35 protein-coding genes, 4 tRNA genes and 1 pseudogene (2 of these 40 running past the window's edge) are annotated in these 57,671 nt (G+C 43.7%); 14 read left to right on the top strand and 26 right to left on the bottom strand.

Annotated elements, in window-relative coordinates; all coding sequences use genetic code 11:
- From pnp to K0T93_RS01205, 8 genes are all read right to left on the bottom strand, one after another.
- Positions 1–724 carry the 5' portion of a polyribonucleotide nucleotidyltransferase gene (pnp, locus tag K0T93_RS01240; RefSeq protein ID WP_225721594.1) on the bottom strand. The gene continues 1,373 nt to the left of window position 1, outside the view, so only the first 724 of its 2,097 coding nucleotides appear in the window; the start codon lies at positions 722–724; its stop codon lies off the left edge, out of view.
- A 256-nt stretch (positions 725–980) separates the two neighbouring features.
- Positions 981–1,250 (bottom strand): 30S ribosomal protein S15, encoded by a 270-nt coding sequence (gene rpsO, locus K0T93_RS01235; RefSeq protein WP_225721593.1) that lies wholly within the window; start codon positions 1,248–1,250, stop codon positions 981–983.
- A 937-nt stretch (positions 1,251–2,187) separates the two neighbouring features.
- Positions 2,188–3,732, bottom strand: a complete 1,545-nt coding sequence (locus K0T93_RS01230; RefSeq protein ID WP_225721592.1) for a 2-isopropylmalate synthase — start codon at positions 3,730–3,732, stop codon at positions 2,188–2,190.
- A gap of 325 nt (positions 3,733–4,057) precedes the next feature.
- Entirely contained in the window at positions 4,058–4,969 is a 912-nt protein-coding gene (gene pssA / locus K0T93_RS01225) for a CDP-diacylglycerol--serine O-phosphatidyltransferase (RefSeq protein ID WP_225721591.1), read from the bottom strand.
- A gap of 19 nt (positions 4,970–4,988) precedes the next feature.
- Positions 4,989–5,627: a phosphatidylserine decarboxylase gene (locus tag K0T93_RS01220; protein WP_225721590.1), complete on the bottom strand. Its 639-nt coding sequence runs from the start codon at positions 5,625–5,627 to the stop codon at positions 4,989–4,991.
- Positions 5,628–5,761: 134 nt separating this feature from the next.
- Positions 5,762–6,778 carry a ketol-acid reductoisomerase gene (ilvC, locus tag K0T93_RS01215; protein ID WP_225721589.1) on the bottom strand — a complete coding sequence of 339 codons (1,017 nt, stop codon included), beginning with the start codon at positions 6,776–6,778 and terminating at the stop codon, positions 5,762–5,764.
- Between the two features lie 86 nt (positions 6,779–6,864).
- Positions 6,865–7,356, bottom strand: coding sequence for an acetolactate synthase small subunit (gene ilvN, locus K0T93_RS01210; protein WP_225721588.1), 492 nt, complete (start codon positions 7,354–7,356; stop codon positions 6,865–6,867).
- Between the two features lie 69 nt (positions 7,357–7,425).
- Positions 7,426–9,195, bottom strand: coding sequence for an acetolactate synthase 3 catalytic subunit (locus K0T93_RS01205; RefSeq protein ID WP_225721587.1), 1,770 nt, complete (start codon positions 9,193–9,195; stop codon positions 7,426–7,428).
- 1,772 nt (positions 9,196–10,967) lie between these two features.
- On the opposite strand from K0T93_RS01205, the gene K0T93_RS01200 reads away from it, so the two are divergent.
- From K0T93_RS01200 to K0T93_RS01175, 6 genes are all read left to right on the top strand, one after another.
- Positions 10,968–11,528, top strand: coding sequence for an LOG family protein (locus K0T93_RS01200; RefSeq protein WP_225721752.1), 561 nt, complete (start codon positions 10,968–10,970; stop codon positions 11,526–11,528).
- A 937-nt stretch (positions 11,529–12,465) separates the two neighbouring features.
- Positions 12,466–13,194, top strand: a complete 729-nt coding sequence (locus K0T93_RS01195) for a YebC/PmpR family DNA-binding transcriptional regulator (RefSeq protein WP_225721586.1) — start codon at positions 12,466–12,468, stop codon at positions 13,192–13,194.
- Between the two features lie 42 nt (positions 13,195–13,236).
- Positions 13,237–14,511: a phosphoribosylamine--glycine ligase gene (gene purD / locus K0T93_RS01190; protein ID WP_225721585.1), complete on the top strand. Its 1,275-nt coding sequence runs from the start codon at positions 13,237–13,239 to the stop codon at positions 14,509–14,511.
- Positions 14,512–14,838: 327 nt separating this feature from the next.
- On the top strand, positions 14,839–15,507 hold the full coding sequence (locus tag K0T93_RS01185) for a nicotinate-nucleotide adenylyltransferase (protein WP_225721584.1): 669 nt from the start codon (positions 14,839–14,841) through the stop codon (positions 15,505–15,507).
- A 430-nt stretch (positions 15,508–15,937) separates the two neighbouring features.
- The gene (gene rng / locus K0T93_RS01180; RefSeq protein WP_225721583.1) at positions 15,938–17,404 is read left to right on the top strand and encodes a ribonuclease G; all 1,467 of its coding nucleotides are present in this window, start codon (positions 15,938–15,940) and stop codon (positions 17,402–17,404) included.
- Positions 17,405–18,017: 613 nt separating this feature from the next.
- Positions 18,018–18,091 (top strand) — tRNA-Met (locus K0T93_RS01175).
- Positions 18,092–18,284: 193 nt separating this feature from the next.
- On the opposite strand, the gene msbA is transcribed toward K0T93_RS01175, so the two are convergent.
- The 3 genes from msbA to K0T93_RS01160 form a co-directional block, all read right to left on the bottom strand.
- The gene (gene msbA / locus K0T93_RS01170; protein ID WP_239025392.1) at positions 18,285–19,961 is read right to left on the bottom strand and encodes a lipid A export permease/ATP-binding protein MsbA; all 1,677 of its coding nucleotides are present in this window, start codon (positions 19,959–19,961) and stop codon (positions 18,285–18,287) included.
- Positions 19,962–20,087: 126 nt separating this feature from the next.
- Positions 20,088–23,621: a DNA polymerase III subunit alpha gene (gene dnaE / locus K0T93_RS01165; RefSeq protein ID WP_225721581.1), complete on the bottom strand. Its 3,534-nt coding sequence runs from the start codon at positions 23,619–23,621 to the stop codon at positions 20,088–20,090.
- 1,011 nt (positions 23,622–24,632) lie between these two features.
- Entirely contained in the window at positions 24,633–26,153 is a 1,521-nt protein-coding gene (locus K0T93_RS01160) for a DEAD/DEAH box helicase (protein WP_225721580.1), read from the bottom strand.
- A 1,957-nt stretch (positions 26,154–28,110) separates the two neighbouring features.
- Here K0T93_RS01160 and rsxB point away from each other — a divergent pair.
- The 3 genes from rsxB (at position 28,111) to K0T93_RS01145 (ending at position 30,406) form a co-directional block, all read left to right on the top strand.
- Positions 28,111–29,007, top strand: a complete 897-nt coding sequence (gene rsxB / locus K0T93_RS01155; RefSeq protein WP_225721579.1) for an electron transport complex subunit RsxB — start codon at positions 28,111–28,113, stop codon at positions 29,005–29,007.
- A 28-nt stretch (positions 29,008–29,035) separates the two neighbouring features.
- On the top strand, positions 29,036–29,677 hold the full coding sequence (nth, locus tag K0T93_RS01150) for an endonuclease III (RefSeq protein ID WP_225721578.1): 642 nt from the start codon (positions 29,036–29,038) through the stop codon (positions 29,675–29,677).
- A 652-nt stretch (positions 29,678–30,329) separates the two neighbouring features.
- Positions 30,330–30,406 (top strand) — tRNA-Arg (locus K0T93_RS01145).
- A 1,317-nt stretch (positions 30,407–31,723) separates the two neighbouring features.
- Here the strand turns inward: K0T93_RS01145 and K0T93_RS01140 are convergent.
- From K0T93_RS01140 to K0T93_RS01125, 4 genes are all read right to left on the bottom strand, one after another.
- Positions 31,724–31,906, bottom strand: coding sequence for an HD domain-containing protein (locus K0T93_RS01140; RefSeq protein WP_225721577.1), 183 nt, complete (start codon positions 31,904–31,906; stop codon positions 31,724–31,726).
- A 403-nt stretch (positions 31,907–32,309) separates the two neighbouring features.
- Positions 32,310–32,513, bottom strand: a complete 204-nt coding sequence (rpoZ, locus tag K0T93_RS01135; protein WP_225721576.1) for a DNA-directed RNA polymerase subunit omega — start codon at positions 32,511–32,513, stop codon at positions 32,310–32,312.
- A gap of 30 nt (positions 32,514–32,543) precedes the next feature.
- Positions 32,544–33,197, bottom strand: a complete 654-nt coding sequence (gene gmk / locus K0T93_RS01130; RefSeq protein WP_225721575.1) for a guanylate kinase — start codon at positions 33,195–33,197, stop codon at positions 32,544–32,546.
- 9 nt (positions 33,198–33,206) lie between these two features.
- Positions 33,207–34,148 carry a YicC/YloC family endoribonuclease gene (locus K0T93_RS01125; protein ID WP_225721574.1) on the bottom strand — a complete coding sequence of 314 codons (942 nt, stop codon included), beginning with the start codon at positions 34,146–34,148 and terminating at the stop codon, positions 33,207–33,209.
- Between the two features lie 876 nt (positions 34,149–35,024).
- Here K0T93_RS01125 and K0T93_RS01120 point away from each other — a divergent pair.
- The 3 genes from K0T93_RS01120 (at position 35,025) to K0T93_RS01110 (ending at position 37,103) form a co-directional block, all read left to right on the top strand.
- A complete protein-coding gene (locus tag K0T93_RS01120) occupies positions 35,025–35,645 on the top strand; it encodes a non-canonical purine NTP pyrophosphatase (RefSeq protein WP_225721573.1) in 621 nt (206 codons plus the stop codon).
- Positions 35,639–36,901 (top strand): radical SAM family heme chaperone HemW, encoded by a 1,263-nt coding sequence (gene hemW, locus K0T93_RS01115; protein ID WP_225721572.1) that lies wholly within the window; start codon positions 35,639–35,641, stop codon positions 36,899–36,901. The genes K0T93_RS01120 and hemW overlap by 7 nt, the downstream gene beginning before the upstream one ends.
- 117 nt (positions 36,902–37,018) lie before the next feature.
- A tRNA-Ser gene (locus K0T93_RS01110) sits at positions 37,019–37,103 on the top strand.
- A 2,130-nt stretch (positions 37,104–39,233) separates the two neighbouring features.
- On the opposite strand, the gene minE is transcribed toward K0T93_RS01110, so the two are convergent.
- From minE to K0T93_RS01075, 7 genes and pseudogenes are all read right to left on the bottom strand, one after another.
- Complete coding sequence (gene minE, locus K0T93_RS01105) at positions 39,234–39,488, bottom strand: cell division topological specificity factor MinE (protein WP_225721571.1); 255 nt, start codon at positions 39,486–39,488, stop codon at positions 39,234–39,236.
- A 10-nt stretch (positions 39,489–39,498) separates the two neighbouring features.
- Positions 39,499–40,314: a septum site-determining protein MinD gene (gene minD / locus K0T93_RS01100; protein WP_225721570.1), complete on the bottom strand. Its 816-nt coding sequence runs from the start codon at positions 40,312–40,314 to the stop codon at positions 39,499–39,501.
- Between the two features lie 73 nt (positions 40,315–40,387).
- Entirely contained in the window at positions 40,388–41,176 is a 789-nt protein-coding gene (gene minC / locus K0T93_RS01095) for a septum site-determining protein MinC (RefSeq protein ID WP_225721569.1), read from the bottom strand.
- A gap of 981 nt (positions 41,177–42,157) precedes the next feature.
- Positions 42,158–42,248, bottom strand: a tRNA-Ser gene (locus K0T93_RS01090).
- Between the two features lie 72 nt (positions 42,249–42,320).
- Complete coding sequence (serS, locus tag K0T93_RS01085) at positions 42,321–43,634, bottom strand: serine--tRNA ligase (RefSeq protein WP_225721568.1); 1,314 nt, start codon at positions 43,632–43,634, stop codon at positions 42,321–42,323.
- A gap of 535 nt (positions 43,635–44,169) precedes the next feature.
- Positions 44,170–44,844: an outer membrane lipoprotein chaperone LolA gene (gene lolA, locus K0T93_RS01080; protein WP_225721567.1), complete on the bottom strand. Its 675-nt coding sequence runs from the start codon at positions 44,842–44,844 to the stop codon at positions 44,170–44,172.
- Between the two features lie 329 nt (positions 44,845–45,173).
- Positions 45,174–47,228: pseudogene (locus K0T93_RS01075) on the bottom strand (DNA translocase FtsK); the annotation flags it as partial.
- Positions 47,229–47,548: 320 nt separating this feature from the next.
- Between K0T93_RS01075 and trxB the strand changes: the two are divergent.
- Positions 47,549–48,526, top strand: coding sequence for a thioredoxin-disulfide reductase (trxB, locus tag K0T93_RS01070; protein ID WP_225721566.1), 978 nt, complete (start codon positions 47,549–47,551; stop codon positions 48,524–48,526).
- Between the two features lie 226 nt (positions 48,527–48,752).
- Here the strand turns inward: trxB and K0T93_RS01065 are convergent, their stop codons facing one another.
- Both K0T93_RS01065 and ppa read right to left on the bottom strand, forming a co-directional pair.
- Positions 48,753–50,432 carry an NAD+ synthase gene (locus K0T93_RS01065; RefSeq protein ID WP_225721565.1) on the bottom strand — a complete coding sequence of 560 codons (1,680 nt, stop codon included), beginning with the start codon at positions 50,430–50,432 and terminating at the stop codon, positions 48,753–48,755.
- Between the two features lie 1,235 nt (positions 50,433–51,667).
- Positions 51,668–52,198: an inorganic diphosphatase gene (gene ppa / locus K0T93_RS01060; protein WP_225721564.1), complete on the bottom strand. Its 531-nt coding sequence runs from the start codon at positions 52,196–52,198 to the stop codon at positions 51,668–51,670.
- A gap of 983 nt (positions 52,199–53,181) precedes the next feature.
- Here ppa and argH point away from each other — a divergent pair.
- Positions 53,182–54,591 (top strand): argininosuccinate lyase, encoded by a 1,410-nt coding sequence (gene argH, locus K0T93_RS01055; protein WP_225721563.1) that lies wholly within the window; start codon positions 53,182–53,184, stop codon positions 54,589–54,591.
- A 140-nt stretch (positions 54,592–54,731) separates the two neighbouring features.
- On the opposite strand, the gene K0T93_RS01050 is transcribed toward argH, so the two are convergent.
- Entirely contained in the window at positions 54,732–57,017 is a 2,286-nt protein-coding gene (locus tag K0T93_RS01050; protein ID WP_225721562.1) for an arginine/lysine/ornithine decarboxylase, read from the bottom strand.
- 115 nt (positions 57,018–57,132) lie between these two features.
- Positions 57,133–57,671 carry the 3' portion of a dCTP deaminase gene (dcd, locus tag K0T93_RS01045; protein ID WP_225721751.1) on the bottom strand. It continues 31 nt past the right edge of the window, so only the last 539 of its 570 coding nucleotides appear in the window; its start codon lies beyond the right edge, outside the window; it ends in the stop codon at positions 57,133–57,135.

Raw genomic sequence — 57,671 nt, 5'->3', positions numbered from 1 at the left:
GCGCCTGGTTCTTCGGCGCTGGACGCCAATCCCATTCGGGCTTCCCTCCTTCCTTGACAAGATCATAAATCGCATCAATTGCTACCTGCATCTGTTCATGCCCAAATATAATCGCGCTAAGCATTACCTCCTCTGGCAACTGGTCTGCCTCGGACTCGACCATTAGTACCGCGCGCTCAGTTCCAGCAACCACTAAATCTAGCTTTGATGTCTTAAGTTGTGAGCGTGTTGGATTAAGTGCAAATTGATTATCGATATAAGCAATTCGCGCTGCGCCGATCGGTCCATTGAATGGTATACCAGAGATTGCTAAGGCTGCTGATGCGCCAATCATTGACGGAATATCCGCTGGGATATCTGGATTAATTGACAGAACATGGATTACTACCTGTACTTCATTGTAGAAACCTTCCGGGAATAACGGACGTAATGGGCGGTCGATTAGTCTTGAGATCATCGTTTCGCCCTCGGAAGGACGACCTTCTCGACGAAAGAAATTGCCTGGAATTTTACCGGCTGAATATGTCTTCTCAATATAGTCAACAGTCAGTGGGAAAAAGTTTTGTTCTGCCTTAGCTGTCTTAGCTGCCACCACTGTCGCAAGAACAACAGTATCTTCAACATGAACAAGAACTGCACCGCTTGCCTGACGAGCAATCTCGCCCGTCTCAATCCGAAATTTATGTTGGCCCCATTTAAATTCTTTAATAATCTTTTTGAACATTTTTACTCCTTCGAGACACCGCGATCTATACGCGGCTGGTCCATCGACTGTTCCTTAACTGCTATATTCGCCCGAAACAGGGAAGTTTTATTATTTAAACACGACAGCAAAGTAACTCTGTCACTGAGGAATAACACAAGACTCTGTCTGCTTAGTAGACGGTCGCGCAAGTGCGTTCGGGATACGTCATTAGAAATGCTAAATAAAATGCCTGCATCAGATTTCCTGATGCAGGCAAAGGTTTTCATCGAAGCACTTACTTGCGCAGACCCAACCTCTGGATCAATGTGCGGTAGCGATTAGCATCCTTAGCCTTCAGGTAGTCAAGCAGCTTGCGGCGGCGGCTTACTATATGTAACAAACCACGGCGGCTATGGTGATCTTTTATGTGAGCCTTGAAATGTACTGTTAATGTATTAATACGGCTTGTGAGCAACGCAATTTGTACTTCCGTGGAACCAGTGTCTTTCATGCTACTGGCAAATTGCGCAATAATTTCTGATTTATTAATATTTGCTGCAGACATAATTTTCTTTGTATTGATCAACAGGCGGTCACAGAAGAAAGGCCGTGCCGTGTGTTTAAGCAAGGTTTTAATTCTAGCATAGCCAAGCTGGTTTATGGCTAACGCATAAGACACGTATTGTATTGACTGAATATTATATTAAAACTCTGTATAGAACGCAGCCACCCGCTCAGCTCTATATTTAAGAGCATTCTAAAATGCTGGTCCGATTCTAGCACGGATTATAATTTTACTACTCTGCACTTAGAATAAGTAAAAGCACTGTGCTAGCTTATAATAGTTGTCGAGCATATTAGACTATGGTAGACATTATAAAATCATCAAATTTATCTAATGTAAGTCAGTCAATGAGCATCTTATCGATTGTAGCTTTAATTACTTAAGCAAAAGCTATAACCAATGAGATATACAATCAGATTAATTCAACTACAAACTTAGGAGAATCTTAACTATTATGTCTAGACTCGAAATACCTCATACAGGCTTTTTGTTCGTATTAAAGCATAAGATTATAGATTAACACTCCTTACTTAGCAAAAGTGATGTATTTTTATCATGTGCAAAATTTTTTAGTTTATTTACGTATCTGATATACAGCGTACTCACTTAAGCATAAGTCTTGCCGGTCTTTCTGTACTGGTGCCATGCGGTTATTATATTACAGTTCTTTATGCCTAGCGACCATGTATTGATCAGAGCATCCAGTAAGGGATATAAATCTCTATGCTAAATAAGAGCAGTAAACTGGTCAACCTAACTAATATTGACTGTACTACACTCTACCCTGACAACAGAGTGTGTTATTGCTTGCATATAATATATTTGTCAGATTATGTAATCTAGGGTGATGCTCTCTCCTAGTTGGGTAGCGCCGCATCAGAAGCGGCGACGGCTATGCTCAGTATTAATAGCGGATAAGATATGCCGCGCTGGATGACTACGAGCATTGTGGATTAAGCCTTTCGACGTTTGATCTCAGCTTATTTAACGCTGCAATATAAGCCTTTGCAGAAGCAGCCACGATATCTAGGTCAGTGCCGACACCATTGACAATACGTCCTGCTTTAGATAGGCGTACAGTTACCTCGCCTTGCGCTTGCGTGCCGGTCGTAATCGCATTTACCGAATACAATATCAATTCCGCACCGCTATTAACTCTCGACTCGATCGCGTGCAGCGTAGCATCAACTGGGCCATTGCCGTGAGCTTCGCCGACTGTCTCACTGCCGTCAATAGCAAACACTACTTTCGCAGGCGGTCTCTTACCAGTTTCTGAATGCTGCGACAACGAAATAAATCGATAAGTCTCGTGATCAAGTACTCCATGTTCTTCTTGGCTGAGGATGGACAAAATATCTTCATCAAAGATCTCTGCCTTGCGATCTGCTAGTTCTTTAAAGCGCTCGAAAGCATTATTAATTTCTGCTTCACTGTCTAATGCTACGCTTAATTCTTGCAGTCGCTGTTTAAACGCGCTGCGGCCTGATAGTTTACCAAGAACAATTTTATTTGCACTCCAGCCCACATCTTCTGCACGCATTATCTCGTACGTGTCCCGCGCTTTGAGTACTCCGTCTTGATGAATTCCTGACGCGTGCGCAAACGCATTAGCGCCTACCACAGCTTTATTCGGTTGCACCACAAAACCTGTCGTCTGCGACACTAGCTTCGAAGTAGGGACGATCTGTGTTGTATCAATACTCATCTCTAATCCAAAGTAATCACGACGCGTCTTTACTGCCATTACTACTTCCTCTAGTGAGGTGTTTCCAGCGCGCTCACCAAGACCGTTTACTGTGCATTCAATCTGACGTGCTCCACCTAACTTCACCGCTGCTAGCGAGTTCGCAACCGCCATACCTAAATCATTATGGCAATGCACCGAGAACATCGCTTTGTCTGAGTTTGGAACTCTTTCACGAATCTTTCGAATTAACGCTGCATAACCGTCCGGTACAGAATAGCCGACAGTATCCGGAATATTAATAGTAGTCGCGCCTTCTGCGATCACTACCTCTAGTATCCGGCATAGAAAATCTATGTCTGAACGGCTGCCATCTTCAGATGAAAATTCAATATCATTCGTAAACCGTCGGGCAAAACGCACCGCTAGCCGCGCTTGTTCGTGCACTTGCTGTGGCGTCATACGCAACTTCTTTTCCATATGCAGCGCTGAAGTCGCAATAAATGTATGAATTCTAAACTGCCCTGCCGGCTTAAGTGCTTCAGCTGCACGTGCGATATCTCTCTCATTAGCACGCGCTAGCGAACAGATTACGCTATCTTTAATCTGTAAGGCAATCGCTTGAATCGCATCGAAATCTCCATTTGAACTAGCTGCAAAGCCCGCCTCGATTACATCTACTTTCATGCGCTCGAGTTGTCGAGCAATCCGGATTTTCTCTTCCCTCCTCATCGAGGCACCCGGCGATTGCTCGCCATCACGTAATGTCGTATCGAATATGATCAACCTGTCTGCCATGTCAGTCTCCGGACTCGAATCAGTGGTGGGTAAGCAATAACATTTATATGTCGGCATCAACGCAGGTAACAGCGCCTTGAATAGGCGAGACGAAACGAAGCTGAGATCGATCTAGCACAATAGACGCATCAACTAGCAGAGATAGTGAAGCTTTTCAGCTATGTTTACTCAGATGACTATAGCGTCAATTAGACTAAAGCACAACGAGACCTAACTTCGCTATCGGCCAATAATCCGTGACCATAAACATTTATCCACCTACCGCTTGTTATTGTCGCTTTTTGCGATGTGTTTTTCCGAGAAAGATATTTCTAACACGTGCACTCTATCTGATATCCCTATCGGGGATATGCTCGCGGCTACTCGAATTAGATGCATCAGAATCAGATCTAGCTGGATTAAGCTTGTTCGACATTGCTTGCCATATCCATAGCATATATCCGGATAGACCATATAGTACGAACAGTCCAAATAGAATTAGTGGTGGATCAGATGAGATTAACACAAATGCGACTACAACCAGAAGTACCGCCGCAAATGGAACGCGATGCCGGACGTCAAGCGCTTTACCGCTGTAGAACGGCGCATTAGAGACCATAGTAACGCCAGCGTAGATCGTCAAGATAAATGCAACCCACGATAAGTAATGAGGCTTCAGCAGAACTCTATTATCGGTCGCTAACCATAAAAAACCAGCTACCAGTGCTGCGGCAGCAGGACTCGGTAGGCCTTGAAAGTAGCGCTTATCCAGTGCGCTGATATTCGTATTGAAGCGCGCTAAGCGCAGCGCTGCACCGGCACAATAGATAAACGCCGCAAGCCATCCCCATCGGCCCAGATTTTTAAGCGCCCATTCATACATCACTAATGCCGGTGCAACACCAAAAGACACCATATCCGATAAGCTATCGAATTGTTCACCGAACGCACTTTGTGTATGCGTCATACGTGCAACGCGACCATCCATTCCATCTAAAACCATCGCGACAAAAATCGCAATAGCAGCAATTTCAAAGCGCTCATTCATCGCCTGAACTATGGCGAAGAAACCAAAAAATAACGCAGCAGTTGTGAAAGCGTTAGGCAGTAGATAGACGCTGCGTTTGCGTAATAATTGTTGGCGAGCAACTCGAAGACCGCGTCGTGCAATCCGCTCCTGTACTGTGTGTTTGTGTCGGAATAACTTCGTCGGTCGAGATCCAGCTAAACGGGGTCTTCGTGGTTTAAAACCAGTCATCAAGCACTCCTCACGACGCTCAAAGCTCAGCTAAGATTGTCGTCGATGCTTGCGCTTTTTCACCAATTGAAACTCGCGGTTTACTGCCTAACGGTAAATAAATATCTACACGCGAGCCAAATCGAATAAAGCCGTAGCGCTGCCCACGTGCGAGCTGGTCGCCCGCTCGGGTATAACAAAGAATACGCCGAGCAAGACATCCAGCTACTTGAACTAAGGTGATAATATGATTGTCTGCAGATTTTAGAATAATAGCATTCCGCTCGTTTTCCAGCGACGCTTTGTCGATTGACGCTTTGAGATATGTACCAGGAAAATATTTAATTTCAGTGACTAAACCATCAATCGGAGAGCGCTGCGAATGAACATTGAATACGCTCATAAACACACTAATCCTTAGTGCGGTTCGGTTCGTATACGGATCATGCGAAGTCTCAACTGTGATGATACGCCCATCAGCTGGGCACAATACTGCATTTGGCTGCTGCGGTACCAGCCGCTTCGGATCCCTAAAAAATTGCACAACTAATAGGGTCAGCAGCCAGAAAGGCCATGCCCAGCTAAAACTCAACAAAGTATGTATTAGAAGCGCCACGACAAGTACAATCGCGATGAAGGGCCAACCTTCGCGGGCAATAATCGGGTGAGGATAGGTCATATAGGAAGCGCTGCTTTCAGGAAGATAAAGAAAAAGGATATCAACCCGCGACCGTGCCCGCGATAGGGATCGGGCACGTCACCTTCTAAGATGGTTTACACATGCAATCGCTCGCATGTAGTGAAATCATGTGTTTAGTTCTTCGACTGATCAACCATCTTATTTTTAGTAATCCAAGGCATCATTGCGCGCAGTTTTGCACCAACTACCTCAATCTGGTGTTCTGCTGTCAGGCGTCGACGTGCTTGCAGGGTTGGCGCACCGACACGATGCTCAAGAATAAAACTCTTCGCATACTCGCCAGTCTGGATATCACGCAATACCTCCTTCATTACTTTTTTAGTCTCGTTGGTAATCACACGTGGCCCGATCGCGTACTCTCCATACTCAGCGTTGTTTGAAATAGAGTAGTTCATATTTTTAATGCCACCTTCATAGATAAGATCGACAATTAGCTTTAACTCATGCAGACATTCAAAGTACGCCATCTCAGGCGCATAGCCTGCTTCAACCAATGTTTCAAAGCCAGCTTTAATTAGCTCGACCGTGCCGCCACATAGCACAGCCTGCTCGCCAAATAAATCTGTCTCTGTTTCTTCCCGAAAGTTTGTCTCAATAATACCTGCCCGCCCCCCCCCATTAGCTATAGCATACGACAGTGCAATATCTCGTGCCGTACCTGACTTATCCTGCTCAACCGCGATTAAATGCGGTACACCACCACCCTGCGTATAGGTATAGCGCACTGTATGCCCCGGCGCTTTTGGCGCGATCATAATCAGGTCTAGGTCAGCACGCGGTATTACTTGGCCATAGTGCACGTTGAATCCATGCGCGAATGCGAGTGCCGCACCTTTCTTAAGGTGCTCATGCACATTACACTTATAGACGTCAGCAATATGCTCGTCTGGAAGTAGGAGCATTACGACGTCAGCACCTTTTACCGCTTGGTCTACTTCTTTTACAGTTAAACCAGCAGTTTCAGCCTTCGCCCATGACGCACCGCTGCGACGTAGCCCTACCGTTACATTCACACCACTATCGCGTAAGTTTAGAGCGTGTGCATGTCCTTGAGAACCATAACCAATAATTGTTACTTGCTTACCCTTGATGAACGAGAGATTAGCGTCTTTATCATAATAAACTTTCATGTGTTCTCCTTGCTGTATTGTTGTTTCGATGCAATGTTTAATAGCTTTAATATTGCGCTATATAACGACAGCGGTATTAGAACAGGTCAAATTTTGAGAATCCGTTCGCCGTGTCCAATACAAGATCCTCCGGTTCGCACTGTCTCTAGAATCGCTGTGGCGTCAATCCCAGCAATAAACGCGTCAAGTTTTCCAGTAGCCCCGGTTAATTCAATCGTATAGGTTTTTTCGGTAACATTAATAATATGACCACGAAAAATATCTGACATTCTTTTCATCTCATCCCTTTCTTTTCCAACTGCTCGAACTTTGATCAACATTAGTTCCCGCTCGATGTGGGCTCCTTCGGTCAGGTTGATTACCTTCACCACCTCGATCAGACGATTTAAATGCTTCATAATCTGCTGAACTACTTCGTCCGAGCCAATTGTTACAATCGTCATACGCGATAGAGAGCGGTCCTCAGTCGGTGCAACGGTTAAGGTTTCAATGTTATGCCCACGCGCTGAAAACAGGCCGACCACGCGTGATAACGCACCAGGTTCATTCTCTAGAAGCACGGAAATAATATATCGCATCTTGTTTCTCTTCTTAGTTTCGATATTCCTGCGTCTAGTATGGTTTTCCAAGTACAGATGCTTACTGCGTTAGAGATCTTCTGCACTAAGCAGCATCTCGGTGATGCCTTTTCCGGCCTGAACCATCGGCCAGACGTTTTCTGTAGGGTCGGTCTGGAAATCTAGAAATACAGTACACTCCTTTAACCGTAATGCCTCTTTCAACGCCGGCTCAACATCAACGGCGCACTCGATGCGAATACCAATATGGCCATACGCTTCGGCAAGCTTTACAAAGTCTGGCAGCGCATCCATGTACGAATGCGAATAACGCTTGTTGTACTCAAGTTGCTGCCACTGTCGAACCATACCTAGGTAGCGGTTATTTAGAGATACGATCTTGATCGGCGTCTTATACTGTTTGCATGTAGATAATTCTTGGATGCACATCTGGATCGAGCCCTCACCTGTAATACAGATTACGTCAGCATCACGATGCGCCATTTTCACACCCATCGCAGCTGGTAAACCGAAACCCATCGACCCCAGCCCCCCGGAATTAATCCAGCGACGTGGTTTATCGAAGCGATAGAACTGCGCTGCCCACATTTGATGTTGTCCGACGTCCGAGCACACAAATGCGTTGCCGTCAGTTAACTCGTGAAGTTTTTCAATAACGTACTGCGGCTTTATAATCTCGCTGTCGCGATCGTACTTTAAGCAATCTCGGGCACGCCACTGCTCAATTTGCTTCCACCATGCATCTAACGCAGCACCATCTGGGCCGTTTGGGGCAGTCTGCAACTGCTCAATTAGTTCTTTGAGCACTTCCCTTACGTCACCTACAATTGGAATATCGACTTTAACTCGCTTAGAAATTGATGAAGGATCGATATCAATATGGATGATTTTACGCGGGGTACTCGCAAAATGTGCGGGGTCACCAATAACGCGGTCGTCGAAACGAACGCCAATCGCAATTAACACGTCGCAGTGTTGCATCGCCATGTTAGCCTCATACGTGCCATGCATGCCTAGCATACCGAGAAATTTGCGATCTGTTGCGCGATAGCCACCAAGACCCATCAGCGTATTAGTTACCGGGTAATTAAGTAAATCTGAAAACTGGTTCAACTCGCGTGAGGCTTCTGCCAAGATAACACCCCCGCCAGTATAGATATATGGTCGCTTCGAAGAGAGCAGCAACGCAACCGCTTTACGAATCTGGCCTGAATGACCTTTCATAACTGGATTGTAGGAGCGTAGCGTAATATGCTTGATTTGCTCATATTGACACGGCGCTTTAGATACATCTTTAGGAATGTCTACCAGCACCGGCCCGGGGCGGCCGCTTTTAGCAATATAGAATGCTTTTTTAACTGTTATAGCAAGCTCATGAACGTCCTTTACAAGGAAGTTGTGCTTTACACATGGTCGCGTAATTCCAACCGCATCACACTCCTGAAAAGCGTCCTGGCCGATTGCTGTCATTGGAACCTGGCCGCTGATAACAACTAACGGAATAGAATCCATGTATGCAGTAGCGATACCGGTCACGGCATTTGTCACACCGGGCCCAGAGGTCACCAAACAGACGCCGACATTGCCAGTGGAGCGCGCATAAGCATCTGCGGCGTGTACCGCAGCTTGCTCATGGCGTACTAGAATATGCTGGATCTTATCTTGCTTGTATAGTTCGTCGTAGATATAAAGTACTGAACCGCCAGGATATCCCCAGATAAATTTGACATTTTCGTCAGCAAGTGAACGCATTAACACGGTCGCGCCGATTGAGCCTATTTCGGCTTCAGCCAGGGGAGGAGTATTTGACGTAGGGCATTTTGCGCTTGTTATATTCATTATTCGCCTTTCGAATTTTCGGCAAAAAATTGATCGGGGGCTTTCTACCGGGCTTGTGGCTCGGGTTTAAGCGGCGCCTTTTAGAGAGAATGCAAGTTCTATGAGCGTCGCCTCATTGAGGCAATCACAGCACCCCGCGACGATATCATTTATTGAATAACGCAACAAGGATCAAGAAAAATGCAGGCCTCCTGTGAAGGGCTTTCTACCTGGATTCTCGATATTTTATCGTTTCTGTTATGCTTGAACAGCTTCGATGGGCGCACTCATTCCATGCAGGTAGCCTTAGATAAGGAACACTTAGACTTTCTGGAGGCAGCTGTAAAACTTTTGGCTGTGATGTGGGGATATTCATACAGAGAGCAGAGCTAAGATCAATTTTATATACGCCACCGTACCGCGCGCGTGCGGCTTATCTTGAGAAAGTCGAAAGAAATAACACTATGTGCTCCGCACTTGAAACAACAGTGATCAAGCGCTCGCCAAGTTATGGGTAGCGCACATGTCGCGTGTGAAGACCATTGGTTATCTAAGAAACTTTCAGTACAGATAGCGCCGTGCTAAAACGTGGAGGGCGCATTAAAGAATTGTCCGACGAATTGAAGTGCAAGCTAGCAACCTTTCTAGAAGGTGAAACGCCCCTCGACTATGCTGAGAATAGCGCGCCCACCAATAAGCGTAGCACAAAAGACTAGGTAAGCGCGAGCGCGCTGATGTCACCATGACCTTCCACGCGTCAGAGTTTTATCTCTGGAGCGATAGCGAGCGCGGCACTACTCGTATCTAAAACATAGTTTTTCCGACGCTAGTTTTACATTCGACCGCTAGTAGAGGTTATGCTTTCTATTGGTGGAAAGACCCATAGTATACGGCTAGTAGCATTCCATATCTGCCTCGAGTAGGAGCTATAGTACCAAGCGCAAAAACATCTTATGACTATCGCACCAGTTTTATACTGCATGCAGCAATGCAGACGTTCCTAACTTAAGTTCTGGACACTGGAGCGCCGTACATCTTTATCACTGTTCACGATTAACATACTGCCTATCGCCGACACCAATATCGAAGCATTCTTCGTTATACAATCTAAATCTGCTGCTTCTATCACTCCTAATCGAGATATACAATAATTTAGGCACTAATAAGAAGTAAATTATTATGGGTGCCTGCTTCCGCATCAGTCGACTGCATTTATTAATTTATTAGAGATTAGCAATCTTATATCTCATAGTTGCCCATAATAGGCAAGCCTTACTCATCTAAGCTGGATAGCTGAAGTTTTCAATAACAGAGTAAACGCATAAAATATACATCGCTTTATCGTACTTGATATCTGAGTCTCTAAATTGTCGTTTCCACTGCCTGTATAGGTTTGGTGCATCAAATATACAATGCTAATTGTTAAGATTGTGATACGACTACATGGCTAATTTACCTGTAGACATTCTGTATTTTTCTATTCTGGACTCAATGGTTTATAACACGCAACTAGATATTGGAGACTCGCTTCAAGCAGATTAATATATTTATTATATAAAGCGTACTATTCTTAATGCACTCGTGCAGATACAACAACCAATAGATAATCTGAGATGAATTTCTTTAATCAAACCTATGCAGGTTATTACTGATGCGCGACTTGTCTGTACAGAAGTTTATATCAATTAAAAATTTTAGGGCTTAACATTAATCCCAATGCCGTCTACTGGTGAGGACAAGATACAATACGTTACAGGAAAACTAGGGTGAAACATCCGAAGGAAGGAGAGATGATTAGTTCAGTATGCGTATACTGCGGCTCTGCTGTTGGCTATCGGGACGAATACCGGCAGGCAGCACGGGCATTAGGTAGCGCGCTGGTACATGCAGGTATCACGCTAGTTTATGGCGGAGGTCAGCGTGGCTTGATGGGCGAGATCGCGGATGCCGTACTTCAAGCACGAGGTTGTGTGATCGGTGTGATTCCTAAGCTATTGATTGAACAGGAGGTTGGTCACCGTAATCTGACTGAGGTGCATATTGTCGAAAATATGCACGAGAGAAAGAAGATGATGGCTGACTTAAGCGATGCTTTCGTTGCTTTACCTGGCGGCACCGGTACTTTTGAGGAGTTATTCGAGATATATACTTGGGCTCAACTCGGATATCACGAAAAACCAGTGGGTTTGCTTAACGTCGCTGGCTATCATGATCTATTGCTGGCAATGTTACACCACGCCGCTAACGAAGGCTTCATGCGACACGACTATATCGGACTACTGCAAGTAACATCAGATGCTGATACGTTGCTTGATAAGCTACAACACTATGTTTCACCGATCAGCAATAAGTAGTTGAAAAAGCGTGAAGTAGTTTAATCACATCTTAGCGCTGCTGTTCTCCATCGACATGTATGCCGAACAGCTGTAGTAAATGCTTAGAACAATACTTTGTATACCTTTTCTATGTCTGCAAGACGTGTGACCGCATGAGAACGACTCTGACTACCGTATATTTCATATACCAGAAGGTGTACATATGCTAACTATACGACAAAAAACAAACGGATTTTGCTTAGCGCGCTCGTAATTTAGTTAACAATATTCGTTATAGAGGAGGCCGGCACTTATCACTATTATTTAAGCGCCTTCATCTACTAGTACATAAAGCTAGCAACATTAACTACTATATTAATAATCCCTATGTGAGAACTTAACAAAGTTCAAACAAAACACGCAATAGCCTACACGTCATTAAACAAATAGATTTTGTTATTCTGACTCACAGCAGTTAATTTATTGAGATCGATATATTACTCCGATAAAGTAGCCGTGCTTAAATCAGTATTTATATTGCGGATTTTCTTTCTGTTTATTATTCTATGAATATGTGCCTCCAAAAATGCGGCGCCATAAGATTGACTATAAGAACTGTAATATCGACCGCGCTGTTCGGCTTGCGTATCGCTCATGCAGCCCCTTTCATATAGAGGAACGGCTTCTGACGTTCTATTTAAAAGACACTACCCGATCTAGTACTGTACAGGCAAGTTTTTCACTGAGATTAAGGGCGTAGCTAGAAAATAATCTAGGCTTGAGTACAGCATGAGGTTTAGAGTCTAAATTACGGCTGCGTCAATTATATGTACAGATAGCATGATAAAGTTATAGAGCTTTCCTACCGGAAGTAGATTGCTGCTGTTCTCATAAACGTTCTATAGTTTTCGCCACAATATATCGCAATATTTCAGTCAAAAATGCGTGCGTTTCGTGCTCCGTCGGAGAAATTATTATGGCTGGTCACTCGAAATGGGCTAATATTAAGCATAAGAAAGCCGCAGCAGATATAAGACGTAGCAATATATGGACACGGTTAATTAAAGAAATTACCGTTGCGGCGAGACTAGGGGGTAGCGACCCCAGATTGAACCCTCGACTACGGCTGGCGATCGATAAAGCAACAGATGCTAACATACCCAAAAATAATGTTTATAAAGCGATTCAGCGCGGCGTAGGTTACATCGAAAGTTTAAACTATGAGGAAATCCGCTATGAAGGGTATGGCCTTAGCGGTGTGGCAATAATTGTCGATACGATAACCGACAACCGTGCGCGCACGGTCGCGGAAGTGCGTCACACGTTTTCCAAGCATAGTGGTAATCTGGGTACAGACGGTTCAGTCTTATTCCTATTCCATCATACTGGCCATTTCTTATTCTCTCCGGGTATGTCGGAGGATAAACTAATAGAGGCGGCTCTAGAAGCTGATGCCGATGACGTAACGACCAATGGAGATGGAAGTGTTGAAATAGTCTGTCCACCAAACAATTTCTCTCATGTTAAGGCTATGCTTGAAGCTAGAGGTTTCAAGGCGAAATTTTCCGGAGTAATAATGAAACCACAGGTCGAGATTGAGTTTACTGGAAACGATGCGATCAAACTTCAAAATCTGCTCAGTGCGTTGGAAAACCTTAGCGACGTGCAAGAAGTTTACACGAACGCAGCCATCATAGATCGATAACAACCCGCGCAGAAAATTTCTTCGCTTTTTAGGGGGAGTTCTATGAAGGTATTGGTCGTCGGTTCAGGCGGGCGCGAGCATGCACTCGGGTGGAAACTCGCTCAATCGCCACAAGTCACAGCCGTCTATATAGCGCCAGGCAATGGGGGGACAGCGCTTCAAAAGGGTTTGTACAACGTTGATATTACTAATCTTCATGCGCTAGCCGATTTTGCTGAACGAAATCAGATCACATTCACCGTTGTTGGAGCGGAGGCACCGCTCGCGGGCGGTATTGTAAATCTATTTCGCTCGCGCAGCTTAGAGATTTTCGGGCCGACGCGTGAGGCAACTCAGCTAGAAAGCTCAAAAGACTTCGCGAAGACATTGATGAAGTGCTACGGCATTCCGACCGCTGAATACAAAACGTTCTCCGATGCTAACTTGGCGCACGCATATGTCCAGGAAAAAGGTGCACCAATCGTAATAAAAGCAGATGGACTTGCAGCCGGTAAAGGCGTCGTGGTCGCACAAACTCTAAATGAAGCACACTGTGCGATTAAAATGATGCTCACAGAGCATAAGCTCGGCGCTGCAGGCACACGTGTGATTATTGAAGAATATCTTCAGGGGGAGGAAGTTAGTTTTATTGTGATGGTAGACGGAAAGCACGTACTCGCGCTAGCATCGAGCCAAGATCACAAGAGGTTGCTTGAAGGCGACAAAGGTCCAAATACTGGCGGCATGGGTGCCTACTCGCAGGCACCCATTATCACACCACAACTGCATGCGCGCATTATGCGTGAAATTATCCTGCCAACTGTGCGTGCTATGGAGCAAGAAGGCCTACGTTATACCGGGTTTCTCTATGCTGGATTGATGATCGATTCACAGGGTAACCCAAAGACGCTTGAGTTTAATTGTCGAATGGGCGACCCTGAAACGCAGCCAATTATGATGCGACTAAAAGGTGACTTTGCTTATGTCCTTGAGCATGCACTTTCTGGCACGTTGAATACTGTCCAACTTGAATGGGATCAGCGTACAGCAGTAGGCGTTGTACTTGCAGCGCATCAGTATCCATACGCCCCTAGAAAGGGGGACCGTATTCATTATATTCCGGAACAGACGGAAACTGTCGTTACATTCCATGCCGGCACTACACTAGTCGATGGTAAGCTAGTCACCTCGGGTGGACGTGTATTGTGTGTGGTTGGGTTAGCAAACTCGGTACGTGAGGCGCAGTCTATTGCCTATGAAGCAATTCATAGTATTCACTTTAATGGCATGCAGTATCGCCGTGATATCGGTTGCCGCGCTCTAAACTGTAACCACTGATTCAGCATAAACTACTGTTTAAGATTAATACTCTCCTGATTCGTCCTTAACAAGCGTGCCGCCCCGCTCTAATCTAGTCTTCGACTAGATCTTACTGTTTTCTTTATGAAGTGACTGGCATACCGAGATGTTATCTATTTTTTCCAAAAGAAAATGGCAGTATGATTAGCATTCGGATGCTAGCTCGCTTTATGCCTAATTATATATCGCGACTTTTTAGTCGTGCGTCTCTGGATTTAATCTACGGTACTATCTTTATTTCATTTTTTAATTAGTGAAAATCGAGTTTTTGAACCTAAACCACTGAATATCGTCTTTACACTCAATATGCCCCCTCTATCTAAGCGGATCGGTATCCTGGGTGGCACGTTCGACCCAATCCATATTGGCCACCTAGCACTCGCACGCCAGTTTTCTCGATGCATTGGATTGACTGAACTTGTGCTATTGCCAGCTGGGCAACCGTGGCAAAAGAGCGATGTATCTGCTGCTCGGCATAGACTCGCGATGACTTGCTTGGCATCAGCACGAATGTTATCTACTACACGAGTGACTGTGTCGACCGATGAAATTTATCATTCCAGTCCATCGTATACGACTAAAACGCTATCGGCATGGCGCAAGTATCACGGTACCTCGGCATCATTAACACTATTGATTGGGGCCGATCAATTGCTTCGGCTGCACACCTGGAAAAACTGGCGGAGATTATTTGAATTTGCCCATATTGGTATTGCAACGCGTCCTGGTTTTGACCTATCTCAGGCGGACGCAACAGTGCTTAATGAAATCTGGCAACGTAGCGTGTCGGCTGACACGCTACGTTCAACAACCCACGGCTATGTCTTTCGTGATACAACACTGTCTCTAGATATCTCGGCAACAGATATACGCCAGTCGATACGCGAACGGGAATGTAACTTCTCCAGGGAGATTTCTAATGTGCCAGACGTGGTATGGAAATATATTCATCGACACCATCTTTATCAAACCTAAACATAGACTAGTTAGTCTTATATGCGTGATACCTGCTAAGGAAACAGCTACCTATACACGGTAGGACTAACTATCATACCTAGTACGTCACGGTAAAGAATCCTGGTGAAGACTACTACCGTTTTATTTAGTAGATAAACTCCAGACAATCTAGCTAATAAGTATTGATTACTATCAGCTTTGCTATAGCACTTTCACCCCTACTCTATCTGTGTCATGTCTATAATTGACTGCAAATAAAAAATATATTATTTGATTAAAGCATATGTAGCATTGCGCTTTCTGTAAATAATATGCCTACTAACTTCCCTAAGGATAAGACCCCAAAGTTATTGGTCAGATTGATGGGTTTTATTCTAGTATTATCGTCATATCCCTATCTAAGATCGCCGCGTTCTGTATGCAGCCTTGTGTGACGCTCTAATAAATAATGACTGAAGAAATTCTGATCAACGTCACCCCATACGAAACCCGCGTCGCTATCGTCCAACAAGGTGCAGTACAAGAGCTTTATATCGAGAGAAAGCTGTCACGTGGCTGCGTTGGAAATATTTACCTCGGTAAAGTCGTTCGCGTGCTGCCGGGCATACAATCAGCATTTATTGATATTGGGCTAGAGCGCTCTGCATTCCTGCACGGATCTGATGTATGGCATTCTCGGCCGCCGCTAGATGCAGCAGCTAGTACCCCACGGGAACCGATTGAAAAAATCGTATACGAAGGACAAATATTAATAGTCCAAGTAATTAAAGACCCAATTAACACAAAAGGTGCGCGTCTATCTACCCAGATTAGTATTGCCGGCCGAACGCTTATCTATTTGCCCCGGGAGCCGTATATTGGAATCTCTCATAAAATTGAAGGCGAAGCGGAACGCAAAGCAGTTCGTGCTCGCCTGATATCTGTTCTTCCTGCTGATGAAAAAGGAGGCTACATTGTGCGTACGCTTGCCGAATATGTATCCAGTGAAGAACTGTCGAACGATGTTACTTACCTACGAAAGATATGGTCTAAAATTCAAGCTCAGACAATGCAGGTGCCACCGATACTGCTGTACCAAGACCTAAACCTAGCGCAGCGCGTACTACGCGACTTTGTTAACGACGACACAATATGGATCCAAGTTGATTCTCATGATATGTTGAAGATGCTCGTCAAGTTTTCAAATGAATTCATGTCCAGTATCTCCGATAAACTACAGTACTATACTGGCGAGCATCCGCTATTCAATTTTTATAATATCGAAACCGAAATCCTGCGCGCGCTATCTCGCCGTGTTGACTTGAAGTCTGGTGGCTACCTGATAATCGACCAGACTGAGGCAATGACGATAATCGACGTCAACACGGGAGGCTACGTTGGTACACATAACTTTGATGACACAATTTTCAAAACTAATCTCGAAGCTGTTTATACGATCGCACGGCAATTACGCCTACGTAACTTAGGCGGAATTATTATTATCGATTTCATCGATATGGGAAATGTTCAGCATCGCAATGCGGTTCTAAACGAGTTAAATACAGTACTTAGCCAAGACCGAACACGCGTCACCGTTAACGGTTTCTCACAGCTTGGTCTGGTCGAAATGACCCGAAAACGCACGCGTGAATCGCTTGCACATATATTATGTGAACCATGCCTAGTATGCCAAGGCAGAGGACAGGTGAAAACGGCACGAACAGTATGCTACGACATTCTTCGAGAAATATTGCATGAGTCCAGGCGGTTTAATGCTCGCGAGTTCCGTATCGTAGCAACACAGCAAGTAGTTAACCTCCTCCTCGAGGAGGAGTCACGACACTTAGCGACACTTTGTGAATTTATCGGCAGGCCAGTATCGTTACAGGTTGAATCAAATTTGAACCCAGAACAGTATGAGATCCTCCTGATGTAGGAGGGATACTATACTCACCCGTCTATTTTGTGTATACGATGTCGTCGAAAATTTTATGGCTATTTATTCTTCTTCAATCACACAGCCTGCTAATTCTTGAAAAGATGCTGCTGAAGCATGTTTTCATCTATATACAGCCTAAGCTTAATAACACTGTATGGGATACCCTCGTGATTCCGTTGTATTTTATATAAGTTATAGCAATTACCAAGTAGAGCATCCCATCCGATAGGGAATAAAAAACCCTAACTGCATCTGTATTTTATAATCCTTATATTTCATCGTTTCTACGAGAGCGTCGATCTGTTTTGATATTAGGGATACTGATCTTAAGAGTAAAAATAGCTGATTAATAGCCTAGCTATCTTAACTAGTAAAGTTAATATTGCACAATTTCTGCAAACCTCTCAATTGCTAAATTTAATAATTTCAATCACCCCGTGAACGTTTCGCATATATCTATAGCGCGTACATAGAGAGAATATGGTCTCTGAGCTTCCCCAGAGAAAGAGAAGCAGGAGCTCAAAGCACGGCTATTCATCATTGACTGTACATTAATTACAATAAATATTTGACCTAGTCATTAGAGTCTACTATAATTTGTCCCTACAGGCGCGGGGTGGAGCAGTCTGGCAGCTCGTCGGGCTCATAACCCGAAGGTCGTAGGTTCAAATCCTGCCCCCGCAACCCGATCCACAGTAAAACATTTAAAAAAATCTAATTTTAAAAACTAACTTATGCAAGCCTGCCTGTCGTGATGCAAGCCTTTTTTAAAAAAGGCTCTGCTCTTTATTCCTAGCAGATAAAAACTAATAAGCACAACTGATATTGTACGCAAACCTTAATAAAAGTTACCTCGTTAGGTTAAGTTCTGTTGCCCTTATATAGTATTTTGTCGATGTTGTATTCTATGTAGGTTCGCGTATAAGCCGTCTTGGCGGAGCAGTTGCGTATGTGTACCCTGTTCGACAATCTGACCGCTATCAAGCACGAGTATACGATCGGCGCGCTCAATTGTTGATAGTCGATGTGCGATAAGCAGCGTAGTCCGCCCGCGCATAAGCACTGAAAGTGCAGCCTGCACATGACGCTCTGACTCTGAATCAAGGGCTGACGTGGCTTCATCAAGTATTAAGATAGGCGCATTTTTGTAGATCGCACGAGCAATTGCGAGGCGTTGTCGCTGGCCACCAGACAAGCGCATACCATTGTTACCAACTAACGTATTGATCCCTGCTGGCATTATCGAAACATCCTCTATAAGGCTAGCTGCATGCAGCGCGGCTTCTGCTTTTTTATAGTCTATCTGCTCTCCATAGGCAATGTTAGCCACAATCGTATCATTAAATAATAGGACATCTTGAGTAACGAATGCAATTTGTTTGCGTAAGTCCGACAATCGATACTCAATCAATGACACGTCGTCAACTAATATACGTCCAGCAGACGGATCAAAGAAGCGGGGTAACAAGTTTACCAGTGTGGTCTTACCCCCGCCGGATGGGCCGGCTAGCGCCACTACCTCGCCAGGTGAAATCTTAAAAGAGATATCGTAGAGCGTCGGCTGATGTACTGCCCCATACTTAAAACTTACATGTTCGAATTCAACACTACCCTTTGCACGAACAACTCTTCGTCCTTCACCGGCGTTTTCTACTGGTTCATCAATTAGGCCGAAAATTAATTCGGCGGCTGTCATACCGCGTGTCAGCGGTTGATTGATATCAATCAAGTGCTTTAATGGCGAAATTACAAGTAGCATTGACGTAACAAACGCGACACATCCGCCGACCGTTGTTTGATCATTAGTCGACTGGATTACTGCAATTGCAACTACTACCGCTAGAGCAATCGATGCGAAAAACTGGGTCATTGGTTGCGCGAGCCCACCGGAAATAGCCACTCGCATTGCATAGCCACGAAGGAGCTGGCTCATATGCGCAAAACGGCGCATTTCATATGATTCACCGTTATGCACTTTTACAACCTTGTGACCACCTACTGTCTCTTCGACGATGTAGGAAAGCTGATTTGTCAGCATCTGCTGTTCACGATTGAGCCAGCGCAGGCGCCGATTAATCTTACTTACTAACCAGCCAATCATAGGCAGGATTACCGCAACAATCAACGTTAACCGCCAATTTAGATAAAACAGATAGCCAAGCAGGAACACTACCGTTAATGAATCGCGCACGAGTGTAACCAGGACAGTCATCAGCACGTTAAGCACTTGATTCACCTCAAACACAATTGCACTGATAATCGTACTAGCTGTTTCTCTCTGAAAGAAGCTAGCAGGTGCGCGCAGCATTGTCTTAAACATCTGTAGTCGCAAGTTTAACAAGATACGATTTAATACGTAGGATAGTAGATAACTGGATGCATACTGGGCAAGCCCGCGACCTAGCGCAAGTCCAATGATTGCCACTGGCATATACCAGCAAACCGATAAATTTGAGTCTTTTAGACCCAGACTATTATCAATCAATGGCTTAAGCAACGCCGGTATACCGGCCTCAGCCCCAGCTACTAGTCCCATCGATATGATCGAAAGCATAACAGCCCACCAATATGGCCGTATAATACAGTCAATACGAGACAGCACATCAGAATATGCAAGGGGTTTAGCTATCCTACTGACAATTCCATCCTGGGGTATAGTCAAGTTACTCCTTCAATATTGTCAGCATTCTGGATATAGAATCCTAACAGCACTTTCACAAAATTCCGCGCGTAGCAAATTAAGCAGGTCATCGCTGGAACTCACGCGCCACGCGTCGCTTAATAGCGACTCGCATTGCGCGCTAATGCCTTGGTATCGTATTCTGACCTGCAATCCACCAGGCTCTAGGCCCCTCTTATTAAGAGATCGGCCTTGCGTACTAGAAGCTGCTAGTATCTGTTTAGACTGTAATGTCGCCGTAAACCGATACGGTTCCAGCAGATTACGAAGCCGCGTCAGATCTGTATTTCTATTGATCGAGAGCAGTAGTGAGTCTGCGAAGCGGCGGCGTGCACACTCTAAATCCATAACAATATTAACGATGAATCGCAAGCTTCCAGTAAAGCTATCATTACGCACCTGTCCCTGTACAATTAGCAGCTCATCTTCTTTGAAGATCGCGCGTTTCGCGTCGTAGATCTCATGAAATACCGTAACTTCGCACTGGCCAGTACCATCATCTAGCACCGCGACCAGCATTTTACCGCGTTGCGTTATCTGCGTACGCATCGTAGTAATAACGCCGGCTATTAGCTGGTCGCGCCCCTCTTTTAATTCTCCTATTGTCTGCCGCACGAAATGCCGCACTTCAAGCTTGTATGCATTAAACAGATGTCCGGAGATATAGAAGCCAAGTGCTGCTTTCTCCTCTTGCAACTTGCGTTTGTCACTCCATGCCGGACTAACGACCAACTCATGTTGATATCCGCGTGAGCCATCTAGCATATCGAACAGACTACCTTGCAGTGTATTAGCGCCTACCTGCTCGGCCGCCTCTGTTGCAAGTCGTACCGACGCCAGTAGTTGCCCTCGATTCTCGTGTAATGAATCAAATGCGCCTGCTTTAATTAGAGCTTGGATTATGCGGCGATTTACAATACGGCGATCGACGCGCTCGCAGAAGTCGAATAAGTCTTTGAATGGCTGCAACGCTCGAGCCCGTAAAATCTCCTCAATCGCATTTTGCCCACTACCCTTAATTGCACCTAAGCCGTAGCGGATTATCTTCGAACGCTTTCCTAAAATATCAGCTACTGGCTCGAAACGGTAGACTGACTGATTAATATCGGGCGGCAGAATTACTAGATTATTTGCTGTACAATCATCGAAAAGAATCTTCACCTTATCGGTATCATCCATAGCAAGAGACATATTAGCCGCCATGAATTCAGCCGGATGATGTACCTTGAGCCAGGCTGTATAATACGCAAGTAATGCATACGACGCTGCATGTGATTTGTTAAAACCATAGCCAGCAAACTTCTCCATCAAGCTGAAAATTTCATCAGCTTTTTCTTTTCTTAAACCATTCTTAGCTGCCCCCTCACGGAATAGTTTACGATGCTGGGCCATCTCCTCAGGCTTTTTTTTACCCATTGCTCGGCGCAGTAAATCTGCACTTCCGAGCGAATAGCCACCAATAATTTGTGCCATTTGCATTACCTGCTCTTGATAAACCATAATGCCATAGGTTTCTTTCAGAACAGGTTCAACGCGCGGATCTGGATATTTTACTGTTTCTCGTCCATGCTTACGCGCGCAAAAACTTGGAATTAAATCCATTGGGCCCGGTCTATATAGCGCAACTAATGCGATAATTTCCTCGAAACGGTCTGGCCGCGCATCTCTAAGCATGCCTTGCATACCACGACTTTCTAATTGAAATACAGCTACTGTATTAGCATTCTTCAGGATTGTGAACGACGCAGGGTCTTCTAGGGATACCTGTGTGAGTGCCCACTCCTGTTTGGATGGGTCTAGTCGTCGAATGTATCGTTCAGCGCAATCGAGAATTGTCAGCGTAGTCAACCCGAGAAAGTCAAACTTAACAAGCCCGACAGCCTCAACGTCATCCTTATCGTACTGACTAATGATGCTACTATCGTCAGCTTGCGTGTACAGTGGGCAAAAGTCGGTGAGTTTACCAGGTGCAATCAGTACGCCACCGGCGTGCATTCCAACATTGCGTGTTAATCCTTCAACACGTTGTGCGAGTTGAAGTAATTGGCGCACCTCATCCTCGTTGTCAAATCGCTCCTGTAGCTGAGGTTCTTCCTTAATTGCATCAGCAATAGTTATATGTTTTCCTGATTTAAAAGGAATCAGCTTTGCAATACTATCAGTAAAGTTATATCCCAAGTCTAGCACGCGACCGATGTCGCGCACTGCAGCTCTTGCTGCCATGGTACCAAATGTTGCGATTTGCGATACTGCATCTGCACCATATTTGCTCTTCACATATTGAATCACACGATCGCGACCACTCTGACAAAAGTCGATGTCGAAATCCGGCATTGAAACACGCTCGGGATTCAGGAACCGCTCGAAGAGCAGATTGTATCGCAATGGATCTAGGTCTGTGATCCCAAGTGCGAAAGCAACTAAAGAGCCCGCGCCAGATCCTCGTCCCGGCCCTACTGGAACTCCGTTATTTTTAGCCCAATTAATAAAGTCTGAAACAATTAAGAAATAGCCCGGAAAACCCATCTTGATAAGAGTGTCGCACTCAAATTCTAGTCTTTCTTTATACGTTGGGCGGCGTAGATCTCGTTGCTTTACGTCGGGAAATAGCCGCTCGAGACGCTTTTCGAGTCCAGCATTAGATAATTGAATAAGGTAATCATCAAGCGACATCCCAGCTGGTGTCGGGAATAACGGCAATCTAGGCTTGCCTAGCTCAAGCGTTAGGTTGCAACGTTTAGCAATTTGTACTGTATTTTTAAGTGCTGATGGGATGTCAGCGAATAGCTCACACATCTGCTGCTGCGTGAAAAAGTACTCATCGGTAGAGAAGCGTTTCACGCGTCTGGGATTAGCCAATATGTCCCCCTCAGAGATACACACGCGAGCTTCATGCGCAGCAAAGTCTTCTGGGTTCATAAACCGAACCGGATGCGTTGCTACTACGGGTAGCCTCAACCGTGCAGCAAGTTCTACAGCCTGCTGTAAATAAGCTGCGACACCTGGTTTCCGCATCCGCTGCAGCTCGATATAGAACGCGTTTGGGAAAATAGCGGCCCAACGCTGAGCATGGCGTATAGCTGCTTTCACATTACCTGTTGCTAGCGCAATACCAATATCACCCTGCTGTGCGCCAGACAATGCTAGTAAACCTTTAGAAAAGCTTGCCTCAAGCCAGTGGAAGTTAATCTCGGCGCGGCCACGATACTGATTCGTCAACCAAGCACGACTGAGAAGTTTACATAGATTCAGATAGCCATTCTGGTCCTTAACAAGCAACAGAAGCCGCGCCGGCCTGTCGCGATCCTCTAGATTTGAGATCCAAACGTCAGCGCCGACGATCGGCTTAACGCCGCGCGCGCGCGCAGCCTTGTAAAAACGCACTAGACCGAAGGCATTAGAAAGATCAGTTAGTGCCAGCGCGCTTTGCCCGTCTTCCACTGCCTGCTTGACTACGTCGTCAAGTCGAATAATGCCGTCAAAAATAGAAAACTCAGAGTAAACTCGCAGATGGACAAATCGTGGATCAGACATATCTGTGTTTTACCTTACGGGGAACGCTAATAACTGTTGTTGCCGAAGCGCTATCCTAACAACAGCTAACTATCAGGCAGCTAAACGGCTTGTCTAAACGAGCTTGACTATTTACTAACTATCTATCAAATACGTGTTTTTAACAAATCAGTAATAATATGAGCATATAACTCAGTTATTTCTCAATCAATTAGCAGCTCAAATATCATCCTATACAGGGTTAACTTCGCGTGCACACTAATCCTTGTTTTCATAAAGAACAGCCCACCCTAATATGGGTGACTTTTCTACCTAAAGGTTTATTTTTCTGAAATCTACACACAGCAGTTCAGTACTGCACTTCTACCTCGAGGGAACTAATATGCTAATTAATCGACTATCTTTACCGTATACCACTCAACATTTGATAGTAAACTAATTAAATTTCTATTTAAGTGGGGCTTGTAGCATAGTAAGCTATGCTAATTAGACTCAGACGCAAGCTTTTTATCATGAAGTTAACCTCATGTTAGCACCTTCAGATCAATACGTTTACCCTGAAACGATAGCTATTCGTGGGCACAAAGAGGCTATACATTAGTTATTGTGCCAGACTCAGCGTAAATGCTGCCCCATACGATTTTTATCGCCTCTCTATAACTTTTAGAGAAAGCAAAATTAGTGGGCGTTCACCTCCCCTAAAAATAAGTAGCGCAACTTGAACCCAAGTTAATTAACCTTATGCAGAGCTTCAAGTGTTACCTAATTGTTGCACTAACTACATCATAATCATTTTCTTTATATTACTATCGAGCTGTTTAGAGATAGGCAAACAACATCTGTTTGCTATCTAAAAATCAGAGCAGATATGTACTATAAATACGCTGATTTGCACGTGACTATGACTAACAACCCCCAGAAAAAGTCTCGGGTCCCGTGTTATCTTTATTTGAAAACGCATATACAGCAGAGGTATTTATCAAGAGTTCGGGCCAGATTAGGAAGTGCGCAAGCTAAGCCCTCTTAATATTATTAAGAATCTCGGCGCGGCTTGCCAAAACCACCTAGCAGCGCAGCTAATCGTCGCTTGGGTGACTCTTCGTTGAGAGCCGGACTCTGTTCCTTTCGTTCCGTCATCTGGCAGAACGAAAATGAAGGCTCATACGGCTTTGTGAAGAAGTCGTCAATTGGCTGAGCATCAGGTATTAATGAGCGGCCTCTGTTAGAAGCGAAGTGGTTTTTATTGCGATGGTAATCGTCGAAATCGACACGACAATGTGAGTGCTTATGAGGTGTCAATCGCTCTAATTCAAGTGGTTGGATAGTGAGCTTCCTATTAATCAACTTTTCGATGTCCGTCAGTTGCTTGCCCTCGTTTCCACTGCACAGCGACAGTGCATCACCGGATGCGCCGGCACGTCCTGTTCGCCCGATTCTATGTACATAGTCTTCTGCATTAAACGGTAAATCAAAATTAATTACTGCTGGCAATTCAGCGATATCTAGCCCGCGCGCGGCTACGTCAGTTGCAACTAATGCCTCAATCGCGCCGCACCTAAACGCCTCTAATGCTTGCATTCGCTCCCCTTGAGAACGATTACCATGAATTGCAGTAGCTATCACACCATCGCGTTTGAGTTGCCTTGCAACACGGTTTGCTCCAATCTTACTGTTGCAAAAAATAATAACTTTCCTCAATTCACGCTGACGGATTAGCTGTAAAACCGCCGCCTGTTTATCGAACTCAGACACCTCGAAGACGATCTGACGCACGTTAGTAGCAGCCGAATTACTGCGGGCGACTTCAATTGTAACTGGATTGAGTAGGTAGGTTGCTGTAAGCTTCTTGATTTCGGGGGAGAAGGTCGCGGAAAATAGCAACGTCTGTCTTTCTCTGGGCAATAAATTCAAGATCCGTTGCAAGTCTGGTAAGAAGCCCATGTCGAGCATTCGGTCAGCTTCATCAAGTACAAGTATCTGCACCTGGGCTAGAGATGTATTTTTTTGCTGAATATGATCGAGTAGCCTCCCAGGTGTCGCAATTAAGATCTCAACACCACGCTTCAATTCGGCTGTCTGTCGATGAATATCGACGCCGCCAAACACGACTGTGCTGCGCAATGATGTATACTTGGCATACGCATGAACATTAGTTGCTACTTGATCCGCGAGTTCTCGTGTAGGTGTCAAAACTAATGTCCGCACTGGATGACGCGCAGGAGATGCACTAAGATTAGCAAGGGGCAATAATCGCTGAATGATTGGGAGAGAAAAACTAGCTGTCTTACCTGTACCCGTTTGTGCTGCGCCCATAACGTCACGACCGGCTAGAACAATAGGAATCGCCTGCGCCTGAATCGGCGTTGGTTTTATGTAGCCTTGTTCGACAATCGTTTGCATAATCGACGCGGAAAAGCCGAATTCATTGAACGATAGTGGAAAAACCGCTGGCGCGGAGTCGGAAGAGGTGGCGCTACTAGAAGTGCGCCTGTCAGTTTGAGTGGGATAGGAGGTAATAGCGAGATCTGATAACGTATGTGGGCGTTCGCCCATGCGGCTGCCTTCGATGAAATGCCTAGAGTAATATAAATTATAGCACCTTATGAACTTAGTTTTGATCTGATAAGGTCATATATTATGCAGAATCCTCCGGCAGCAACCTAGGTTAGCCCCTTAAAACAAGCCTAGCTACACAGAGTGTAGGTTAGTATGAGTTAACTGAGTTTTTGTGCAATTTTCGGTAATTTACCGGTGCAGTGGAATACTTCGGAAACCTAGCTAGGTTCAACTATATTAGTCTTTATCTCTGTGCTGAGGGTATTTTCTGAACATATAATATTGACAATTATATTAGTGCGCAGATAAAGCTAATAATTGGCATAGTATTCATATTGAGCTATTAAACTTGGTCTTGGTTTATACTATTGCAAGCATGATTCGGCATCGTAGCACTTGCTCTCTTTGCTTAATTTTATTCAAAAATAATCTAACGCAATGCCTAGTGAAAGAGCTATTAAGTAGCTAAGACTGTTAGTCTTTTGTAGAATTTCTCCTACAAATCAATATTAGCCTAAAAGAGAAAATGCTCTTATCTAGTTATTCAGCATTGGAAGCTTGCTAAGCAACGTATTCTATCTCTGGGGACAACTTCATCGGTTAGTGCGGCAGATCTAGCTAATGACGCTTATTTATTGGCATCAGGTATCTTATTTATGTTCTGATAGAACATCACGCGGCTTCAGATATCCAAGTGGTACCTTTAGCTGATATATCTGTAATCTCTCTACAGCGTTTTCGCTAGAAATAACGCGAACGTAGACATTTTATCTCACGAGCAGTAACGAAAAGTATAGTCTGCATAAAAGTTATTTATCATGCTTATACGCGCGCGTTTTTCTATAAAGAAACACTTAGTAGAAGTACGTATAAATTTTAGCTAGAACTACATTGCAGGTTAGGTAGTCGATATCCTTCTTCAGGAATTTTTCCATATCTTGCTAATAAATATTCAGGTATATCTTCTTTAGAGTGAAGAAAAATGAGCAAGACAGCTACTGCCTGATAACTGTCTTAACTCTACCCTAGGTCATGCGACATGATTAAGAATCATACTATGTCACTATAGGAAGTATAAAGCTCTTGTAAGAGTATTCTGAGAAAGCCGGAATATTGGCATCAATGAATACTGGTGCCGATCACAGCGAAATTGATCAATAACAACGTACATCTATGCGATGTTGTTTAGAACTATTCCGGCATAGAGCAGAAAGCTTCTACAGATTTTAAGCATACAAAGCTCCTTACAGGGATATTCGCATTAGATTTTAGATCCTAAATCATACGCAATACGATACCGTGCACAGTGCATTACTGTTTTTATGATGATAGTCGTGGGTTCAAGCAGTACTTTTCTATAAAGAAAAGTACTGAATTACACTACTTTCTTAGTACAGTGCTGGCGTATCATTATCTATTCGTTCAGTTCTCCTAGAGAAATAATCTAGGAGAACTATCTAATATGAAACGCCAAATAATAAAGAAGATAAGTTCACAATAAATTTCTATAGGTACTAGTCTATTTACTGGTGTTCTCTTTTCTCTGCATCTATACTCTCAGTCGACGCTTATTCTCGTACTGTTTAAACAACTATTTATCTACTGAAGTAAGTAGCATAAAATCCATTATATAGTCCCCATATAATGAACAATTTAGTCTGTATGACCGACCTAATAATCCAGTTACTCGCTAATTGCTATATAGCAGCTTCGAAAAATATGTTGTATCCATCTTCACAGTTTTTATAGACTTGAGATAATTTGCGTTCTGATTATGCACAGTAGCTGTATTAATAAGGTATTATATCTCTAGTAAAAAGCACGATAGTTGAGAAAGTAGCATGCTCTACTGTCTCCCAAAAGTTTGTACAAAAAGTAGCTAGATTACGTTACGCAACTTTAACTTCGCTACCAAAATCTACATTTTGGTAAAAATTGCCCAAATTCCGATACCGTGACCGCCTCTCCGTCGCTGGCTAATCAGATTAATGATCTACTTCCTCAAACCCAATGCACTAAATGCGGCTATAGTGGATGCCGACCTTATGCGAATGCCGTTGCAAACGGTACAGCAAGCTATAATCAGTGCCCCCCCGGGGGGTGGCAAGGTATTAGCCGACTGGCATCATTGCTCAACAAGCCAGTTATCCCACTCAACCCAGTTAACGGCGTTGAGCGAGCACGCCCACGGGCGGTAATTAATGAAAACCTCTGCATCGGCTGTACACTATGTATAAAAGCATGCCCAGTTGACGCCATTGTCGGTGCTCCAAAGCAGCTACACACAGTGTTAGCAGATTGGTGTACCGGCTGCGACCTATGCGTTTCTATGTGCCCCGTTAATTGTATTAAAATGATTCCCGTGACTATCATTGATACTGGATGGGACGCATGGTCTCCACAGCAAGCCTTAGAATCTAGACATCGTCACGAGCAGCGAAATATACGGCTCATGGAAGAGCGTGACAAGGCAAAGCAGCGTGCAGCCACCCGTCGCGCAATTCTCACGCAGATTCCGCCAACATTAGAATCGACAGCTCCACTTTCTACTACTTCAGCCGGATCACTAGAGGCAAGGCCAATAGCGTTGTCTAAAAACTATACTGACGCACAGAAAAAAGCCATTATCGAAATGGCGGTATCACGTGCTCGCAAGAAAAAAGAGGAACAAACTTCGCAAGAAATTAGGCTACATAACACATCAGACGTGAGCCTAGTTACACGATCAAAAATCGATGCACTCAAAGCACAGCAGCAGCGCTTAAACTGGGCCAGAGACAATCGTGTTCAGTCGGACCCATCATGCTTGCTCAAACCGCGTAGAAATAACTCCGATCCCGATGCCGGATAATCTTTAGTATTAAAATTGACGAATCTTCATGAACGCTATAAAGCGTCGTGCAATCTACGAAACACTACGAAACCTGAACCCCCATCCGACTATGGGGCTAAGGTATACAACATCGTTCGAACTTCTAATCGCAGTGATGCTTTCAGCTCAGGCAACTGACGCCTCTGTTAATAAAGCAATGTATAAAATGTTTCCGATCGCTAATACACCACAAGCTATTTTGGTACTTGGAGAGGGGGGTGTCGCGCAATATATTAAGACGATTGGACTATATCGAATCAAGGCTAAGAATATAATCGCGACGTGTAGAATGTTACTTGACCAGCATCAGGGAGAAGTGCCCTCTAATCGCGAAGCACTTGAAGCTCTTCCGGGAGTAGGCCGAAAGACAGCAAACGTTATACTAAATATAGTATTCGGACACCCAACTATTGCTGTCGATACACATATCTTCCGTGTCGCAAACCGCACTAAGCTAGCGCCCGGCAAGGACGTTCGGGTAGTAGAAGCAGCACTAGAGAAGCTTACACCAGCCGAATTCCGGTACAGTGCACACCACTGGCTGATTTTGCATGGCCGATACGTATGCCGCGCGAGAATACCTAAATGCCAGGATTGTATAATTGAAACACTCTGCGAATTTAAGAGTAAAACGTGTGTTTTCACTTAATAATGCATTGATTTCTAAAAAAGCTCTACAGATACGATGTATTCAATATCTAAACATTATGATTGTATAGCGGTAAGTAAGGACAACAGCCATAGGGGACGACATAAGCACCCAGGGTTAATAATCAAAGTTAAACAAGCTGTTTTACGAAGCTAGTATAGTGCCTATATTTAATCAAAATTGTGCAAGAGTGAGTTATTTTTTAACCCAAAATATAGAAAAACAACATTGCATCTAAACGTCAATTTGACTATAAAACAACTACAATTAGGTATATAGATTCACGATAAAAATCGATTGAGTTGCTCTTAATATATACTGATATTTACACTACTAAATATAATATTAATAGTCTAAAACTAGAAAAAGTTCAGAAATAATTATTATAGAAACCTTTTATATTATAAAGTTTTTACATCAGCTAACATTTTAAAGTACGAAAGTTATTTCGTGTTGAATAATAAATTTCTATCAAATATTATTATTTATAGTACGACTAACTTAAACTATTTAATTTATTTTATATTCTTTTATAAATAAGAGAGAGCCTGCTAGTCGTTATTAGTTTCCTTTTTACGGAACAACTGTATGTAAAAAAATCGTACTAGGCCCTCTTTTCTTTAGAAAAGTTGCTATAATTCTATTTCTTCGCGCGGCTGTAGCTCAGTTGGATAGAGTACTTGGCTACGAACCAAGGGGTCGTGGGTTCAAATCCTGCCAGCCGCGCCATATTTTCAACAGCCTTCTAATCAGTGGCTATTTCTAACGACTAATACGGGTTCAACTGCCATCTGAGTTAACTTCCGCTTAATCTATTCGAAGCATATTGAGATTGGCTAGAGTACGCTAGTTCCATTTATCAAATTGACTTAGTTACTAATCTGAATTAGGAAACGCAACGCTACTAATTCTTTGTTTAGATCCTTATACTTGTATCGGCCACTGCAATATTATTAACGGCTGCCCAAGAAAAACGCCACATGTTTTGGCTGTCTTTGACTACTACATTGAATAAATATCCTGTCTATGACAGCTCTATATGACACTAACACAGCTCCCGGTATGACGTCGATGATGCGTTGATCTATATGACCGCAAGATAATAGTGCCTATAATCCATAGAAGTATCCGCTAATAGCGTCGGACAGCGTCCTAGAAACTAAGTTCTCTCAAAATCTCTATGCTGGTATACAATTTTATTCTAGACCTCCATCTTAACTTCAGCGCACGATAATCTATAAGACTTAACAGTTGCTCCATTAGATGCTATCTAAGTTTCACCGACTTATTTAAGCATTTCATCTTTAAGAAATGACAAATCGTCGAATGTGCTGGGTCTGATTCATATAAGCTCTAGTCAAGTTGGATTTGGTATGAAAACGTACACTGCACCTAAAGATAAATCTATCTTTAGGTGCTCGAGGAGCTCGCTAGAGTCGCTTGCCCCCGATCTGATTTTAAACAGCGATTTGATGCCCCCTCAGGGGGCTACTTTTGGATGTTGTAGTCTATATGCATGCTTATCTATCTAAGTTCTACATCGTCTACTTTAGCGATCTCATGCATCTTAAGCATTGAATTTAGAACTCGACTATCATACTGAATAGGCTGGCTGGTGTAGTATGAAATACTGGGATCCAATCCATCGGCCTTCGAAATTGCTATTTAATCCCTAAACTTCTCTAGCATTGGCTTAGGTACTTAATATAACGCATTAACTATCATGTAGCACTTTATTAGAGTACTAACAACTACTTGAAAACCGTACGCGTCAAGCACCCGAGAAAACGATAACAGCTTAATCACACATCTTTCGATAAATACAGTAAATCGTCTTTCATGCCCCATCATGTCGGCAGAGCGTTGGCGTTAGCTAAAGAATATTATTGGCTCTCTAGAATTGTTCTGATTATTTCCAGCTGATTGACACTTAAAGCTTTTCTAGGATTATAGAATTGGGTAAAGACTTAAATTCTCGAGAGTTGGCTCCTGTAGCTCACAATACATATGTTGAGTCCGAGACGATGCGTAATCAGTTCATAAATATCAATTATCTCGCGCATTACCTACCGATATTTCTCCAGTAGCACTGTACCCAGGTAGGCAATTATACCGCTGGTCAGAAAGCTTAATTAGAATAACGCGCATGTCCCGCGCCATCGCTAGCAGGATCTCTCTGAAATTTTCTACCTGCGCCTCCTCGCGGTTTCGGAACTCTATCTTATCCAACTGAGATAGCAGTCGACTAGTTCGACTATTTTAGTTAGAAACGCTCAGCTAGATCTGTTTTTGTAATGCTTGGTTCTTTATTTTATAGCTCTTTAGTCAGCTTTCAAAGCGAATAACATTGTACTTATGCAACTACTCAGATGTATTAATTGGATTGATATAACTGTTCAAGCACCGTATTGATATACTCGCGTATAGCTATCGCTGCACTGACCCCTTTTCCTGCAACACCTACACGGGCTCGCGATATAACTTAGATTAGCTCTATAGAGGACGGACGGTACATCGTAGATACATTAGCTGAGATCGCGCTATAAACTACATCGGAGTTTCACAGAAATTGCGAGCTTACTTATGCCCTCCAGGACTACTGCTGTGCAAACAGGCATAGCATGTATACCGATTAAATCGGAACTTTTTTTAACATCTCGATGCCAACTTTTTCCCCAGCAATCTCTCGAAGAGCAAGTACTGTAGGCTTATCCTTGCTTTCGATTTGCGGTGTGTGTCCCTGCGCGAGTTGGCGTGCCCGATACGTTGCTGCGAGCGCAAGCTCGAATCGGTTCGAAATGTGTTTCAAGCAGTCTTCGACTGTAATGCGAGCCATATTAAGATCCTTTATCATTTATAAATCTATTTACGGTGAGTGAATACCTAATTCGACGAATAGATTTTCGTGGCGTGCGCGCTGTGATAAGAAACACAGACGTCTTGAGGTGACTATACTCTGCATTTCAGTCAACGCATGATCGAAAGTCTCGTTGATTAAGACGTATTCGAATTCAGGTGCATGAGATATTTCACGACGAGCGGTCAATAGCCGATCGGCGATCACGTTCTGCTCGTCTTGCCCTCGCTTATGTAAACGCATCCTTAGTGCATCGAGCGACGGGGGCAGTATAAAGATACCGACCGCATTTCGGAACTTCTTACGCACTTGCTGTGCGCCTTGCCAATCGATTTCAAGCAGTATATCTACCTCGTTCTCCATTTGTTCTTCAATCCATGCGCGCGATGTACCATAGTAATGACCATGGACCACAGCACTCTCAAGAAACTTATCCTGGGCGTAGAGTTCCTGGAAATCAGATACTGAGATAAAATGGTACTGCACATTATTTTCTTCATTCAGCCGCGGCGGTCGCGTAGTGTACGACACGGACATCCGGATCAGAGAGTCGCAAGCTAATAGCGCACTGATTAGTGTCGACTTACCCGCACCAGATGGTGCAACTACCATAAACAGATTACCCGGATATGCTCTAGCGTAAAAATTTTGATTATTTGTCATTGCGACAGACTATTCCAAATTTTGGATCTGTTCACGCATCTGCTCAATTAATAGTTTCAGCATCATAGATGCATCGGCCAATTCTTTAGTCGCAGCCTTAGAGCCAAGAGTATTCGCTTCCCTGTTGAGTTCTTGCATCATAAAATCAAGTTTCTTTCCAAGCTGGCCGCCCTTTGTAATCATATAGCGAGTCTCAGCTAAATGCATACCTAACCGAGACAGCTCCTCAGCGATATCGATACGAATGCTGTACATAGTGACTTCTTGTCGGATCCGTTCGATAATTTCCTCATGCAAGACGAGTTTCTGGGAACTATCCGACATCGCCATACTCAGTGCTGTTTTCAATCGCTCAATAATCTTGTTTTGATGACGTGTGACTAGCTCGGGCACTAATGGCGTAATACGACTAACCATCACTTCCATTTCGGTTATATTAGCCAATAGAATTGTAGCTAATTGCTCTCCCTCTCGTCTACGAGAACTAATGAGCTCATTGAGAGCTTTTTTACTACAGGATAGTATCGTATCGTGCAGCAATGTTGTTGATAGTGGTCTATCAGAAATGACGCCAGGCCAACGCAAGATTTCACCAATGTGCAGGCTACTCGCTTTGGGAAACACATCAAGCACAGCACACTCCAGTGCTGCTAGTTGTAATAGCGTATTGCGATCTAGAGACTCGATCATCGCGACTGGCTTGCTGTTCTGTACGTTAATGTAGATATCGATCTTGCCTCGCGAGAGGCGGTTCATTATCATTTTGCGCAAGGCTATTTCGCATGCTCGAACTTCTTCGGGTATTCTGAAATTGAAGTCGAGAAACCGAGAATTTACAGTACGTAACTCGACTGATACGCTAGCGGTATAGGCACTACTACCGACCTCAAGCATTCCATCGACGAGTAGTTCTTGCGTTACACTCGCATAGCCTGTCATGCTGCAGATCATTGTTGCATCTCACGACAATTTTTGTTAAAGAGTTATTATCGCACTAAATGCCTACTTGTGCTTTAGTGCTAAAAATCGATAACGAGATAAGTTTATGCAATAAAGCAATCTGAATTTATCGTTAAGATGTAGTTTTCGTGTTGGCTACGTTAGCTTAGAAGCCATACATACTTTCTAACTAGATATGAAAGTTTCTAATCCGCGGCACAGTAACCATGTGTTAATTCTCCCCAGATATGTGTTTGCGTGACACTACATAGATCATACTGAATATTTGTATTAATTGAATGGCGATGCACAATTAACCTAGCACTGCTAGTATACTAAGAAAGTATCCAAATTCCTGTGAGATCTCAGCCGTAGCCGGCTTACTGCTGAGTGCGGCATGCCAACCGCACGATACATATACGAAATAAGTGTGAGGCAATAAGTGGAAAACAGAGCAGTCGCACTCAAGAAATCAAGAGATTTATCGAGCGTGCACTATACATAATGTTTAACTTGTAAAATTGGGTGTGCGCACGATGCACGTCGACTGCGATGTTGTCTAAACTGATGGTTGTACACGTTGTGCAACTCTCGCTTGCGCATTTTCGTCCCACGTAATGAGATAAGTATGCTACCAGCGCATGGAAAGTATTGCAACGATGCCAATTAATCGTATCGCCTAATATCAGCAGGTATCTTCAGTGCGACACCGGTGCTTAATTTATACTATGAAAATATCGTGATAACAGAGGGGTAGTCCCCGCTTTATCGAAATACAGGGCACAGCCGAAGGCAAACCACTCAGCAACATGAGATTAATACACCACTCGATATTGCAGAATCAGGCATCATGCAATTCATCGGTCTCCCCCAAACAGTACCGTGGGTATGAATAACCATCTTAGATGTGCTCTGTCGAGTATCGTGCTAGCATCGAATAACCCTGGCAAGCTACGCGAATTTTCTGCACTGAATACTTTTGGAATCGATCTTATACCACAGCATACATTGTTCGTAGATAAAGCGCCCGAGCCACACTCTACATTTATCGAAAACGCACTAGAAAAAGCGCGGCACGCAGCACACGTCACTGGTTTACCCACTCTCGCCGATGATTCTGGGCTGTGTGTACGTGCGCTTGGAGGAGCGCCGGGCGTCTCCTCGTCCAGCTACGCACATTTAGAAAGTGGTGAAAAATCCGATATAGCTAACAATGCTCGCTTGCTCGAGGAGTTACGTGTCCATAATGACCGGCGTGCTTACTATTACTGTACACTAGTGTTACTACGCTGTGTCGATGATCCTGAGCCCCTAATCACCGATGGTCGTTGGCACGGTGAAATCCTAACTGAGGCCGCGGCCGGAAATGGCTTTGGCTACGATCCACTATTCTATATTCCCATGCTACAGAGAAGCGTAGCTCAGTTAGATTTACAAGTAAAAAACGCCTATAGTCATCGTGCATTAGCAGTAACAGAGTTGATTCGTCGACTAAACGACGAATGGTAAAATACGAACGCCCGACACCGTTTGAAAATAATAATTCAGCGAGATTAATCGAAGCGCTATCTACAACATGTAGAGCACCAGGACGTATTCGGCTTACTACTCCACCCCCGCTGTCCCTATATGTACATTTTCCATGGTGTATACGAAAGTGCCCATACTGCGACTTCAATTCGCATGCACTCGCACGTACCCTAGAAAATACACACTTTCCTGAAATCGAGTATATAAACGCGCTACGTGCTGACTTAGAAGCGGCGTTGCCACTGATCTGGGGACGGCCGGTTCATACCGTGTTTATTGGTGGAGGGACTCCAAGTCTCCTCTCGGAACAAGCGATTGACCGACTGTTATCGGACCTACGCACTCTACTATTGATAGATGTAGATACAGAAATCACGCTTGAATCAAATCCCGGCACGTTTGAAGCTTCTAAGTTTGCAAGTTTTCGTAATAGTGGTGTTAATCGACTTTCGATTGGCATTCAGAGCTTCAATGACTCTCACTTGAGAGCATTGGGCCGCACTCATAATTCGGCCCAATGCCGGCGCGCAGTAGAAATTGCGTGTTTAAATTTTGATAACTTTAATCTAGATTTAATGTTTGCATTGCCGCATCAAACGCTCGCACAATGCTGCGAAGATATAGAAACTGCACTATCATTTTCCCCGCCCCACTTATCGTTATATCACCTCACACTTGAGCCTAATATCTATTTCTACAAATATCCACCTGTGCTGCCTGACCACGATACGTCAGCTGACATGCAGGATTGGATCCATATACGTATGCGTGAGGCTGGCTATCAGCACTATGAAGTATCATCGTATGCTAAGGAACATCGGAAAAGCCGCCACAATTTAAACTATTGGCAATTTAGCGACTACTTGGGCATTGGCGCAGGCGCGCATTCAAAATTGTCTTTTCCGGAAAAAATAGTACGACAGATACGTTATAAACACCCTATCAGATATTTATCACAAACTGCCTTAGAAATACCTATTCAGGAACAACATGAAATTAGTGAGCTTGATCTACCATTCGAATTTATGCTGAATGCGCTGCGACTGACTGAGGGCTTTCCGGCATATCGATTTATCGAGCGGACTGGGCTAGCAATGACGTTAATTGAGCCAGCTCTTGCGGAAGCCGAACTCCGCGGATTACTTTATAGAGATTATATGAATATCGCGCCAACCCCGCTCGGGCAGCGTTTTTTAAACGACCTACAGTCATTATTTCTTAAGAGCGACTTATAAACGACACACCCCTCATCCTCGAGGCCCCCACGTTCATACAGTCTATAATAGACGGTCAAGATATACCTGATTTGCTGCATATGTTATTACTTATCGGCGTATAATCTTACGCACACTGGAAGTGTGGCTGAGTGGTTTAAGGCACTGGTCTTGAAAACCGGCGACAGGTAGCTGTCCGTGAGTTCGAATCTCACCGCTTCCGCAAACATATTTTTACATTGAGTAATTGAAAATTACTACTTTAAATTTAACTTACAAAAGTTAAACTAGTCTCCCTAACTTAAACTAGCTTAGAGACTTTTGATCGTACAATTTGGTCTTACGATACGCAAAACTTTTCTCGAGAGTCTCTTGTATATAAATTATTAATTGTGCATCAAGATTAGTCGTTTCCTTTCTCTGGAAAATAAGATGAATTTTTTACAAAATTCCAGTTAGAAACATACTCTGTATATTTTTAATCAAGAGTTACTAAACATTTTCATAAGTAAGTTTATATAAAAATATATGAGTTAACTATTGATCATGTAACGAGCTAACTGTCTTGAAATAATTTTCAATTAGAAGTGGCTAGCTAATTTAAATAGCGCAATAGCATAACATCGAAATAAACCTTCCATGTGCGCCAGAGATAGCATAAGCGCCGAATGTTTTCCAGCCTGCTTTCGGTAGTCCTCATCTGCGTTGGTGTATGGGCTTATCATTTATTCATTTTCGAAGTATCATGACTCAAAATTCTAATCATAAAAATGCAGCACAATTAACCACAATTAACGATTAAACTCTTTTATCAAAAAATTACACACATATATACAATGGCGCCTCAGCCCCGAATAGGCTATTATTAATTACTAGTCAGCGTATATTATATATTTATACTACGATAGTAGTGGGCACATAAATTCTCTTTTATGAAAAAATGTATGTGCTTATTATTTTTTTAGACGTTGCAGGGCTTTAAAAATTTGAACGATTCCTCACTTATGTTAAACATAATACAATATACACAGAAGTGCTTACAGTCTAAAGTACTCTCACCCAGCTTAATTAAGCTTCGCTTTATCTTCCTTTAAACTCACCCCCTCAATATAGTGATTATCTAACACAGAAACCGCTGAGAGCATAGCTAATCTAATATTAAGTAAGCTTAGTTAAGACGATTGATCCGTAATAAATTCTATTTTGATAGGCAAAGCACCTCTCTTTATGCGTACTTGCTAATATAATTAAATCCGAAAAGAGCTGGAGAAATATATAACATTGTTTATGTTAATACTAACTACATTTCACTATACAACTACTTGGCTCCGCTTGTGGTAGATATCGAATATTAATGCAAAGTTAACGTTAAGGAAGTTATAGCTATTCAAAGATAGCTCTTATTGTCATTAAGTATAGTTTAAATTGATATGAAACTATCATTACTTTAATGTGGTATCGTTGCATGTCAGTGCGGTAATAGGGCACGCACTCACTACAGTGTATTCTAGTCAAGTAACAATTCGAGCTGTTTTCTCTCGATGTTTACATACTTAGCCAATCGATTTGGCTGTGTCCCATTATCCATAATTTTCGCGTAATAATTACGCCTGTTGTGGACGCGCTGTACATGGCATAAGTGTATTATTTCTTTTTTAGCGCTGTAGGCGTCAATTTTCCAAAAATTGTTGAAATTCTGTGTAGGGGTATACTACTGTACTAAAAAGAGTACTTGTACAACTGATTATCGCTTGTAAAGGCACTACTGTACTTTTCATAGTAAGTGTCATCATAAATTGCGCGACTGAGTTTAGTAAATCATTGACCAAAAAAGTTTTCTCGATTGAGAAGATCACGCGCAGTTTTTATGGCGCGTGAGAGTCGTCCTAATGCCCGGACAGTACTTCCACTAGAAGGTCAATGGAAACTCCAGTAGTTTCAATAATCACTTCTAGCGCAGTATTTCCAACGCCCGCTAGCACAGGCCATCTACTCCACTACCCGATCAATATACGGGCTTTATATGTCGAATAAGATTTTCGAGAAAGAAAACATAGTCATGCGCCGTTAGAGAAAGATATATGGCTACTATTTTAGTATTTATACACACCCCAGCGTCGATCATAAGTAGCTACTTATCAGTGTTTACGTAAAGCTTAATTACTACTGTTATGGTCAACATTCATGATAACTACCCTATACTTAGAATCTTGTTAAAAAAGCAATGATGATTGCGGTACGCATCTCTCGCGCTTTCACGCTATCACTATTAATATGCTTTCCATAATTTAGATACGTAACACCGCTACATAGAATAAACTGCTTTAAAGCGGAGAATACCTAGCTAGCGTGATTAAGTCTGCGGAATCTCAATCTTGACTTCGAGAACCTCAAGGTCTTCCTGACACTCTATATGAACCCTGATGTCGTTGTTCGTAATCTTTACGTATTTAGAGATTACTGCAACAAGATCGCGCTGCAGCGCAGGTAAATAGTCAGCTGGCGCTCGTCCAGCTGCACGCTCATGTGCAATAATTAATTGCAAGCGCTCTTTTGCAACTGATGCAGACTTGCGTTTTTCGCCGAGCAGAAAAGAAAGAATCGACATTTCCCCCCCCTTACTTACCGCCGAACAAACGTTGCAATAATCCCGGTTCGTGATAGTCAACGTACCGAAGCGGCTTCTGTTCTCCAAGGAAACGGGCGATCACATCCTTGTACGACTCCGCGACGTCGGTCCCATCTAAATGCACTGCTGGCACGCCCTGATTTGATGCATGTAGTACCGACTCAGATTCTGGGATCACGCCAACTAATGGTATCCGAAGAATCTCCTGGATGTCATTTAGTGACAACATCTCACCTTCACTAACACGTTTGGGGTTATATCTCGTAATTAGTAGGTGTTCCTTGACTGGTTCTTTACCCTGAATCGCGCGGCGTGTCTTAGATGCTAAAATTCCGAGAATACGGTCCGAATCTCGGACTGAAGATACTTCAGGGTTTGTAACGACTAATGCTTCATCAGCAAAATGCATTGCCATTAATGCACCGGACTCAATCCCGGCCGGCGAATCGCAAACAATGTACTCAAAGCTCATTTCAATTAAGTGGTCGATCACTTTCCCAACGCTTTCCAGGGTCAAGGCATCTTTATCGCGAGTCTGAGACGCCGGCAGTATGTATAGCTTCTCGCACTTCTTATCTTTAATAAGCGCTTGGTTCAGGTTTGCTTCACTCTGGATTACATTAATCAAGTCGTATACAACACGACGCTCACAACCCATAATGAGATCAAGATTACGCAGACCAACATCGAAATCAATAATAGCAGTCTTATGCTTGCGCATCGCGAGTCCAGCCCCAAAACTCGCGCTTGTTGTTGTCTTTCCGACCCCACCCTTTCCAGAAGTTACTACAATAATTTTTGTCATAATGTTACCTTGTATTCGGTAATATGCTCTGCTATTGTCATCACAAATATTATCTTCTAATATAAATTAGTCTTTATGTCAGACGCAACGGCTCGATAATCAACTTCTCATTTGCCAGCCGAATCTGTACTGACTTACTAAGTATATCGAGGCTAAGTGGTGTTTCAGTCGTACGATAGATACCAGCAATTGAAATCAGTTCAGGCTCTAGGCACATACAAAAAATCCGGGCGTTACAGTTGCCATGCACGCCTGCTAGTGCGCGCCCCCGTAGTGGGGCATAGATATGGATGTTGCCCTCAGCAATTACTTCTGCACCGTAACTAACTAAATCTAATACTACAAGATCGCCTTTTGCATAGATCTGCTGCCCTGAGCGTAGCGGTTTCTCTATCACTAGTGTTGTGCTATTTCCGATCGGCTTAATTTCGCCTTGAAAAGTGCTATGTAGATTAGCTATCACGTCGTGCGGTATAACCTGTAATACCTTTGATGCTCCTTCTGAAAGCGTTCTACTAGCAGGCTCGTTTCTACGAGTAATAAAGCTTTCACGCAATTCGACGAAGGGTAGTGTATCAAGTTGCAACCACGGTCGCTGTGCATCATTTGCGATGATACCAGCCGGATGCATCCGGAATGTCTTTAGCATTTCGGCTACTTCTGATACCAAAATACGTTGAACCGATGGCAGGCGCCGCACGTCAATCGCTACTAGGTCATCAGCGAAAAACTCGGGTGTCATATCGAAACGTCGATTTAGTTCAGCTCGCATCTTAGCTAGATCAGTTGTTTTCACCACAAACAAAAGCGTGTCTAGCGTACCGCTGCGAAGTTCAAAAAGGGGGGGGGTTTTAGCCGACATAAAAGACCACAGAAAATTTTTCTATATTCTACAGGCCTGTTGTTCGACTACGGCGAGAAAGATTAATCGTATTTCCTTAAAATGATAACGTAACGGTTCTCAGCCTTACTCATGAAGAACTTAGTTTCTATATAAGGATAGCAATCGCGCTCTTAAAAACTTAAAAAAATAAGAATATAACGTATTGGGAGCGGCCATGCGAAGCAGTAGAAAATTTTACAAAAGAAGACCGTAGGCTTAACATGGAGTATCAAACACGTGCACAAGAAAATAAATTAGGATTTAGAGACGCTTTATCTGGCAATAATGCACTCAAACACGATATTAAGCCTAAGGGAAATAGTAAACATGCATCTATATCACACAGATATACACGGCGATGAAGCTATAGATAAGATAGCAGGATCTGGATGACTAAAGGTTTATAGACTAAAGCATCTAACTAGATAGATTATCTTAAGCTATATCAAAAAACTTAAGACCTACTTTTTAGAGAGTCACCTCTTTCTCTACATAATATTATCGGAATCATGAACTAATACACTGTTATAGTGGATTGAGAAGCTTTATCAGAGTCGACCTTACGATGATTAATATTAACGCTCTAGCTAGAGTAGAATGGACTAAACGCACATATTAGTGATCTTTTAAAAGAATGTAGAAATCTGTGTACGTTTAGAAACAAAACATAGAGAAAATGATACTCGTTGTATTAATACCAAAGTCTTCAGAGTAGAGAATTAGATAAGAGCAACTTTTTTATACAAACTAAATAGAGTATTTAGTCTGATAAAAGCAAACCGTTATAAAAATCAACGACGTAGTAGTAATGACAAGCAAATAGTCAACAATTGCATACACTTATTAAAGTGAGGGATGCATCTTAAAGATGCAGGTTACACTTCCATGTAATAAACCACCGTGGAAATCTATACCCAAAATTTAACTATGTGAAATAAAGTTTGTTATAAATAACTTTTCTGGTGGAAAGGGAGGGGTTCGAACCCTCGATACGGGAAAACCGTATACCGGATTTCGAGTCCGGCGCATTCGTCCACTCTGCCACCTTTCCCATAATATTTATGGTTTCTGCTAAGCGTAATAATGCACTATAAACAATCTATTGAACAACTCCAAGCATATTTTAGGGCGACGATTTTTTACTCCTACACACGGGCTCTAGCCGGGTGATGCCTCCCATGTATGGATGTAATTCCGCTGGAATTGTGATCGACCCATCGGCGTTCTGGCCATTCTCCAGAATGGCTACCAGCGTGCGCCCGACTGCTAGCCCAGAGCCGTTTAACGTATGAACTAACTCGAGCTTGCCTTGCTGATTGCGGAATCGCGCTTGCATACGACGAGCCTGAAATGCCTCAGTGTTTGAGCATGATGAAACTTCACGATAGGTTTTCTGCCCTGGCAGCCACACCTCGAGATCGTATGTCTTTGCCGCTGAGAACCCTATGTCTCCGGTACACAACTCAATCACGCGGTACGGCAATTCTAGCTTCTGTAAGATAGTTTCAGCATGTTTTACCATTTCCTCTAATGCTTGGTATGAGCTGTCCGGAGATGTAATCTGTACCATCTCGATCTTATCAAATTGATGCTGTCGGATCATACCACGCGTATCTCTCCCATACGCGCCGGCTTCAGATCGAAAGCAGGGCGAATGTGCAGTCAACCGGATAGGTAATTTATTTACGTCAATAATACTGTCTCGCACCGTATTAGTCAGCGCAATTTCCGCCGTTGAGATCAAATATTGTGTCACTTTATTATCGACCCCCCCTTTTTCGACACGGAACATATCATTACCGAACTTAGGCAACTGACCAGTGCCGTACAAAATCTCTGAATTTACGATATAAGGAATATAGCACTCGGTATAGTTGTGATTCTGCGTGTGCGTATCGAGCATCAACCCTGTAAGGGCCCGATGCAAGCGGGCTGCCTGTCCGTGCAGCAATGTGAATCGAGTACCAGCTAACTTTGCACCTATCTCAAAATCAACTCCTAGCGGCATACCCAGGTCTATGTGATCTTTTACTTCAAAAGTAAACGTTCTTGGCGTACCCCAGCGCCTCACCTCAATATTTCCAGTCTCATTTATGCCAATTGGCACAGATTCATGTGGAATATTTGGGATATCAAGTATTAGATCAGATAGTTTAGCCTGTATCTTATCCAGATTCAGATCAGATGCTTTCATAGCATGACTGATGCTCGTAACTGCCTTCATTATTGAAGATGTATCCTTGCTACATCCCTTCATTTTGCCAATTTTCTTGGAAAAGATGTTGCGACGGGATCGCAAATCCTCGGTATACGTTTGGAGTTGACGACGCTCAGATTCAAGCGCCTGAAATGTAGAAATATCAAGTATGTAGCCGCGATCGACCAATCGATTGGCAACCACGTCCATATCCTTGCGGAGCAGGTTAATATCGAGCATGGGAAGCTTTACGCTACTGCTATAAGGTAAACTACGATTTTACCTTACTAATTGTACGAGCTTTAGCAGCTTAAAGACTGAATAGAACCACGGCACTACCTGCTATTATGCTGTTATATAGTGCTACCGTGATACCTCAGCGTGCGCCGTTTAAGACGGAGTACCTATTTAACTTTCTTCTTTACGCTTATAAAGGTTAGGTTTGTCATGCGATAGCACGTATAAACGATCATAGATAAGCCCCCTTATTAACTTAGTTAACTCGTTACCTAGATATTACAGAGAAGCTGCCGCTAGATCGGCCGATTCTCTAATATCCTTAACAGTTCAAGACATAGCGAATGGCATAATTCAGCATGGAATGTATCTATATATCAAGCGTATTATCAGAGTTAGACGATAAAGGTGTTATAGATTTAGTTACGCGATCCACTTACTAATCAGTGAAATTGCCAGCATAATACTATGCTAGTAAATAATATTTAATTAGTTTATAAAGATAGATGCTATCGTGCAGTATATCGCTTAATGGCAGTTAGTTATTGATTATGTCGACCCCTTGTGGCATTAAAAACTTAAAGGTATCGGCGGATAGCTCCGGATTTTTGTGGATGTTTGAGAACGAGAGGAGGGTTATATTTCCAAATACGTCATGCAGCTCCATCATCTTGAGGTTACCATCTTGAAAACCAATATCGATATACTCGAACTGAGTATTTTTTTCTTTTGGAATGAGCTTGAGCCAGTCGCAGCTTTGTTTAACGCCTGTATCGTGAAGCGAAAAGTTTTTTTCTAGTTTGTCGCTACCAAACAGGATAGCAGCTGGACTAGTACCTAGCGCATTACTAAGTGACAGCGTAATTACCTGATTTAGATCTTTATCCCAAATGTATAACGTATGGCCGTCAGAGTGTAGCAACTGTTTGTACGGTTTCTGATATGCCCATATAAACTTCCCTGGACGTATGAACTGGAATGTACCGCTTGACGTAGACATCGAGGTGCGCACTGGTTGTCTAAGCTCTTGTGATGCAGAACCGTCGGTTGCCTTGATCTGATGTTGAACAAACTCCCCATCGGCTGAGTGCAGCTGCGAAACGAAATTTTTGAATTGTATGGTACCTCCAGCATGCACGAACGGCATAGCAACCAAATTAATTAATACGCCTGTTGCAATCCTAGCTATAGAAGCAAGAAGTAATCCGATCATTAGTATGTTTCCAGTGTCAATTCTATCGGAAAGCTTACTTAGTACAGTCTGAGAATATAAATGATTATAAGCATAGCGCCCCCTACTATTTCCCCATGCAGTAGCTCAGTCATTGTCAGCATGCGCTAGTATTACGTTAGACGTTATCTCTGAAACTAACCTAGATATGCTCCGTATGCTTCGGAAGCTATGCAGCGTAGTTATAACCGATACGCAAGTGACGCGTCGATATATGCTGCTACTTTAGAATGTCCTAGACAGCTTGGTTATACAAACCATCTGAGCCTCTAGTTCTTAAACTGCATGCTTCTTAGTTTTCTCTAGATCGCCCCTTCCAGGATACCGTCAATATAGTTTAACTTGCCCTGTTCTTTAAGCTTCTCGACAACACGATGAACTTCATTATCGGATACGAACGCGCCATGAACGCGGACTGGCGATCCGCTGCCCGGTGTCAGGTACAACATATCACCTTGGCCGAGCAGTGATTCAGCACCCATCTGGTCTAGGATTGTGCGGGAATCGATCTTCGACGATACCTGAAACGCAATGCGCGTAGGCACATTCGCTTTGATCAAACCGGTAATGACATCGACTGATGGTCTCTGAGTTGCAATCACAAGATGAATACCGGCTGCTCGCGCTTTCTGTGCGATCCGCGCGATCAGCTCTTCTACTTTTTTACCAGCAACCATCATTAAATCGGCTAATTCATCGATGATAATCACAATAAATGGCAGCTTCTCAAGCAGCTCAGGTTCATCGGGTACCGGGCTCAACGGATTTGGAATCTTCTCGCCATGTTTTTTCGCGTCGTCGATCTTGAGATTATAGCTAGCTAGGTTGCGCACTCTAAGCTTACTCATTAACTTATAGCGCCGCTCCATTTCAATAACTGCCCAATTTAGCACGTGACTCGCTTGTCGCATGTCAGTAACAACCGGACATAATAGGTGTGGGATACCCTCATAAACCGATAACTCAAGCATCTTTGGATCGATCATGATAAGACGGACTTGCTCCGAGCTAGCTTTATATAATAGAGATAAAATAATGGCGTTAATACCAACTGATTTACCTGAGCCAGTCGTGCCAGCTACTAGCAGATGTGGCATCTTAGCTAGATCCACACATACTGGATTACCCCCGATATCTTTACCTAATCCCATTGTAAGCAGCGACAGTGTATTTTCATAAATCTCAGAACCCACAATTTCTGAAAGACGCACAATCTGACGGTTTTGATTTGGCAACTCTAAACCCATACAGTTTTTGCCGGGAATCGTTTCGACAACTCGTATTGATACAAGCGATAGCGCGCGAGAAAGATCCTTCGCAAGGTTTATGACTTGGCTACCCTTGACACCGGTCTCTGGCTCGATTTCATAGCGGGTAATCACCGGGCCAGGATAGGCTCCTACTACGCTGACCTGCACGCCGAAGTCTTTCAGTTTTTTTTCGATTAGTCGTGAGGTAAACTCAAGCATATCAGTCGATACGGCCTCACGAGTAGCTGGCGGTGGTGGATCTAATAGCGCAAGCGGCGGCAACGTACTATTACTAGGTAAATCTTGGAATAGCGGCACCCGCTTTTCTTTTTCGATGTATTCAGACTTAGTTGACATCACTATAGCAGGTCCGCCTGTAACAGGCTTGCACTCCCTGAGTCGAACCCGACTATGCTCAACATTAATCTTCTGCCTGACTTCCATATTCTGGCTAGCTGTGCGGTTTCGCTTTCTATCTCGCCACAACTTCAGGAGTACAATAATATTGATGATAAAATCACCAATATAATCAGCCACTGACAGCCATGAAAAACGGAAAAATAATGACAGGCCGATTGCCAGAGCAAGTAATAGTGCTAGCGTACCGCTAGCAAACCCGAGCGTGTGCTGTACGCCGTAAGCTATTGCGTCGCCAACAATGCCGCCGGGCGTTCGGGGCAATTGAGCTTTAAGCGACCACATTCGTAATGCTTCTAAGCCGTCGCTGGTTACAAGCACGAGTGCAAACGACAAAATCTCAGCCAACCAACCTCCTTCGTGCGGTACAGGTGGTTTACCTAGTGCGTCGTGATCAATGATTCGTCGATAATTATTAATAATATGTCGCCCTAGCAGCACAATACACCAATAAGCAGACAGACCAAACAATAGCAACAGGATATCGGATATCCATGCACCGACACGTCCACCCCAATTCGTAATCTGGTCTATATGTATAGCATGTGTCCAGCTTGGGTCACGCGGGTTATAGCTAACGAGTGCCATTAGCAAGAACAGAGTGAACCCAACCTGTAGCAGCCAGTAGATTTCAGTTAGTAAACGAGATAGACGATGTGGCAAAACTTGTGCCCTAGAGGAATACGTAGATTTCGGCATTGAATCGAGAAAGGGATAGTAGGCAGCCACTGGAATGTGTGCACTTTTTTAGTGTAAAGTGATTAGATCCTCAGCTATGTAAAAGCTGTAAGATCGGCGCTATAAGAGAGCGCTAGTGCACGAAGTAAAATAGCTAAACGCTCCTGAATTGAGACAGTTACAAATATTAGATCAGTCTGGAGAGCTGCCACTACGCTTATGTAAAGAGAAAATCAGGCTGATACCAGCCGAATTTTTGTTCTACAATTCAAGCACAACGTTATTATGCACTGTCGCGCTGTGCATCTACGCATACATCCGCCCCGCAGGGATCGACCATTATGTCTAAATGTAAGCATGCAAGAGTTCTGATTCTAGGTTCTGGCCCGGCTGGCTATAGCGCTGCCGTCTACGCAGCACGGGCTAATCTCTCACCCGTACTTATCACCGGCCTTGCACAAGGCGGGCAACTAATGACAACCACTGACGTTGAGAACTGGCCCGGCGAACCGGATACTATCCTGGGCCCAGAACTTATGCGGCGGTTATTGAACCATGCGCAGCGCTTTAATACAGAAATCGTTTTTGATAACATTCATACTACTAAGCTACAAGATCGACCCCTGCGACTAGTCGGTGACCTTGGTGAGTATACGTGCGATGCGTTGATTATTGCAACTGGCGCATCTGCCCAATACCTAGGCCTGCCATCAGAGCTCCAATTTATAGGTAGAGGAGTGTCTGCATGCGCTACCTGCGATGGTTTCTTCTATCGAAATCAGGACGTCGCAGTGATCGGCGGCGGCAATACTGCCGTTGAGGAATCACTTTACTTATCTTCTATCGCAAAGAGGGTCATGGTAATTCACCGTCGTAACAAATTCCGAGCTGAACCGATCTTAATTGATCGGCTACTCTCAAAAGAGCGGGAAGGCATTATTCAGATAATATGGAACCATGTACTTAATCAAGTTCTCGGTGATGATTCTGGTGTAACTGGTCTTCGTATCAAGAATATAAAGACTGATGAAACTACTGATCTAACTGTACGTGGTTTATTCGTAGCCATCGGCCATAAACCAAATACTGATATCTTTAAGGATCAATTAGAGATGAATAACGGCTATATAGTTACGAACTCTGGCCTAAAAGGTAACGTGACCGCAACTTCAATTGCTGGTGTGTTCGCCGCGGGCGATGTGCAAGATCAGATTTATCGTCAAGCAATCACTAGTGCGAGCACTGGATGCATGGCCGCACTAGATGTACAGCGTTATCTTGAGAAAGCTATGCCGCACGCGTATCAGACATGTAAATGATGGCATTCTAGCAAAGCTAATGCTTGTCTTCTTTTGTAATTTCGGGGGTCCGCGCTAAGCATGGTTAATGCTACGCGCAGTTCACACCTGCCGCTACTAGTAGTATCTTTCACACTGAAAGATACGCTCAAGCGGTGCCATAACTCAAAAAGAAACACTTCAACATAATAGATCTATTCTAATCAGAAAATATCTGAAGTTAAGGTACTATCGCTATCCTTGATATTCAGAGTTCTTCATTAAAACGAGATGTAATCGGATATCGCCAATCTCGTCCGAATGCGCGGTGCGTAACGCGGATCCCGATTGGTGCCTGTCGGCGCTTGTATTCGTTGAGTTTAATCAGCCGCGCGACCTGCTGAACATCGTCTCGAGTATAGCCAGCTGCGACGATTTCGGAGAGCGAGCACTCTTCTTCTACGTACATTTGTATAATTGCATCCAGCGCTTTATACGGCGGCAAGCAGTCTTGATCGGACTGGTTTTCCCGTAGCTCGGCAGATGGCGTCCGAGTTAAGATCCGTTTCGGGATAATGTCGCGCGTAGTGAACGTAGCGGCTGTATTTCTATAGCGACACAGTCTATACACTAGTGTCTTCGTAATATCTTTAATTACAGCAAAGCCTCCCGCCATATCTCCGTATAACGTGCAATAACCTACAGCCATCTCGCTCTTATTGCTTGTAGTTAGTACAATAGAACCAAATTTATTGGACATAGCCATAAGCAACATACCCCGGATGCGCGCCTGAATATTTTCTTCGGTAACATCTTCAGATAAGCCTGCAAATTTCGAAGCTAGCGATGTACGGAACGCCTCAAATATTGGAGTAATAACAATTTCATCGTAGCATACGCCGATACGACGTGCCATTTCTGTCGCATCGGATATGGATATCTCCGTGGTATAACGAGAGGGCATCATAATTGTTCTTACGCGATTCGCGCCCAATGCATCGCATGCGATAGCTAGTACTAGTGCTGAATCTATGCCACCGGATAACCCAATAATTGCGCCTGGAAATCTATTCTTATTTACATAATCGTGCACGCCAAGCACTAGAGCGGCATAGACTTGCGCCTCAACAGAGGCGCAAGGCGCGATTTTATCACGTTGCACCCGTACGCTGTCCAATTCAATAATTGCCGTTTTTTCAACAAATTGTGGCAGTCGAGTCATTAGCTCACCCTGCGCGTTGAGTACAAACGAGCCTCCATCAAACACTAGTTCATCCTGCGCACCAACCAAATTCAAATAGACAGCTGACACGCCAATCTCGCGAACACGCTTGCGTAGAACATGAACTCGTAAATTTTCTTTGTTTATATGATACGGCGAACCATTCAGTACTAATAGCACGTGCGCGCCAGCTTCTTTCGCTAGTAACGCGGCCGATGGATGCCACGCATCTTCACAAAGAATGACGCCGAATTTCACACACTCCAGCTCAAACACTAGCGGCTTCAGATTCGACTTGAAATACCTTTTTTCATCGAACACACCGCTATTAGGCAGTTCTTGCTTCAGGTATGTTCCCGAAATCTGGCCATCGATTAATAGAGATACTGCATTGAATACATCCACTATTGGTCCGGGGCGTGCGGCTTGCTGATTCGGATTGGCATCGCTTATTGGCGGGCTGCGCAGCAGATGGCCGACCAACACACTGAGTCCAGTAAATCGTCTAAGCCGAGTAGCTAGCTCGCTAAATGCAACATGACTAGCTGTATGAAACGCTGGTCGCAGCAGAAGATCTTCAGGCGGGTAGCCTGAGAGCACGAGTTCTGGTGTAATCATCAAAGATGCGCCCGCATCATAGGCGGTTTGAGCAGCAGAAACAATTTTCGAAAGATTTCCAGAAAAGTCTCCGACGGTTACGTTAATCTGAGCAAGAGCGATTTTCATAACAAAATAATGAACGAGTGGACCTTGTCAAAATGATAATTTCCCAAGATTTTGAGCGCACTAACTAAAGGTTGATATAACATAATAAAATGCATCACCCACGTAGAAAGGCAACTCCTCCGCTCCTACACACGTATTTATTAAAACGTTACAGGCAAGTGTACTATGTAATTATGGGAAGCGACCGAGACTGATCCACGCACAGTGCATCCTACTATAGGAGAATGCACTGTGCAAAGTTCTCAAGACAACATCACTGACATTCGTATAATAAAGCGTATATATGTTTCACTGATCGTTAGTCGATTTATACCATCACCACAGACACTACTATTTATTGATTGCTATATGCAGAAGGATTTAGTGGATGATAGGTATAGTCTCATGAGAGCGTCGTAATAAATTAGGTCTGTTGCTTGGCGAATTATTTGTTTTGAGAAATAGAGGCACGAAATGTTGTTGCAACTATTTATACAGGAAAAGAGAAAGCGCTGAACAACTTCCTATAACGATGCCATCTCTATATTAAACGAAGTAATCACTAAAAATTGGCGTTTTCTGTAAGAATTATCTCATACCTTTCCTGATATTTAATTTTTCTGAGTGACTAAAAAACTATATCAGAGAATTTATGCTCGTTATAACAGAGAGCGCTAGCATGCTAATTACTAGTTTACTGACGGCTTATAAAAGCGGCGAGTTATTACTTATAAAGTGGTAAGTACCATAGCCAATGGTGTCTATCGTTAAAGCGTCGAGTTACGAGTTTGATAGCGACTATACAAACAAATAAAAAGTATTGTAATATTCAGCTTTATTAATAGCTTCAATAAGCTGAATAATGCAGTAATCGCCATCGCACGTGGATATCTGTAATATGGTTAAACTATTGCTGCGTACCGTTATATGGGTAGAATTATTGCATAGAATTACCGCCATTTTTGCGTTGTACACCCTAAGCACTATATCTCCTCGATCTGGCATATGGAAATGCTGGGTGATGTCATTGAGGTGGGCAGCTATAAAGCACGGTGATATTCTGTCACCTATACCCCCCTAAAAAATATTAATAGAATAATCCTGGCACTCAAGATGCCGAAAATAGTTAAGAGCGAGCCGTAATCAGCTAATTAGATCAACTGCGCAACGCCAGTAAAAAATATATAAGGTCGACAATCTGTACCTAAGCAGGATGTTATCGGTAAGCGATAATACACGCCGATACTGTGCGCTGCTTATGGCTTATAAAAGTTTGCAACGCCATTGGTAATTTCTTCGTGCGCGTGAACAATGTCTTTCCAGCCTTCAACCTTGACCCACTTTCCCTTTTCGACCGCCTTATATTGCTCAAAGAAATGCTTAATCTGGTTTTTCAGATAAACTGGTACGTCATCAGCAGATTTAAAGCTCACGGTCATTGGGCATATCTTATCGGCTGGCACTGCAATTAACTTCGCATCCTGACCAGATTCGTCCGACATGCTTAGCATACCTAGCGCGCGGCAACGCACGACTGAACCCGCTAGTAGCGGAAATGGTGTGATCACTAACACATCAATTGGATCACCATCGCCAGCTAGAGTTTTTGGTATAAATCCGTAGTTAGCTGGATAGCGCATGCCTGTGCCGATGAAGCGGTCCACGACGAGAAGACCTAGTTTTTTATCCACCTCATACTTGACCGGATCACTTTGCGCTGGAATTTCAATAATAACATTGAAATCATGAGGTAGCTCATTTCCAGATGGAACATGATTGAAGCTCATATCGAATTTCCTAATAATGAGAGAATAAATAGTAGGAACAAAAATTCTATTTTATCAATAAACTGGCTGCGATTATTAAAATATAAGGTGATTATAATTAATACACTGACTCTATTTTTCTAATAAAAAGACGAGTATAGTATTGCTTTACACTTGATTATGATAATCAAGTGTGCTAGGTTGTGGGCTGCTACTTATCAGCACTATACCTTTAGTGTAGCTTCTATTCTGGTGTGGCGTGTCCTCGATGCTTGGGATCAATCAGTTTCATAATACTTGTCCTGGGGCTGCTTAACGTATTAAAAGTATTGAATATGTCTTAAAATCGACTGTAGTTATCACAACGCTAGAGGTAAGTTGAGATTACGTTTTAAGTTATATCTTATTCGAAATAAACAAGTCTTTAATACGGTACTATTTAGAAGACGATATCAGCATATCTTTTTGCCCGTATAAAACCCTAGTCTTTGTTATGACTCTTTCTACTCCGATTATTAAAATGAGCGAACTAATGTCGCGATGGATCAACCTCTCTTAAAACGAAACGAGCCCGAGTATTACCGCGTTGAGGTTACGTATGTAGCGATTACACTAGGCGTCTCATAAAGTCTGAATTTTGCCCCCTGCTTAGTAGCTGATACTCTTCCCCTAGTAAAAGGGATTGATCGCGCATCAGAATGCCCGGGTCAAACGGCGCGGCATAGGTATCTATAATACGACGTTCTTAGATCTTTTGACTATTATAAGAATATATTTTCGAACGGGGTAGGCTGCTGAAAGTCCGATCATCCAGATCTAGAAATTAAGCGTGCGTTGGCTTGATTAGATACTCTCTTAATAATCTAATTAATCTAATACTCCGATATAAAATTCGTGATGCTTATTTGTATTACGTCAGCACTATCGTGCCACAATGCTATAATGATGGTTTTGCCGCACATAGTGCGGTAAGCTGCATCCTACCACTATTGTGTAATCCTCTCATGACTTCCCAATTGCACAAAAAAGGCGAAATTTGGTCTGCGCGTTTTTCTGAGCCAATGTCTGATCTCGTCAAGCGCTATACTTCATCTGTGTTTTTCGATAAACGGCTTGCACTTATCGATATCGAGGGTTCGCTCGCTCACTCAGCTATGCTCAGCGCGCAACAGATTATTAGCAAAGATGACGATGCAGCAATTCAAAGAGGCATGGAGCAAATTCGCAGCGAGATTATACGCGACGAATTCGAATGGCAAATCGATCTCGAAGACGTCCACCTAAACATTGAAGCTAGACTAACCGCATTGATTGGTGATGCAGGCAAAAAGTTACATACCGGGCGGTCGCGCAACGACCAAGTTGCTACCGACATTCGGCTCTGGCTCCGGGTAGAAATCGACCGGATTATCGCTCTACTTAAGAGTTTTCGAGGTGTGCTACTTGACCTAGCGGAACGGAATTCAGACACGATTCTGCCGGGATTTACGCATCTGCAGGTCGCGCAACCAGTGACATTCGGCCACCATCTTTTAGCATACGTAGAAATGTTTACACGCGACACTGAGCGGATGTTAGATTGCCGAAAGCGAGTCAATCAATTACCGCTTGGTGCTGCAGCACTTGCTGGTACTAGTTACCCAATTGACCGAAGGCAAGTCGCTAAAATATTAGGCTTTGATGGTATCTGTGCGAATTCACTGGATGCAGTCTCAGATCGAGACTTCGCAATTGAATTTACAGCGGCTTCGGCGCTGATTATGACCCACTTCTCTCGGCTGTCTGAAGAGCTTGTGCTATGGATGAGCCCAGGGGTTAGTTTTATCGATTTAGCTGACCGTTTTTGTACCGGTTCGTCTATTATGCCTCAGAAAAAAAATCCTGACGTGCCTGAGCTTGCACGCGGCAAGACTGGCCGCGTAAACGGTCATCTAGTTGCTTTACTCACGCTAATGAAGGGACAACCGCTTGCGTATAATAAAGATAATCAAGAAGACAAAGAGCCGCTGATTGACACCGTTGATACAGTAGTCGACACGCTGCGTATCTTTACTGAAATGACCTCTGGAATCACAGTCAATTCAGATACAATGCGGGCTGCAGCATCGCAAGGATTTTCAACTGCTACCGACCTAGCTGATTATCTTGTCAAGCGAGGCTTACCGTTTCGAGACGCGCACGAAGCTGTGGCGCATGTGGTACGCATCTGCGTAGACAGAGGCCATGATTTATTAGATCTGAATCTTGGGAAGCTTCGAGCGATATTACCGGAAGTCGCATCTTTGCTAGGTGATGATGTATTTAATTGCCTAACTCTAGAAGGGTCGGTCGCCAGCCGAAACCACGCTGGCGGAACAGCACCCGAACAAGTACGGGCCGCTATAATAGCAGCCCGTACTAAATTATCTCTGTAATATTAACTGACTATCAAATTATAGCAATAAGACTACCTACTCACTCATTAAGCTATTGCCCCTCTTTTTAGAGCACAAAAATTCTATAGTTATTGTGTGTTAATTAATCACTCAGCTACTGTAATAGATAACGTACTAGGTCAGAGTCGAACGCAATCTACGAAGTATTCAACCTTACCATCAACTACTTCGGTAACTAATCCATGGATATCAGTATAAAAACCAGGAAACTGCATATTGAATTCACGTGCAAAGATTAGGTAGCGTACGATGGTTTTATTAAATCGCTCGCCAGGAATTAGTAACGGAATGCCGGGAGGATAGGGTGTTAGCAGGATGCTAGTGACTCGTCCCTCTAGGCTGTTGATTGGAACACGATCAATTTCTCGATGTGCAATCTTTGAGAACGCGTCAGTCGGACGCATCGCTGGTTCCATATTAGATAAGTACATTTCGGTAGTCAGTCGCGCAATATCATTTTCGCGGTACACGCTATGAATTCTCTGACACAAATCACGTAGTCCTACGCGCTCGTACATCGGATGCTGCACTACGAATTCTGGAAGCACACGCCATAGCGGATGATTTCGATCATAGTCGTCTTTGAACTGCTGACATTCAGTAACCATCGAGTTCCATCGGCCCTTCGTAATACCAATCGTGAACATAATGAAGAACGAGTATAGTCCGGTCTTTTCAACAATGATGCCGTGTTCTGCGAGATAGCGGGTAACGATTGCAGCTGGAATGCCTACCTCACCAAACGCGCCCTCCACATCTAACCCAGGGGTTATGATTGTTGCCTTGATTGGATCTAGCATGTTGAAACCTTCAGCTAGATTACCAAAACCATGCCAACGGTCGTTTGGCGGCAACATCCATTCTTCGCGAGAACCAATGCCTTCTGTCACAAGACGGTCTGGCCCCCATACCTTGAAGAACCAATCGTCTCCATATTCGGCATCAACCTTACGCATTGCACGACGGAAATCAAGTGCTTCAGCAATTGACTCCTCGACAAGCGCGGTGCCGCCAGGCGGCTCCATCATCGCCGCAGCTACATCGCATGACGCAATAATTGCGTACTGTGGGCTAGTCGATGTATGCATCAGGTACGCTTCATTAAAATGATGCCGGTCAAAGCGCGGTAGCCGTGAATCTTGTACTAAAATCTGAGATGCCTGCGAGATACCAGCTAATAACTTATGCGTCGAATGAGTTGCGAATACTAGTGCGTCGGTCCAGCGAGCGTTCTGTCCAATCGCATGCATATCCTGATAAAACGAGTGGAACTCAGCGTGCGGCAGCCAAGCCTCATCAAAATGTAGCGTATCAATCGTATCGCCAAGCAAAGCTTTGATCATTTCGACGTTGTAAACTACACCATCGTAGGTGCTTTGCGTGATCGTCAGAATTCGTGGTTTTAGTTTTGGATTGTTCTTGATTGCCTCACGCGCGAACGGATTCGAATCGATTTTACGACGGATATTCTCTGGTCGGAACTCATCGCGCGGGATCGGACCGATAATACCGTAATGGTTACGAGTAGGCATCAGGAAAACCGGGATCGAACCAGTCATCGTGATCGCATGCAAGATCGACTTATGGCAGTTACGATCTACCACTACGATATCACCAGGCGCGACAGTAGCATGCCAGACAATCTTATTAGACGTAGATGTGCCGTTAGTTACGAAGAATAGGTGATCTGCGCTAAAGATACGCGCTGCGTTGCGCTCGGATGCAGCTACCGGACCAGTATGGTCTAACAGTTGACCGAGCTCGTCTACAGCATTGCATACGTCTGCACGCAGCATATTTTCGCCAAAAAACTGATGAAACATCTGTCCTAGCGGACTCTTTAAAAATGCTACACCCCCGGAATGGCCCGGGCAGTGCCATGAATAAGAGCCTTCGTCAGCATACTTGACTAACTCCTTGAAGAAGGGAGGTGCTAACGAATCTAAGTATACCCTTGCCTCTCGAATGATATGCCGAGCAACAAACTCAGGCGTATCCTCAAACATATGAATAAAACCGTGTAATTCTCGCAGTATACCGTTTGGGATGTGACGCGAAGTGCGCGTTTCGCCGTACAAAAAAATCGGAATATCAGCATTGCGACGCCGCACCTCCGAAACAAACGCGCGCAATGCCAAGATCGCATGGGCAAGATCGTGCACCTGGTCGTGCATCACGGCGACTTCATCAACTAGTGCTATCTCATCATCATCGATTGATAATATAAAGCAAGATGCACGACTGGATTGCTGCGCAAATGAGGTTAGATCACCGTAGCTCGTTAAGCCAAGAACCTCGACCCCTTCGCGCTCTATCGCCTCGGCCAGTGCGCGAATACCTGAACCAGAGATATTTTCCGATCGAAAATCCTCATCGATAATAACGACAGGATAGCGAAACTTCATTGACGTAATTTTCCAAAAACAAGCTACAGCACTCTTTTATTCAAAAATACAGCGAAAGTAAGTAATATATCGGCAGAATATGCTTCGCATGTGTAGTATAACGCTGCAGGAAAATTTAAATTTTGGGTGGTGTAACGCTATATTGGCCCTGATATTTTCCGCCACGGTCCGCATAGGAAATCTCACAAACCTCATCACTCTCAAAAAATAGAACTTGCGCGACACCTTCGTTAGCATAGATCTTCGCTGGTAGTGGCGTCGTATTTGAGAACTCAAGTGTTACGTGCCCCTCCCATTCTGGCTCGAAAGGTGTAACGTTAACAATAATCCCGCAGCGGGCATATGTAGATTTTCCAAGGCATACAGTCAGCACGTTGCGTGGGATGCGGAAGTATTCGACAGTGCGTGCCAGGGCAAATGAGTTTGGTGGGATAATGCACACGTCTCCATTAAAATCAATAAAAGATTTCTCGTCGAAGTTTTTCGGATCAACGATAGTTGAATTGATATTAGTAAATATTTTGAATTCATTTGCACATCGGACGTCGTAGCCATAGCTCGACGTGCCGTAACTGACGATCTTATGACCATCTAAGGCAATGCATACCTGATTTGGCACGAATGGCTCGATCATGCTGTATTGCTCAACCCTGC

The sequence above is a fragment of the Candidatus Vallotiella sp. (ex Adelges kitamiensis) genome (assembly GCF_020342435.1).
In the GTDB taxonomy this organism is placed as follows: Bacteria; Pseudomonadota; Gammaproteobacteria; order Burkholderiales; family Burkholderiaceae; genus Mycetohabitans.
The sequence above is the reverse complement of the archived record's forward strand: the minus strand, read 5'-3'. Positions and strand labels throughout refer to the sequence as shown.

Bases quoted from the DNA above. Each gene is read 5' to 3' on its own strand.
- rpsO (WP_225721593.1), bottom strand. From the start codon at position 1,250: ATGTCTGCAGCAAATATTAATAAATCAGAAATTATTGCGCAATTTGCC.
- K0T93_RS01230 (WP_225721592.1), bottom strand. From the start codon at position 3,732: ATGGCAGACAGGTTGATCATATTCGATACGACATTACGTGATGGCGAG.
- pssA (WP_225721591.1), bottom strand. From the start codon at position 4,969: ATGACTGGTTTTAAACCACGAAGACCCCGTTTAGCTGGATCTCGACCG.
- K0T93_RS01220 (WP_225721590.1), bottom strand. From the start codon at position 5,627: ATGACCTATCCTCACCCGATTATTGCCCGCGAAGGTTGGCCCTTCATC.
- ilvC (WP_225721589.1), bottom strand. From the start codon at position 6,778: ATGAAAGTTTATTATGATAAAGACGCTAATCTCTCGTTCATCAAGGGT.
- ilvN (WP_225721588.1), bottom strand. From the start codon at position 7,356: ATGCGATATATTATTTCCGTGCTTCTAGAGAATGAACCTGGTGCGTTA.
- K0T93_RS01205 (WP_225721587.1), bottom strand. From the start codon at position 9,195: ATGAATATAACAAGCGCAAAATGCCCTACGTCAAATACTCCTCCCCTG.
- K0T93_RS01195 (WP_225721586.1), top strand. From the start codon at position 12,466: ATGGCTGGTCACTCGAAATGGGCTAATATTAAGCATAAGAAAGCCGCA.
- purD (WP_225721585.1), top strand. From the start codon at position 13,237: ATGAAGGTATTGGTCGTCGGTTCAGGCGGGCGCGAGCATGCACTCGGG.
- K0T93_RS01185 (WP_225721584.1), top strand. From the start codon at position 14,839: ATGCCCCCTCTATCTAAGCGGATCGGTATCCTGGGTGGCACGTTCGAC.
- rng (WP_225721583.1), top strand. From the start codon at position 15,938: ATGACTGAAGAAATTCTGATCAACGTCACCCCATACGAAACCCGCGTC.
- msbA (WP_239025392.1), bottom strand. From the start codon at position 19,961: ATGCTTTCGATCATATCGATGGGACTAGTAGCTGGGGCTGAGGCCGGT.
- dnaE (WP_225721581.1), bottom strand. From the start codon at position 23,621: ATGTCTGATCCACGATTTGTCCATCTGCGAGTTTACTCTGAGTTTTCT.
- K0T93_RS01160 (WP_225721580.1), bottom strand. From the start codon at position 26,153: ATGGGCGAACGCCCACATACGTTATCAGATCTCGCTATTACCTCCTAT.
- nth (WP_225721578.1), top strand. From the start codon at position 29,036: ATGAACGCTATAAAGCGTCGTGCAATCTACGAAACACTACGAAACCTG.
- rpoZ (WP_225721576.1), bottom strand. From the start codon at position 32,513: ATGGCTCGCATTACAGTCGAAGACTGCTTGAAACACATTTCGAACCGA.
- gmk (WP_225721575.1), bottom strand. From the start codon at position 33,197: ATGACAAATAATCAAAATTTTTACGCTAGAGCATATCCGGGTAATCTG.
- K0T93_RS01125 (WP_225721574.1), bottom strand. From the start codon at position 34,148: ATGATCTGCAGCATGACAGGCTATGCGAGTGTAACGCAAGAACTACTC.
- K0T93_RS01120 (WP_225721573.1), top strand. From the start codon at position 35,025: ATGAATAACCATCTTAGATGTGCTCTGTCGAGTATCGTGCTAGCATCG.
- hemW (WP_225721572.1), top strand. From the start codon at position 35,639: ATGGTAAAATACGAACGCCCGACACCGTTTGAAAATAATAATTCAGCG.
- minE (WP_225721571.1), bottom strand. From the start codon at position 39,488: ATGTCGATTCTTTCTTTTCTGCTCGGCGAAAAACGCAAGTCTGCATCA.
- minD (WP_225721570.1), bottom strand. From the start codon at position 40,314: ATGACAAAAATTATTGTAGTAACTTCTGGAAAGGGTGGGGTCGGAAAG.
- minC (WP_225721569.1), bottom strand. From the start codon at position 41,176: ATGTCGGCTAAAACCCCCCCCCTTTTTGAACTTCGCAGCGGTACGCTA.
- serS (WP_225721568.1), bottom strand. From the start codon at position 43,634: ATGCTCGATATTAACCTGCTCCGCAAGGATATGGACGTGGTTGCCAAT.
- lolA (WP_225721567.1), bottom strand. From the start codon at position 44,844: ATGATCGGATTACTTCTTGCTTCTATAGCTAGGATTGCAACAGGCGTA.
- trxB (WP_225721566.1), top strand. From the start codon at position 47,549: ATGTCTAAATGTAAGCATGCAAGAGTTCTGATTCTAGGTTCTGGCCCG.
- K0T93_RS01065 (WP_225721565.1), bottom strand. From the start codon at position 50,432: ATGAAAATCGCTCTTGCTCAGATTAACGTAACCGTCGGAGACTTTTCT.
- ppa (WP_225721564.1), bottom strand. From the start codon at position 52,198: ATGAGCTTCAATCATGTTCCATCTGGAAATGAGCTACCTCATGATTTC.
- argH (WP_225721563.1), top strand. From the start codon at position 53,182: ATGACTTCCCAATTGCACAAAAAAGGCGAAATTTGGTCTGCGCGTTTT.
- K0T93_RS01050 (WP_225721562.1), bottom strand. From the start codon at position 57,017: ATGAAGTTTCGCTATCCTGTCGTTATTATCGATGAGGATTTTCGATCG.